Source organism: Pseudomonas sp. TJI-51, from assembly GCF_000190455.2.
In the GTDB taxonomy this organism is placed as follows: Bacteria; Pseudomonadota; Gammaproteobacteria; order Pseudomonadales; family Pseudomonadaceae; genus Aquipseudomonas; species Aquipseudomonas juntendi.
In genome coordinates, this window is record NZ_AEWE02000020.1 from 56,435 (window position 1) to 104,101 (window position 47,667).

Sequence of the window (47,667 nt, forward strand, 5' to 3'; positions counted from 1 at the left end):
TAGCGCTACGTGGATTTCGTGCGGCGCATCGGCACGCGGCTAACAAAACTCGCCGAGTTATCACAGTAGAAACGCTGCCATGGGTGATGTCTAACCATTCGCCCGCAATCATCCCGTCCTTGTATTACGGCGATCCGCACACGCTGCTTTTGAATGAAGATCCTGAGGAGCATCGCAGCGCGATCCATCCCGAAGAATGGGCTCTGCAGCGTGGCCTCATCGTCAACCGACGGCTCGACCGGGAGCGCTGCCGGGAGCTGCTGGTGAAAGACTTGGGTAGCCGGATCAAAAGCCTGAATGAGCTGAGTCCTACCGAGCGAGCCCTGTTTGCAGTGTTCGGCGCCAGGCTGTTATCGGATGGGCGCGATATGAAAAAGGCCCAGGAGCTGCTGGACGCTCTGAATCGTTCATGCCACCACAACACCTTTGAGGGAAAAAAGGGCTACCCCGATTTGAGCTTGGCTGACGATGCTTTCAAGAAGTATGCCATACACCCGGAAGCTCAAACTTTTCTTGATAAACACCCCTACCCTAGAACAATGCTTTATGCCATGCACCAGCAAGCTAGTAATTTGGGAAAATTGCCATCGTCTCAGTTTCGTTGGTTGAAAGGGATGGACCGCCCTTTGTTTTACGCGCTGAATTTAGGTAAGCGTAAAGCTCCGCTTATAGAAGCGGGAGCAGTTTACACGCAGACCCACTGGGAAAGTTACGCCGATGACACGGGTTATAGATTAACCGAGCCATTTATCGAAGATGCAATCGACGGGGTTGAAAAGTATCTGGCCAAGCTTGGTCTCGTCGACCTCAATACTGGAGATATCCAATGAAGAACCGAGACAAGATTCGTCAATACGACAACACCCTTCACATTCACTTCGGCTCGACTGGTGAAGAACGGAGTGTATCGTTGTTGCCCTTGGAGCGCGGGCTGTCTCTGAAGCGTGAGGGTAAGCAGATCCTCGTGACCAGCGCATTTGGCGGGAAGCTGGAGCAGGTCGTTCTCGAGTCCTTTGGCACCGAACAACTGGCTACTGACGCCTTTGATGCACTCCAGAGCGCTATTGTTTCGCATGGATTGCGCCGGCGCTGGACCTCCCGGGCCAAAGGGATCGTAAAGTGGGGAGTTATCCCCGCTTTCGCAATCATTTTTGCCCTCGGCCTGAACATGTTTGCGGCAAAACTGACCGGGCTGCAGGCGCCTACCGAGGCGCAGTATGGTTCGGGAAGCGGTCTCCAAACACCACAGACCCCTACCCCGACATTTGCCCCACAGAACCCACAGACATTCCAACAGCCTGCCCCAGACCTCTCTAACATCCCCGGCCTTCCCAAACCAACAGACCCGAAAATTGTCCGCGAGGCGATCAAGGCCGGGGTGGCTACCGGCAAGTATTCAGTGAAGCTATCCGAAGGGGCTAAAGGGACTGTCTACGTCTTCTCTGATCCTTCTTGCCCTCATTGCCAGAAATTCGAGCCTGAGCTCGAGCAGCTCGCCGCGGATCATACCGTTGAGATCTTCCCTGTATCGGTGATCGGTGGTGAAGGCTCAGCCAAGCCTATCGCACAGATGCTTTGCGCTCCGATCGAGCAGCGCGCCTCGATGTGGAAAGCCATCGCCAAGGGGCGGCCGATCGATGGGCCTGTATGCGAGGAAGGCCTTACCCATGTTCGGGCCAATGACCAAGTCTTCAGAAAACTGCAGTTCCTGGGCACCCCAACAGTGATCAACCAGCAGGGCGCGCAGACGCCGCTCACCCTTCCCAACCAAGCGGCAGCTATTGCCCAGTGGCTGGAACAGACGCAGGCTCAGTAGGGATCGCCCATGGGGAAGTACGTTAGATACAGTGACGAGTTTCTCGACCGAGTCCGCCAAGCAGCGGATTTGGTAGGGTTGATATCGCGTGACATTACACTGAAGAAATCGGGCAAAAACTTTAGCGCTTGTTGCCCCTTCCACAAAGAAAAAACGCCGTCGTTTAGTGTTTCCCCAGAGCGTAATTTCTACCGCTGCTATGGATGTGACGCGAAGGGTGACGCTATCACGTGGATGATGGACCATCACCACCTGCCCTTCCCTGATGCCGTTGCAGCGGTTGCCGAGTTTTCGGGCATCCAACTCCCTGAGCCCTGCCAGGATACTGCGGCAGATCAAGCCCGGAATGCAGAGTTGGCAGCCATGTACCGAGCCCTCAAGGATGCCCAAACCCTCTATGCCGGAGGCATTCAGAGGAATGCAAAGTCATATGGCTACCTGACTCAACAGCGAGGGTTGAGTTCCGAGACGATCGGTAAATACGGTTTAGGCACCGTAGGTACTGGTATTGCAGATCTCCTGCTGAAGCGCCACGACCGGCAGATCCTGATTGATTGTGGTCTGGTATGTGAAGCCGAAGATGGCCGGTTATTTGACAGATTTCGAAGCCGGATAATGATCCCGATTCACGACCACGGCGGGGCCCTGGTTGGCTTTGCTGGCCGATCTGTTATTGAGAGCCCTGACCGAACGCCTAAATACATTAACTCGCCAGAGACGAAACTTTTTCATAAAGGCGAGGAGCTGTATGCCTTCAACATCGCCCGCCAATTCATCCGCGCTGACAGACATGCGGTGGTGGTCGAAGGCTTTTTCGATGTGTTGAGCCTCCACCAGGCTGGTGATTCGCGGGCAGTTGCTCCCATGGGCACGTCCCTTACCAATGTGCAAATGCGTAGGCTCTTTCAAAACGCAGATACCGTTACATTCGCCTTCGATGGCGATAAAGCGGGACGAAAAGCGGCTTTAAGATCCTCTGCGGTTGTTTTGGAAGAAATGTGCGATGGGAAAAATGCTCAATTCTTATTCCTTCCAGAAGGTACCGACCCGGACAGTGTCCTGCGAGAAAACGGTCTCGAATATTGGATTGAGATGCTGAACCAAGCGCAACCGCTCAGCCGTTTTCTGACCGATTTTGTTAAGCACCGTCTGGATATCGAGATCCCCGAATCCCAGGTTAAAGCAGCGGAGCGCGGTCGGGCTGTCATAGCCCGTATTCGCGATGCGGCTCTCTTCAAAAAAGCGCTTAGCTTGCAATTTGAACGCGCTATTGGCATTACCTTGAGCGCGTAGGAGACGATTAATGGCTATCGATTCTCAACACGAGATCCAAGCTGGACGCTTGTCCAGAGACACCCGGTCAGCTTGGACCCGATTTATGGTCTCACTTCATCGGCCAAATAACTTCAAGCTGGCGATGCTCGCACTTATTGGGTTGATGATCTATCAACCTGCCGCGTGGCCTGTTTGGATACTGATCATGTGCATGATGGTTATGTCCTTCAATGATCAGCGTTTTCGAATGCCATTGCGCATGCCAAAAGACATCGGTGGTAAAGATCGAACTGATTATTACGAAGAACTGGTCGAACAAAAAACCTTGTGGGGCTTATTTAAAAGCTCTCGGACGTTTCGCAAGCTCCTTGCTGCTGGTGGCATCATGTATCTGGGGTATTTGCGTACGCCAAACGCCGAGGGCATTGCAAGGAGTGAAGACGAAGGTCGAGAACTTTGGCTCAACAACTCCGACTGCCGTACGCATATGTGGATTCCTGGAACCACCGGCAGTGGAAAAAGTGAAACTCTCATGGCGCTGTTCTTCAACGCACTTTGCTGGGGATCGGGAGCTTGCTACGCAGACGGCAAAGCAGACTCCAACCTAGCATTTTGCCTGTGGTCGCTTGCCAGGCGCCTAGGCCGTGAAGATGACTTCTTGATCCTCAACTATTTGACCGGGGGTATGGACCCATTCGATAGCATGGTGGCACGCGAGAATGGAAAAGAGTGGACCTCGGACTTTAGAGCGCAGTCGAACTCGCTGAATCCCTTTGGTGACGGTGCTGCCGACTTTTTGCTGCAGCTCTTGGCGTCGCTGCTGCCTGCGGCCAGTGGCGATGGTGCGAAGTGGCAAGAAAAAGCGATCAACATGGTCGACGCAGTGATCAGGACGCTCTGCTACAAACGCGCCAGGGGCGAAATTGAAATTTCCGTTGCTACCTTCCGGCATTATCTCGCGCTGAAGAATCTGGTCGAGCTATACAAAGAAGGCCAGCAGGGACTGATTCCCGAGACTGCCTACCTGCCTATCAAAGCGTACTTTGAGACCGGCCTGCCGGGCTTCAACCCCGACTTGGTGGACGATCCTTCTAAATGGGACGCGGAGGTATTTAACCAGCATGGCTATTTGACTGGTCAATTCTCGCGAATTTTCTCGATGATGATGGATACCTACTCGCACGTGTTCAGCGACAAGTATCCGGAAATCGACATGATGGATGTGTTGCTTAACGATAGGCTGCTTGTGGTGATGATCCCGAGCCTGGAGAAATCAGCCTCCGAAGCGGCATCGCTGGGCAAGCTCTATATCTCGTCCATTCGGTTGATGATGGCACAGAACCTCGGTTACAAACTGGAGGGGACGAAAGAGCAGGTGCTCGACACAAAAGCGACCAATGCGCCCAACCCCTACCTCATCATCAGTGATGAGCTGGCTTACTACTTTGCTGCAGGGATCGCTGTAATGTTCGCACAGGCTCGTAGTCTGGGCTTCATGATGGTTGCGGCAGTTCAAGACATGCAAGGTCTGAAACGTGGCGAGGCAGCTGACGAAGCTGCTTCGATGCTGGCCAATACCAAGGTTAAGTGGGTGCTCGCATTGGAAGACCCTGAGGACACCTACGACTTCATCCGCAAGGCTGGCGGTGAAGGGTATTACAGTGTCCTGGGTGGCTACGATGAAAGCTCCGGTGCCATGCAGTCCTCTTTCCGCGCTCAAGCGGGAGCCAATATTGAGAAACGTAACAAGATCGAGCTGCCTGATTTGAAAAAGCTCCAAGCCGGCGAAGGCATGGTCATCTTCAAAGATAGCGTTGTTCCGAGCTCCAGTTTCTACATCCCGGATGAGCACAAAAAAACTAGCAAACTGTCGGCACGTATCAACCGGTTCCTTCAAATTGAGCGACCAGAATATTCGCGGCTACCTCACAGCGCCGAAAAGATCAGCATAACCGATCACCATTCAGTCGATTACGTAACTGCCCAGTTGCGCAGAGTCGAATCCGCCTACTATCCAAAGCTGGATGATCCGGTTCTCGATGAAATTGTGGCAACGGCAGCTCACATGGACACTATTACCCGGTTTGAAGTGAGCCCTGAACAACGCGGCATTGTGTTGTTCCAAGCTGCTCGAAAAGCAGTACACGCTGCAGAGGCGAAAGGGCTCTCCGGCTATTACCACCAGGTTCGTGATGAAGACGAATTCGAGGAGTTGCTGGGTGATGAAGGGGATGATCTAGAGATACCCGAAGAAGCCTTCGACGACTAAGGAGTTTTTATGTCCACAGCTATCAAATTGGGGAACGACTACTGGAAACTCAAAAAAGATAACGTTGAGTTACCTGTTGTTTGGTCAGAGGACCGAGTTTCGAATCACCATGTTGGTGTTGCCGGGACATCCGGTGCTGGTAAAACTCATTGGATTCGCGAGTTCGTGACGAACATGAATGAAGAGATCGAAATCGACATCTTCGACTATCACGGTGATATCGAGATCCCTGGCACAGAGACCGTCATGTTTAGTGAGTCATCACGCTACGGGTTCAACCCGCTCATTCTAAATACTGATCCGCATTATGGCGGTGTTCGTCGCGCAGTGAATGACGTCATTGAGTCGATCAATTCAACCTCAAGAAAGCTCGGCGGTAATCAGGAAGGTGTGCTTCGGCATTTGCTAACAGATGCGTACACCGCCCGCGGCATACTGCCTGGTGATCCTCGTACCTGGGTGCGGCGTGAAGCGACCGAGGATGAAATTCGCCACTTAATTCAGACAAAGCAGTGGAATGACCTCCGTGGTGTTTACCCTACGCTACCTGATGTGATCCGGCTTGCGAAACGAAAGCTGCGTTCACTTTGGATGGGGGTGGACGACAGTGGCGATGGAAAAAAAGCCTTGAGCTGTTTTGAGGAATATTGCAGGTGCATGTCGGCGGTGAACAAAAGGCGTACTGAACTCGCAAAAGCAAAAGCGCGAGGCGATGATGCAGATATGGAGGCACAGCAGAAGCGACTCAATTCGGCAAAAGACAAAGCAGCCGAGGCACATATGACCTTCCTAAATAATATTGAAACTGGCCATGAGTTTGAGGATGTCATCAAGTACCACAGCAAGGACGTTGTATTAAGTGTGATCACTCGACTTGAGAATCTTCACGCTACTGGCATTTTCAACCCAAACCCTCCCCCGTTTGGTAATGCAAGGGTGCGGCGCTACAATTTGAAACCTTTGGCTCAATCCGAGGACGAACTAAAAATGTTCGTGCGCTTCCGCCTCCGTTCCATCATCCGCGAGATGATGCAACGAGGTGAGTCTGGTGGAAAGCTGCGGCGCCTTGTTGTGTTGGATGAATCCAAGAAATTTAACGATGAGGACGTTAGCAATCCTATTAACATCATCGTCACTGAAATGCGTAAGTTTGGGTTGTCCATTCTATTGGCAGGACAGTCCCCAGCACATTTTAGCTCTGACTTCATCAAGAACGCTGGCACCTTGCTGCTTCTGAACCTGGCCACTGCCGATTGGGATGAGGCTGCCCGCAAGCTCAAGATCGATGTGAAAGACCTAAAGTATTTACGTCCCCAGACCAGCGGTGCAGTCCGTATGCTGGAGAAAGGACAAATCGCGCAGTTCAAGCAAATTCATTTTTGAACTGCATTCCCGGCTTGAGCGCTACGCCTGACCATAGGAAAACGTGACCATGGATACGACCGCCCCGATAGTGCTGTACGTCTACCGCTGCGAGGCTTGTGGGCATGCCGGCCAGTTGCAACTTCCGGAATCTGCGCCCGAGGTGACGACGGCCTGTGCGTCGTGCGGTTCCGAGGTCCAGGCCGAGTGGGACGGCGGTGTTGAGCTGGCCTCCAACGAACACGACTAACGGAAAACCTTCTGAGGAAGTTGTCCGCTCAGTCCAGCTCGCTGTCGTTTTCCAGGCTGATGGCGTCGGCCGGCTTGTCGTCGCGTAACCCGACGAACACGGCGTGCCGAACCTTGCCGGCCGGGGTAATCTCCGCGAACTTCACTTCACACACCTGCTGCGGGGCAAGCCACACAACCCCTGCGCGCTCCATACGGGGCGGGTCGATGAGAGGGGTGCGATCCTGGGCAAGCGGTGCGAGAGCAACCCGTAAAGCCTTTAGGGTACGCTCGCTGATCCCGGAGCGAACCCTCCCTGCGTAGACCAGCTGACCATCGTCGTTATGCAGGCCCAGCAATAGCGAGCCAATGCCGGCTGCAGCCCGTGTGTAGCCGGCTATGACGAATTCTTGCCGATTGCCACACTTGAGCTTCACCCAGGCACCGTCCCGCGCGCTGCTGTATCGGCTACCGTCTCGCTTCCCGACGATTCCCTCTAAGTTCATCCGGCAGGCATTGGCAAGCAATTGCATCGGGTCAGCATCCAATGTCACGGAGAACCGCACTCGCTCCATTGGGCAATGCTCAAGAAGCGCCTCGAGGACCTGTCGCCTAAGCTCGACAGCTTCACCTCTAAGATCCGCACCATTGAGATACAGCAAATCAAAGGCCACATATACCAGGTCATCGGTGGCCTTTGAGGCGAACGCCGACTGCAGGGCTTGGAAGGCAGGTCGACCGTCATCCTCCTGGATCACGACCTCACCATCGAGCCAGGCCGAATGCACGGCCAGGCGTTCTAGGTCTTTGGTAAGCAGTGGCATACGATCGGTCCAGTCAAAACCGTTCTTCGTAAAAAGCTGCACCTGGTCACCATCGATCCGGACTAAAAGGCGATACCCGTCGTACTTGATCTCGTACCTCCATTCGCCTTGCGGAGGCCGAGTCGTCAAAGTCACGAGTTGTGGAGCGATCCAACCCGGATTCGGTGCCTTGGGTGGTTGCACGATCCGCGACCTCGCTAACTGAGATTTCCCTTCAGAGTGGAGTGCTGGATTGTCAGAAAGATCACCTCGTCCGCCCAAAGGATGGTATGAACTCTCAGGTTGAGGGCTGTTAACATGTTCCTTTTGCCGCGTAACTGAGTTGAGTTTTTACCGGAATGCCGGCGGCATTTAGCAAGTGTTGGAGCATTGAATGGAAGCAAGCCTACCGAGGATCGTAAATCCGGCTGCGATCGGTAAACCACGGGACTATGACCACCTACTGGGCACCATGAAAGATCTTCACCTGTCCCTGCAGGTGGGCACTTCGAGGCACGCCATCAAACGCCGTAGAGAAGCGTATGGATTGCCGCCCTACACCGTAGCGCAAGCTATCGCTCCTTATACGCACTTGCTGGGGGTTATCTCGGATCGTTCTGTTGCAGCTCGATGCGGCGTCTCGGCCCACATGGTGAAAGTCTACAGGGAGTCCCAAAAAATTCTGCCGGTGTTTAGGCCCAAACCGCGGCAGCAAAGCCTACCCATAGGACACCCTCTGAGGGCCTACAAGCCCCTTTTCGGCTTCGTGAGTGATCAAGAGATAGCTCGAGTGTCCGACGTGCCGCTCGATGCCGTACAGCAAGCGAGAGAGTCGCTCGGGTTCGAGCCAGTCGCTCCTCTACTCCAACCCATCGAAATAGCCCCTCTGCAGGACTTCCATGGTCCTTTGCTGGGTTACGAATCCCTATTGCACAGCATGTCGATCGCCAAGATCAGCCGCATTGTAGGGGTCCCTTACAGCATCATCGAAAAGCGCCGTGATTTTCTCGGCGTGAAGCCTTACGAGCGCGTATCCAGAGCTGTTAGATACAACCACCTCTTGGGTGTTATCCCCCATTCATTGTTGGCCAAACTCGCAGGCATTTCGGCCTCACGAGTACAGGACCTGAGCCGCGCTAAGAAGCATGCGACCTGACTTCGCGCCGGTTTAGCAGCTCGGTTTGCTAGAACCTTCGCATGGTAAGCTGGTGTTCTGCTTGCCCCCCCAACTGGCCTAGCCGCTCTCCATCTCCGAGGCTGGGCCGATGCTTCATTTAAGATTATCTGAGGCCCCAGTATGGCTACCAAATCGACCCCGCTCTACGGACGTATTACCTCTGCGCAGGTCCTCGAAGTGCTCAAATACAGCAGCGGTAGTGACCTCAAAACCCAGCAGGCCCAGCTCACTGCTACCTGCAATCAGCTGGAGCAGCTCAGTACCCCCAGTATCGGCCTTAGCGAGCTCCTGGATATGGAGGACCGCGACCTGCTTAAGCGGGCTGCAGTTCTCCTGCGCGACCTTAACCGTCACGTTGAGCGGGCAAAAGAGGTACGGGTTGAACTCGAAAAACGAGAAGACAAGGCGCGTAAAGCCTATTTGGTAGCAATCAGCGGGCTGATCGCGAAGCGCTTCCCTTCAGTCACCGATGAGACTCCCGGGCGAGCTGAGCAATTGTTGGAGATCATGGAGCTTCATCTGGCCTTATTCGACTGCAACTACCTGGAAGACTATTACGAGGGGGGCTTTCGTCGCAATTCGGGCGGGATTTTGACCGTTTCGAGAGTGGCGAGGAGACACTTACTCAGGCGGTAAACGGCGCTGCGCAGAACTTGCGGTACGACCTTGGGCAACGGTTGGGCTATTCGAGCAAGCAACCCGATCCAGCAAAAGCACTGCAGGCTGTGATCGAGGAGGCCGATCGGCTGCGCCCAGCAGCCAAGGCAAAGAATCAGGGGTTGTTTCAACGCATCGAGCGCGTGTTGGCAAGGGAGCAAACCATCCGCATCACTGCCGATCCACACCAGTCGTAACTGACTTGCTCACTGATTGAGTTCAACCCGCGCTGGGCGGGCTGATGGTTCACATGCTGTCGATGAATGCCGCTACACGTTCCACTGTCGGTTTACTCAGTCGGTGGTAGTCCACGAAGTGGAAGAACCCGTCTTCCTCATCGAGCTGGGCGAGCTCATCAGCGTTGAACGACCAGCGCTGGCCACCGTGCTCAAATTCCTGCCAGTCATCGTGGGTAGCTGTTTCGGTTAATCGGGTACTCACGTTCCTTGCCCTCCTCCAAGCTTAGGGCTTGCAGCTGGTGTGTGCGATCAGCCAGCCATGTGGAGCCGCTGTTTCTGCAGGGGCCGGCACCATTTGAAATGTACAAGTATGACCCCCAGGCGCCGATGCAACGACTGTCGCAGTCAGCGCTGTTTGCTGCAGTACATGTACTTCCACGACCTCCTCGGTAACGTCATAGAACTGTGCGGTAAGGTTCGCTGCGATGCCGCTGTAAAACACATCGTAAAATGAGAAAATACGGTTAGTTTCTAGAGATCAATGAGAATGAAGAAGGCTCTGCCCACTTTGCCGGTCCGCAGCATCGGCGTTAGCGGTCGTAGCGTCACAGGCATCGTACCGCTGATGGGTCGGTTTGAATCGACCCTCGAGCGCGACCTAATGGAGCTTGTCCGCTTCGATCGCCGCGTCAGCAGCTTCCTACCTCAGCCCGTTAGGATCGAATACAAGGGCGATGCCGGTGAGGAGCGGTCGTACACGCCCGACGGCCTCATCACATTCCAGGAATCGGCGTCATCACCGCCGCCAATCCTTTATGAGGTCAAATACCGAGCGAATTTTCGCGAGCAGTGGCGAAACCTGTTGCCCAAATTTCGCGCGGCAAAATCGTACTGCGCTGAGCGCGGGTGGCGTTTTGAGGTCTACACGGAACGGGAAATCCGCACGCCATATCTGGATAACGTCAAATTTCTTTGGCCGTTTCGAAGCCGAGAGCCTGGCCCGCTTCAGCGCGCCCAAGTCGTGGGTGTATTTGAAAGCTACAACTTGATCAGTGTGGGCAACCTCCTTGGAATGCTTGCTCCTGATCCCAAGCAGCGCGGTGAGCTGATCCCCGTGTTGTGGAACCTGATCGCAAAGGGCGTCGTTTGTTGCGACCTGAATATTCCGTTAAGCATGACGAGCGAGCTCCACAGATTCGACAGCGCAAATAGCGTGGTCAGTTGCGCCGTGTTCTTGGCCAAGCCGCGAAAGCGAGTCTTCACATAGCCGAACTGGCGTTGGATCACCCGGAACGGGTGCTCCACTTTCGCACGTACTTGCGCCTTGGCCTTTTCGATCTTGCGCTTGGCTTTGTATAGTACGCTGCGTTTACTCAAGTGTTTGTAGGTGCTGCGGCGGGCAGCGATTGCCATATCACCTGGCGCCCCTCGTGTTCAGGCCGCTTTTCCACGCCTGTGTAGCCCGCATCCGCACAGACGACATTCTCTTCGCCATGCAGTAGCTGAGCGACCTCCGTCACGTCAGCTACGTTCGCGGCAGTGCCGTGAACGTGATGTACCAGGCCCGACTCAGCATCGGCACCAATATGCGCCTTCATGCCGAAGAAGTACTGGTTGCCTTTCTTCGTCTGGTGCATTTCCGGGTCGCGTTTGCCTTCCTTATTCTTGGTCGAACTGGGGGCGTGGATGATCGTGGCATCGACGATCGTGCCCTGGCGCAGCGACAAGCCTTTGTCTCGCAGGTACGCGTTGATGGTTTCCAGAATACACGCCGCCAACTGGTGCTTCTCCAGCAGATGCCGGAAGTTCATGATCGTCGTGTCTTCGGGGATCGGGGCGCTGAGCGTCAGTCGAGCGAACTGGCGCATCGAGGTGATCTCGTACAACGCTTCCTCCATAGCGGGGTCGCTCAGTGAAAACCAGTTTTGCAGCAGATGAATGCGCAGCATGGTTTCCAATGGATAGGGTTTGCGACCGCCACCTGCCTTTGGGTAATGCGGCTCGATCAATGCGACCAGTCCGCTCCACGGTACGACCTGTTCCATCTCGGCCAGGAAACGCTCACGACGGGTTTGCTTGCGCTTACCGGCATATTCGAAATCGGAGAAGCTCATCTGACTCATGGGCAAGACTTCTTGGCGTGGATGAACGGAGCGCTATTTCAGCACAGGTCCGGCTGCCTGTGCTGACTTGATCGGAGAGTCCCTAAACACCCTGCCTAGTGAAAAACTTGTGGGGGTGGATGCAGCGTCAACACCCTCCGTCGCTACAAACCAAGTACCGATTTCAGGTCGATTTCTGGGGGCACTGCGGTGTCGAACTTGTAGCCCTTAATGACCAGGTTGTAGTGCGAGGCCAGCAGGGCCTTAGCCGATTCGCCATCTTTAAGTTCGAGGCAGTCGACCAGACGGGAATGCTCATTTCGTAGCTGACAGTAGTCGAATCCTGAACGGTACAAGGCATTGATAAGCGCTTCTTGGCGTCGAAGCTGGGTATGGATTTGATTCAGGATGTCGTTCTGCAGAAACGAAATGAGTAGCGAGTGAAACTGCCGGCCAAGCTGGTCGCCAAGATCGTGGTCGTGGTTTTCGAAGGCAACTCGCTCCTTCAGGGTATGAGCCCGTAAAGTTTCTAGATCTTTTTCACTGATGCTGCGGGTCAACTGGTCAATGACCCCACTTTCCATGACCAGCAGCATTTGATACAGCTGGTAGGCGTCATCGAAGGTGGGGCAGGCAACTGTTGAGGAGCGTTTAGGCGAGACCACTACCAGCCGATCCTGTGACAAGCGTATCAACGCTTGCCTTACAACGGTGCGGCTTACTTCGAACAGCTCAGCGATGTCCCGCTCGTTCAGCTTGGTCCCTGGCGGTAGTCGGCGATGATAGATGGCGTCTGAAATAGCGGAAACAATTTTTTGAGTGAGCATGGCACCAGCTATCAATGGAAGTTAGCAGCCGGGTAGCCTATCACACCGCCTTCTCCGGCGGGATTGGCACTGTCTTGGGGAGCCTCCGCAGAAAATGGTCCGAAAAGGGGCGTTTTGGTCGAAAAGCCCAACATAAAATCCCGGCGCAGCCCTCAGAAACCTGATCACCGAGACAGCTTGTGGATCTGGCATGAAGGATGCTTGCGTCAGATGGCTACTGGTATACCAGATATCCAATCTGGCATTTCAGAGTCTACTTCGACTACTAGCTCCAGCCAGTTGCCATAAGCAAGGAGCCCCACAGCGCAGGTCTGTATGAAGAACTCTCCACCTAGAAATAATGCGCGCTTCATTTCAATGCTCTTAATGGCATGCCAGCACGTAATGGTGATGTACGCCGGTGCCGTGGCGATTCCATTGGTGCTGGGTGCGGCGCTTGGATTGTCTAAGGCCGACATCGCTTTTCTAATCAACGCCGACCTATTCGCGTGCGGGATCGTCACGATCATTCAAGCGTTAGGTGTGGGGCCAATAGGTATTCGCATGCCTGTAATGATGGGGGTAACGTTCACAGCTATTGGCCCCATGATTGCAATCGGTTCCGACGCTACAGTGGGCTTGTCGGGAATCTTTGGGGCTACCATCGCTGCTGGTTTGTTCGGCTTGGCTGTCGCGCCATTGGTGGGGAAACTCCTGCGTTTTTTCCCGCCCGTGGTGACGGGAACAGAGATCGTCGCAGTAGGACTTTCGCTAATGTCCGTAGCTGCCGCTTGGTCTGGCGGCGGCTTTGGGAATCCGGACTTTGGTCGACCTCTCTACCTTGGAATCGCTGCCGCAGTGTTGGTCTGTATTCTGCTAATTGTGCGGTATGCCAAGGGTTTTCTGAATAACATATCTGTACTTCTAGGGCTAGTATTTGGGTTCGCAGTGGCTGCGGTGGCGGGTTTAGTAAGCCTGGAGGGGATTCAGGAAGCACCAGTGTTCGGGCTTATCAAGCCCTTTCATTTCGGCATACCGACCTTCCATATCTGGCCAATCGCAGCCATGTGCATCGTGATGCTGGTCACCTTCATCGAGTCCACCGGAATGTTCATCGCCCTAGGCGAGATAGTAGAGAAACCAATGGACGAGCGAACGCTGGTTCGGGGTTTTCGTGCTGATGCTGCAGGCACTATGATTGGCGGCATATTCAACACGTTCCCTTACACCTCCTATGCGCAGAACATAGGCCTGGTGAGTATCACCGGGGTACGGAGCCGTTGGGTTTGCGCTTTTGCCGGAATGATACTGATTGTGCTTGGGTTATTTCCGAAGGTCGCGTATTTCGTCGCCTCCATACCTCCTTTTGTGTTGGGTGGTGCGGGCATTGTAATGTTCGGCATGGTGACTGCTAGCGGGATGAAGGTCTTGGCTCGGGTAGACTTCAAGAAAGTGGGCAACCTTTATATAGTGGCGATCAGCCTTGCGGTAGGCCTGCTGCCGGTAGTGTCTCCGCAATTCTTCAATAAGTTACCGTCTGCGTTAGGGCCTATTCTTGAAAGTCCTATTCTACTAACCGCGATCGTCGCCACTCTCCTTAATTTGTTCTTCAATGGAGTAGCTGCGAAACCAATGCGTCAAGGATCCGAATCAACTCCTGCTCAATCGCAAACTCTATAAAGTAGAACTCAGTAATGTTGATAAATGTTTTAGAAAATATGAAGTGGTACCTGCCTTAATGCTCCCAGGTCAGGATTGCGCTTAGCGACCGTTATCGGTCGCTTTTTTTTGCCTCTGAAACTCCCGATTATTATGGGGCGCGGCCGCACCATCACGTTGCAAGAGAGAGAGATTATCCCGCACCGTAATACGCCGCCATTTATTTATATGCTCTCACACAGCGCAAAAGATTTTTTTATGTGTTGATTTCGTCGGTAAAATCTGCGCAATAGAGTGTTTGGCTGGCCCCATACTTGCTATGTATAAATAGCTGATCGCTCGGTCAGTTTTATATATTGGAGGTAAGATGGAAGTTAATAAGTTGGTCGCTGCGGTAGGCTCTGCTGGGCTGCTGGGTATCACTTGTCTCCCACTATCTGCATTTGCAGACATGAATTGGCATAGCGACAGCCTTACATACCAATATGGTAAAGAGTTCAAAGTCGATGCCAAGACTGTTCAGACCATCACCTATGAACATTTTAGCGATTGGTCGTGGGGCGACGTGTATTTTTTCATTGATAACAACTGGTATCCAGGAGGTGGGACCTACAATGACGGGCATCATTCTATCTACAGTGAGACGGCGCCGCGTCTTTCACTTGGCAAAATGTTCAACAGCAACCTTGCCTTTGGTCCGATCAAGGATGTGCTAATCGCAACAAGCATTGAATGGGATAAGAACGACCGGAACGGTTCACACGATCAGGTCAATTATCTACTAGGCCCGGGATTTGATCTCGCTCTTCCAGGATTCGATTATTTCCAGATAAATTTCTATTACCGCAAGCCAGATGGCGGCGCCGCGCCCTCTGGTCAATGGCAGATTACTCCAAGCTGGGCTTATACGATTCCGATGGGACGCTCCGATCTAGTTATCGATGGTTATTTGGACTGGGTAGTCAATAACAAGGGGAGCTACCATCGCAATTTGCTCTTCAATCCCCAGGTAAAATATGACATTGGCAAGTATCTAGGCTATAAAGCGAAGCACTTCTATGCAGGTATCGAGTATAATAATTGGTCTAACAAGTACGCCATTAAGAGTACCAAGGAGTTCAATACCAATCAGAATGTGACAAGCCTGATTGTGAAATACTATTTTTAACTATAGTGGCGGGCTGGTAGTTCGCCATTTATAGTTGGCAGAGCCAGAAATTAAAAAGGCCACCCGAGGGTGGCCTTTGCATTCCGGCGAGTGATTATACCGTGGCTTTGGTGACGCCGAACGTCTTGTCGAACATCGCAGCAATGTGCCCCCCAACCGTGATAGGTGCCGGGTAGGTAGTGTCAGGCTTGCGAAGTGACGGTACTACTTCGACCTCGTAGTAGTAATCCAGGTCAAAGAAGGTAGGAATCGAGTAACGCGCGGCGTCTTGTCTCGCGTTGAAGACCCGATGCATGGTGGAGTGATACAGGCCATCCGTTAGCAACGGAACCATGTCGCCCAGATTCACAACGAAAGTACCATCAATGTAGGGGGCTTTCAGCCATTCCCCGTCGGCATTACGTACCTCCAGACCACCCACTTCATCCTGCAGCAGGAGAGTGATTAGACCCCAGTCGGTGTGTGCGCCGGCACCCAGCTGATTTTCACGAGCATCGGCCGGCTGACTTGGATAGTGAAGCATCCGAGTGATGATCATTGGTTCCTTGAGACCTTCGTCGAAAAAGTCTTCAGGCAGTTGCAGTGATAGCGCGAGTAAGCGAACCAGCCTACGGCCGAGTAGATCCATGTACTGCATGTAATCTTCGGTATGCTGACGAAAACGTGGATTCCCTTCTGGCCATTGATTGGGGCCATGGTAAGGAGTCTTGCGCTGAACATGGGGATGCGCCTCGGTTAGCTCTCGCCCCAAAAGGAACCCTTCCTTCAAATCGGGTGGCGAACCCTCGTCCAAGGTTTGTGCCGCGATAGGCTCATAGCCACGCAGACAACTCGATTTCTTAGAGTTAATTCGCATCTTATCTTCAAGCGGAGTTCGGAAATAATCTTTGGCCACCGCGAATTGCGCCTGTTGCAGCTCTAACGGAACGCCGTGGTTTTTAATGTAAAAAAAACCAGTCTGTCGAGCAGCTTTATGAATTTCCCAAGCTACTGCCTTGCGTTTTTCAATATCGTGAGAAAAGCTGTCGAGCAAATCGATAACAGGAATGTTTTTTGCCACTGATGGCGGGGTGTAAATGACCATTTCCAAGCCTCATTCAGCCAAATGTTTTAGTAGCAAGGCAGCGTTTCAAATTGAATCGGTTCGGCACGAATTTTCGGGCGCCGATGCTCGGCTCGGCGCTTCGCCCAGTGCCAATCCTGATTAGTGCGGTGCGTCTCCTGCTGGGAAAATCCCCGACATTACTGTAAATCCAGGAACTCGCTTGACTGCATCCAGCCACAAACGTACGGAGGGATAATCTTGCAGGCATAGTCCTGCTTCGTCGGCCATCGCTACATACGGAAAACAGGCAATGTCAGCCACAGTCGCATGTGCCAACGGGCATAAATAATTGAAGCCCTGTTGACGCTGCATCCAAAGATGCTTATCCATTACATTCAGCAGATCGTAAGCGCGAGAGCGGCAACTCTCAGCATCGAAGTCGTACATGAAAAGCTCGTGCAACCGAGCAGCTGAGATGGACCCAGTCAAACTGTCCGCGAATGCTAGCCAGATCTGGATATCTCCAAGCACGTCGGGGCGATTGACCGGATACCATTGACGCGTCGAGTCATACATCGCAGCGAGATGAACCAATATCGCCTGGGAGTCTCGAATGGTTTTTTCACCATCCTGCAAAACTGGCAATTGCCCCATCGGATTAATTCTCAGAAATGCTGGGGTTTTATGTTCCCGCCCTGGGTAAAACTCCACAACCTCGGTCTTGTATTTTAGACCTAGAATCGACATCATTAATCGGACTTTGAAGCAATTGCCAGACAACTCGAAATCGTAAAGTTTTAACATGGGGCACCGATTAAATATTCAACACCAGCTTCTTGGAATTACAGCCCGACACACATGGCATGATTAGCTTCCCACTTTCCTTCTCTTTGGCGGAAAGGTAGACGTCTTCATGATTTATATCGCCACTGATAACAGGGGTGACGCAAGCCCCGCAGACGCCTTGCTCGCAGGAGTAATCTATTGTTATGCCGTGATCCAGACACGCCTTTAGAAGTGTTTGCCCTGGTTCGACGGTGAACTCTTGGCCTGTAGAATTTATTGCGACTTGGTACCCGGTCGTTGTGGTGGCGGGGCCTGAGCCTGTGGAAGGCGTCAGACCAAAGTACTCGAAGTGAATCTGCTCTGGGGTAAACCCCGCTTGCTGAGCAACTGTAGCCACCAACTCGATCATCTGTTGTGGACCACAAACGTACACATCGTGCTTGTCGCTATCCACCGACTGCAGCAGTTCAGTGATCGTTCGTTGGGTCCCAAGGACATCCAATCCTAGATAAGGTGGATGATCACTGGCCAAGGTAGCGATTCGATCCGGGAAGGCGATATGTTGCTCACCTCGCGCCAGGTAATGAAAACCATAGGGGCGCCCTACGTACTGCAGATGCAAAGCCATCGCCAAGATCGGTGTGACCCCAATGCCACCCGCGATCAGCAATGGTGTGCGGCCAGGCGGCTGTAGGATGAACTGGTTTCGTGGTAGTGAGACCAGGATTTTGGTGCCGACGTGCACATCAGCGTGCATGCTGCGCGAGCCGCCTCGTGAGTTCACTTCATGCTTGACTCCGATCACCAGCACGTCCCGTTCCTCCGGGGTGTTCACTAAAGAATACTGGCGTAGGTGTCGGGAGGGCGTGAGCACGCTGACATGCATTCCCGGTTCGAGATCGAATTGTTGTGGCTCGTCAGGCGTGAGCCAATAAGAGTCAATGTCCGGAGTTTCACTACGACGTGACGTCACGGTGCACCAGAACTGGTGGTTCGCTGTAGCCTTGCGTGTTGCCGCCACTGGTACGGCATCAGATGCAATTAGTCGGACAGGGGGAGCCGCGACGTTGCTAGTGCTCTCCCGCGCGGGCAAGAACAAATTTCCCAGAATATCAATGAAAGTCGACTTACGCTCTAAGGACACGGGTTGGTTAGAGAAAAGGCGAGCATGAATTACTGCTCGTCCATCCGACTCCGGCTGCACGAACAGCCGTAGGGTGTCCAAAAGGCCTGCGCACTTCAGGTCTATAATAAGGCCGGTGGCCAGCACCTGAACCCCATCGGTAGAACTGCCCAAAACAGGAGCGAATAACGTTGCTGCTTCTTTGAGCAAGCCTGCGGCTGCAGTGGCGCTCATGGGAACAGTATGACTGCGTAGGTTGCTCGCTACGGCTGCATCGATCGGTGCAGAGTTGTTCGGTTTGTGTTCAGATCCAGCGGCCTCAAGCCGAGCAAAAACTACACCGTTCACCTCCGTACACTGGAACGTGCGAACGCATGCAGTGCTAGGTTTTGCGCCGGGATGTGCCGGTACAAAGGAGCACTGCCCCGAGCCGCTCTCGTATTTCCAGCCGTGGTATTGGCATTTGAGCTGGTCGCCGACATTCACGCCTAGGCTTAACCGCACACCACGGTGTGGGCAACGATTCTCCCATACGTTTACTTCACCTGCGTCGTCACGCCAGACGGCAAGCTCCTGGCCAAGCAGACGTGTCTGGTACACATGCCTGAACGGCAAGTCTTCAGAGCTGGCAATCACGTGCCATTGTTGATTCAACGAAACCATATCTCATCACCTGCTAATACAGCTCACCCACGGGTGGTGCCGAACGTCACGTTTCTGTCATTAAGCCAGCGTCGATAGGCACTGGAGAGTGCATCCGCTCGCACGGGGGTTTCATGTCTTGGATTAAGGGGCAAGGCCTTGGGGACTTGGTTTATCAGGATCATGATGTCCTGCCCGAAAATGCGCTGCTGAAAGTCGCGCAGTTGTTTGTCGGTATTGATGTCGTCCAGGTAGCACATGATCGTGTGAGCGATGCTGCTCTCCTGATCCACCGGCTGCACGAAAAGTCCAAGCACATCCAAGCGGTTGGCATCGATCACACATGTTTTGTAGAGGATGGCAATGAAAGGGCGAGCTATCCGGTAGACGTATTGCATCTCCACCGGCTCGCTCGCAGCTGCTGACCCCTTGGGCTGCGGGAAACGACAATTGACTGCCCGAATTTCATCAGCCGCTTCATCTATTTCGACATCGTAAGCGGCAACCTCGGTCAGGGGCTCCGCGCCAAGAATGTCGGTATGAACAAACGGAAAATGCGCCATGTCGAGAAAGTTCTCGATAACCCTCAGTCCTGACGTAGCTACTCGGATCGAGCCTGCGCTGACCACTCTGCGGTCCGCTTCCGCGAACTCCGGTATCGCAATGACGTCCCTAGGGTTATCGCTTAGTGACACCCAAAGCAGACCATAAATGCTCTTGGACGCTAGCTCCGCCGTGTTATCTGCCAGCCCGGCGGATACAGTGCCATCTGCAAGTTGGTACCAGATCTCCGTCCCTAAAATTCGAGTGTGGTATTTCCGGCCGCTGACTGTCTCGGCCAGCGCCCCGACGGGATACCAGTCGTCGATTACAAAGCTGTTTTCTGCGTGCATGAAAATGCCTTCTGAAGCCCGGCGCACCGTGGAGTGACCGGGGCAGTCACGGTTATTGGGCCCGGTACTGGGCAACGAATTCGGTAGGTGAAACAGCACTGCGGGCTTGATGGACAGCCGCACGCTCGGCATACAGCTCACGAACGAAGTTCGCGTAGGCGCAGCTGTCAGCGAACATGTTGTATTTCCAGCCTAGGCCGTAGGCGTTCAGATTGATGTTGTCGATGGTCATCAGCGACAGCGAGGTGTCGTCACTTTGCAGATACGCATCGATGACTTTGCGGGTCACTTCTTTGGTGCAAGCCAACTTGTGCGCATGCCACATATCGGTGTGCCATTCCCCCTTGGCTGGACGCTCGAATGGGTACTGAATAGATCGACCTGGGCGGTCAATACCTTTCGCGTCCCAAGGGCCAGTCTCAAAGCCCCACCAGTTCAATGGGCCGTTCGGTGCTGCTGGCCGCATCTGCGCCCAGTGCACTAGGTTGCGGCTAAGCCATTGATCTGCGTAGCTATCGGAATTGAACGGGTCAAGCATCGCAATGGCCTCGTTATCTCCGCGCATCTGTGAAACCGCGTGCTCGACCTCATTTTCAATCTTGAAGATGCAGTGGCTGTAATCCATCGCCATGTTGAATGGCACACCGCGAGTCTCAACCAGATCGGCTACTTCCAGCACTCGCCGGTAGTCTTCTGACCACATGTCAACGTGGTTTTCGAAGGTGATGATGACCCCAGATTTGGCAGCGTATTCATAAGCGTCGAGGTAGCAGGCAGCCACTTCCTCATTGGTGACGTAGTGGCCGTCCTTGTGTTTGGCCCAAACCATGAAGTTGTGGTACTTGCCGCCTACTTCTACGGTGAGATCCAGGTTTTCCCTGATGACTGCCTCATCGAGCCCCAAGGTGTAGCAGCCACTGCCCGACAGTACCGGCAGATCGTAGAGTTGGCTGCCCTTGATGTACTCGTCCAGCTCCTGACGATTGTTCGGAATACGATCGATGAAATCCCAAACTTGGGCTTCCTTTACCAGCTTGAACTGCTCGAGGATGGGCAGTTCGACCAGGGAAACTGGCCGCTCCATGGATGACGCTTGAATGCCTAGACCGGCACATCCCAGCTTGAACATCTTTTTCATGTGTTGATCCCCTATCGCGTGTGCCAGAGTCAAAGGCCATTTGCTGTCATCATCAAATTTCATGGCTTTCCAGATGCACAATCTGGTATACCAGTTATGCCGATGTCAAAGCACTTCCTGTGCCAATTCACTTGATTGATAGGGCTAGCCCTCTATTTGACTGGTCGGACAGCTTTTGATGAAAGCGTCCGAAGATTCTTGGCGAGGCTTTTAGCGCCAAAGAGGTGCGCCAATCTTCTTTTGTGATTCAGATTGGTGCGCTGGTGAGGTGTATGTCTGCTTGCGCACGCGTGCTACCTCCAGTCTTTGCCCTAGCATCGCTTGGGCTGAAGACCTTTAAGCCCGCATAGTGATTTGAGGGATTAACAATGGCTCGCCGTTTAAAGTTTCACTCAGTTGCCGTCACTTACTTCGATATGGTCCGCCGTTGCGAGTCCATCCGCGAAGCCGCGCGGCGTTTGAATGTCGCCTCATCAGCGGTAAACCGTCAGATCCTTAAGCTCGAAGATGACATTGGTGCCCCCCTGTTCGATCGACTCAATTCCGGACTTCGATTGACGCCTGCCGGCGAGTTATTCGCGCGTCACATCGGTGTGGTTTTGCATGACGTTGAAAGACTGCGCGCAGAATTTGACGCCATGGAGGGGCTGCGTGCTGGGCATGTAGAACTGGTAACGGTAGAGACGCTAGCGGTCGACCTCTTACCCACGGTGATGGAGATAATGCATCAGCGTTATCCGAGGGTGACTATTGGGGTTTCTCTCTGCGGTGCTGATCGCATTCCTGACGCGATCGTCGAGGGAGCCGCTGACCTTGGTTTGGCGTTTGCGCTGCCCAGACACGAAGAACTTCAGCAGCTAGCCCTCGGGCATTTTCGACTTGGCGCAATAGTGCCCCCAGGACATGCATTAGGCGCAAGGGTACAAGTCAGTTTCGGTGCTTGCGCCGATTACGATCTCATCCTGGGTAAACCTGAATTATCGACTCGCCATCGATTGGCGGCTCTGCTCAAGGCAGCGAATATCCCAGGCAAAGCCCGAATTGAGTCTGGCTCACTCGAGCTTGCTAAGCAGATGGTGCTCCGGGGCCGTGGCATCGCTTTCCAGACCAGATTTGGTATTGAGGCGCAAATGGAGGCGAAGCTGCTAAAAATGCTGCCGCTAACGGATGGCGGCGGGATTTTTTGCGATCTTGGGTTGTATAAGCGGGCAGGTCGTTATATCCCGACTGCTGTCGATGCCTTTGCCAGAATTCTCGCAGATGAGATTTTGCTCCGCGAGCGCCAAGAAGCCGCTGATTACAGGACTCTTGGCTAGCGATGCCAAAAAAGCATCAGCTAGAGCGATAATCGATGCTTTTCGTAAGCGGCTCAACCGATGACACTAAAAGTCTTCACGCAGGAGTTGCTCCCATGTCAAACGCTCAACTCGTACCTACAACCATTGAAATCTCCGATACGGCTGCATCGCTGCCGATCATCGATATGTCCGGACTGCGCTCATCGAACATCGATGTACGTGCCAAGGTAGGCCGGCAGATCGGTGCGGCTTGCCGCGATAAAGGGTTCTTTTATGTGACTGGTCACGAGATATCCTCGGCCCTCCAGCAGCGAGTCATCGACCAGGCAGCGAAGCTGTTTGCACTGCCACCCGAGGAAAAAGCCAAGGTTGATAAGTCGCTCTCTCAAGCAAATCGAGGCTACGAACCACTACGCAATCAGGTGCTTGAGGCCGGGGCGCCCGCCGATGTCAAAGAGGGATTTTATATCGGGCAGGATAAACCGCTCGACCACCCCGATGTTTTGAACGGTAAGTTCAACCAAGGTCCAAACCTCTGGCCAGAAGCCTTGCCTGAGTTTCGTGCAACGATGGAGCAATACCAAAGGGAGCTGGAGGGTGTCGCGCAACTGCTGATGCAAGGTGTTGCGCTGTCCCTGGGTCTTCCTGAGCAGCACTTTGCCAGCTTCTGCCACGATGCGATGACGACCTTAAGGCTGCTCCATTATCCTCCCCAGTCCCCTTCGGCAGCACCTGGTGAAAAAGGTTGCGGAGCACACACCGATTGGGGCGGCCTGACGCTGCTACTCCAGGACGACAATTCGGGCTTGCAGGTTTGGGATCAGGAAAGTAACGACTGGATTTGGGCGATGCCTGTGCCTGGCTCCTACGTGGTAAACATCGGCGACCTGATTTCGCGCTGGACCAACGATCTGTATCGCTCGACCTTGCATCGGGTGGTGAATTTGTCAGGGAACGAGCGTTACTCAGTGCCCTATTTCTATTCTGGAAATGTTGATCACAAGATCGAGTGTATCCATCAATGCCTCATTCCAGGAGAGTCGCCCAAGTACCCGGTGATCACTGTCGAGGACCACTACAAAAACATGTTCCGCAAAACCTACGCCATGTAATGCGGTCTGCACGGCCAGCGCGATCGCACTGGCCTTTATCCAGCCATTCTGACAATGCCCCGCACGAAGCTTTGGGACGATGAAACACTTGCGCCTGAATGGGAATGGTCACCGGCTGGGCTTGACGGCAGCTTTTGCGAGGTATGCCGGGCACCAACTGAAAGTGGACCTCGTGTAGAGCGGCCCCTGGAGCAATCACGGTTGGACCTATCAGCATGAGCAGTCGAGATCGCTACTCGAACGTATGCGTTCGGCGAACCCACCTCCAAACTCCAGCATCAAGGGCGATGGTGTCCGCCCTTGCACAGGTACAATCCAGGTCGCAGGTGAAGGTTATCTGGTTGAACGCATGGTTCGATCGGTAATGACGCAGATGCCACCCATGACCTGATCGACCAGGCGCCTATGCGTCTGAAGAGACTTTCAAGGGAGATCATTACTGCCTCAGATTGCGCAGGCAGGGTTGGTCACTTCCGGATCAGCCGAGTACCATTTCCCCGCCTCCTAGGGTAGTTTTGACGATCCCCGCAATTACACGTTGCCCTGTCTCCTGCGCGAGCTCCTGATACCAAGCTTGCGTATGCGCCGGGCTTCTTCCGTGGGTCAGTTCTGACCGGCTACGGGCACGCAGCATGATCTGCGCGGTGCGATCGACACGAGCGGTGTTGTAGAGGTCAAGCGCGGCTACGACATCAGCGGCTCTTAGCTCCAGGCATTTGGCAAGTACCCAGGCATCCTCCATAGCCTGACAGCCTCCTTGGCCCAAGTCAGGCGCCATGGGGTGCGCCGCATCGCCCAGCAGAACTACCCTGCCTTTGACGAAGCTGGTGATTGGCGCTATGTCGTGGATTTCGACGCGGCTGACGATGGAGGTATCCATACGCTCTATTAGGGCTCGCACTGGAGGAGCCCAGCCTTCGAAGTGGCTGTACAGCTCTTCACGGTAGCGTTCCCGCACATTGAGAGTTCCAGCGGGAAGTGGTACATCGAAAAAGAAGTAGAACTGGCCGTTGCCGATAGGCATGAGCGAAACGCGTTTTTGGTCACCGACAAACTGGGTCCACTCGGCAGCAGAAGCAAGATCGTCGCTAGCGTCCACGCGCCCATTCCAGTTGACATAGCCGCAGTAGTCACGCGCTACTTCGCAGCCTGCCACGTAGTTGCGCAGCCGCGAGTGGGTACCGTCAGCGGCCACCACAAGATCGGCCTGGATGCGCTGGCCATCGGAGAGCTTCACCAGCACACCGCCCTCCTGAGCCTCGACACTGTCGCAGCTCACACTCAGAGTGACGTTCTCAGCGCCACAGGCATTCAGCAGGACTTTCTGCAAGACTGTACGGGCGATGGGGCAAGCGCGCTGCTCGACGGATTTATATAGCGGTTCGAGGCTGAAGCGGGTTAGCAGGGCACCTTTGTGCGTGCTGTAACTCATGGTGTCCATGCTACCGCTGAAGCTTTTGATCTCATCTCCGAGACCAAGCTTTTCTAGGATGTTGACGCCGTTGGGCCAGACGGAGATCGCTGCGCCTGCAGGTGTCAGCTCTGCAACCCGATCGAACAGCCGTACGCGATGTCCGTGACGTTGCAGGGCAATACCCGCCGTTAGCCCACCGATGCCTGCGCCGATGATGACGATATCCAACGGCTTCGAGTTAGAAGGTGAAAGAGTCATTGCGAACGCACCAAAGATGAAGAGATGAAAAGATCGCTTGGGCTGATTGTTCCTGGTCATTTGCCAGTGTGAATTGGGAGAGCACCTCCACCAGCACTGGTTAGTGTCCGCGCCCCGGGACACGGGTAGCATGCCACGCATGCTCCCCACGTCTTTTCAGGTAAAACAATCGCATACTTAGCTCAGGAAGAACTGGCTTAGTCCTTGGCTACGCAACCCTTTGCGATAGGCAATCGAGCTCATGTCCGCCGGAATGTGCACTTCTAGAGATGGATCGAGTGGCAGACGCTCCGGTTTTTGAGCTTCGACGATAAGACGATCCTCTTCGAACACCTGAAAGTTAAAGCTATGAACGTCCTCTACAGGAATATGCTTGTCAAAATTACGCGCGATCGGGGCAAACATTCGCGTGTATTTCGCCGACACGGGGGAAGCCGCATTCATGATCACCAGCCGACCATCGTTCGGAAAGTGCACCGTCAGAGTAGCCGTGAACGGCAGGTGTACCTCGAAGTGTCTCAGCCAAATGAAATCAGAAGGAATGTCAGCCTCTACGCCGATCGGGTAGTTTGCCACTGTGCTTAGATAGCGAACTTCGAAACCTTGAGGTGTTTCTTCGGGACGATAGGCAGGAACCTCAACGTTGTTCGGATTGCCAAAAGTGTCCGTGTGAACGAAGCCAAAATGAGCGACATCAAGGAAGCCCTCAAGCTGACGCCCTGCAAATGCCTTAACGTCGAAAGCTGGGCAAACAATTTGCTGAAACCCTGCATCCTCCCAATGAGGCATGTTCGGTATGTCGACTTGATCGTTCTGAGGATCGAGGCACGTCCAGATCAGTCCATAACGCTCGACCGCAGGATACGTGTAAAGCTGCATACGGCTTGGGATGGATCCATTGGGGCTTGCCGGAACCTTGTTGCACTTGCCTCCGTGACCGAAGCGCAAGCCGTGGTACGGACAAACCACTCCTTGGCCGTCGCTCTTCCCCATACTCAGCGGAACACCACGATGCGGGCATACGTCCCGCGCCACGATCAACTCTTCGCCTATCCGATAAACCACAAGCGGCTCGTCGAGAAGCATCGCTTTGATCGGCTCAACGCCCACTGTGATTGATTCGGCGATTGGGTACCAATGCGAAGCGAGAATGCGCCAGTCACTTTCGACAAAAGTGCAATTGAGTGGAAGAGTACGGTCTTTGATCATGGGACATAAGCCTCGTCAGCTGCCATAACGGTCTGAAAAGCGCGCTCTGAGGCGCTTCGGTATGGACTTTAAGATCACGGCGTGATGAACTCAAACATCGATTTCTCATCATCGCGTTGCAAAAAACACAACACATGTTCCCTTTCTCTCGATTCACCCGGTACTTTCTCGAGGTCACTCAGCACCGCAGCATTCGCCGAGCGGCGGAGGTTTTGCACGTCTCTGCCTCGGCTATTGATCGGCAGATTCTTAAGGTTGAGGAAGAGCTTGGAGTGCCCTTATTTGAGCGACTCCCAAGCGGTTTGAGGCTTACGTCCGCGGGCGAATTAGTATTGGCGAATGCCCGTCAGTGGCAGAAAGAATATGCTCGAACTCGTGAGCAGATCGACGAGATGCAAGGGTTGCGCCGCGGTCATATCGATATTGGATTGATCGACGCGCTTAGTGAGGGAATGGTGGCTGAAGCCATCTCGTCTCTCATGCAGCAGTACCCGGGCCTCACATTTGGTATGAAGGTTGCTGACAGCCAGAATGTCGCAAAAATGATTGCCTCTGCTGAGGTGGACTTCGGCTTCGTTCTGGATGCTGTTGCGGGGGCTGAGCTGTCGGTGACCGCGAGTGCGGTGATCAAGATGGGTGTTGCCATGCCCACTTCCCATCCACTGGCGGGAAGGAAAAGCCTACGTCTGAGCGATACTCAGGATGTGACAGTGATCTTCCCTGCTGCTCCCTTGGTTGTACAAAAGCACGTGCATGCGCTTCACGATCATTTGAGGCTTGATGTTCGGCAGCGAGTAGCGTGCAACGATTTGCGTATGATGCGTTCGTTAATTCGCGCCGGCGTGGGGGTGGGGATTCTGTCCTGGTTGGATGTCGCAAGCGAAGTAGAAGCGCAAACCATTGCCTTCGTTCCTCTTGACGGTATCCACGTCAGTCATCCAGTTCTTTCCATTTGTGTAGCTCCTCATCGCCAACTCTCACGTGCGGCACTGTTGGCATTATCGGATCTACAGAAACGTATGGCCGACCTGATTAGATCTCATTAATCGAAGCATTTCTGTGGACTTCCGGCTGGTAAGTGCATCATTACGTGAGTTGGACCGATTGATCCACGAGCAAGGTTTTCGTGAGGATTTGTACTACCGAATTAATGGCATGCGAGTGGTGATCGCACCGCTTCGCGAGCGTCAGGATATTCCCGAACTTATTAAGAAGTTGTTGCAGCAGCTCTCGCCAAACGAGCCCAAACAACTATCAAGCGAGGCTAGGCGCCGGTCCGCTCTCCTCTGCTGCAGCGCTGACTGTTGCTAGTAGCAACAGCACCAATCCTCCCCCTACCGAGATTGCTTGTTTCATTCCCTTCTCCTTCCGTGAGCGGTGATGCCAATTGGATCTAGAGATTTCTCTCTTTTGGCTGACAAGTCGTGCAACAAGATCTATTATAAGTACGTACGTACGTACTTTCAACATTCAAACGGGGCGGCTACCCCTCTCTAGGAGCAAGCGATGGAACTCAAAATCTCATGCGGCAATGTTTCCCAAGCACTGGCTGAGTTGAAGCCTGGTGAATCTCTGATCGTGCCGTGCAATGGCAAAACCACTCAATCAACTCAGTCGAGCATCGGGTCGATGCTCGCCCGCCGTCAGCTGGCCAGCGCGATGTACAGCCAGAGCAAAGCCCTGGTCGTACGGGACGAGCTGTCCCTTCCCATTCCGGTGATCATCGTTACCCGGCGTGCGGCAGAAATTGCCGGCGCAGCGTGAGGAGAAAATCATGAATACTCATCGTTGCGTTTTATTGCAGGGCGTTCAGAACATCAAGAATGCCTATGCACATCTGCTTCAGGCCCGCTCTGACCAGGCTTGCCAATCAAGCGCGTTGATCATGGTCGACGGAGTGGTCTGTACAGTCCCGCTGGGTCAAGGTCTCATTGACATCGACCGAGCAGAACCGGTGCAAGCAAAGGGCAAAGCCATCTGCCACAGCGTGGCCTGCCCTTTCATCATCCTTTAAGGGGAAGGCGCCCCTTTGGGCGCCTTGTACCTCGCCATTGGGTGTCTATTCAGTACGACCATCCCCGTCGGATGAACGTTAAACTCCAAGTAACTCGACTCGTAATCAGCCTTTGTAGCTCCGTCGAATACCGAGTCAGCCAACCACGCGGCCATAGCGGCTTGAATGGCGTGACGCCCCATGGCCTGCTCATCATTTTCTTCCATTGCTTTGACCAGTTCGCTGGCCCAGAACGGAACTGCACTCTGCGCAAAAGACTTCCCTTTTTCCCGAATCATTTCGCGTTTTGACTCTGCAACAGCAACCAATCCGCTCAGATCTATTTCGGTTTGAAAGAGAGCGGTTTCTTGTTGTTCGGTGTTGAAAAACTTGAATTGTAGAATCACATGCTTGCTCCAAATGAACGAGAGGGCCGTAGCCCTCTCTGGATGGTTATGCTGGCCGTGGAGCCCTGGGCTTCGGCGCTGGAGGGGCTTCCTTCCAGTGAATGCCATGCTCGGCCTGCCGCTGTCTGATCAGCTCAGAATGCCTCATCACCCCCACTGTCTTGTCGATGCTCTTCCCAGCCTCCTCAAAGCTATGGAACACCCCATGAGGCTTGCGCTCACCATCCACTGGTTTGCCTGGGATTCCAGTGCTGTAAGGAATGTGCGTGGAGGTTCGTACCTGGAACACTTCGAACTTGTCGCCCGGGCCTTCGGTATTGTGGAAGACGTCGAGGCGTTTTCCGTGGACAAGCCGGCCAGGCTCCCCGCGTTCGTTGAGCTTTGAAGGCTCGGACGTATGATCGAATTCACGTGACTTGAAAATAGTGGTACCGGCGATGACGCGTTCCCGCAGACGTTCGTCGCCCTCTGCAGGCGCTGCGGGCAACTTTTCAACGTTGAACACCCGATTCAGGCCTTGATCGCGAAAGGGAGCTTCGGATTCGTGCCCTTGGTGCTGAGCCAGCTTGGCCACCAACTGACGCGCTATGTGCTGGCTTTCAATGTCCTTGGGCTGCGCCTCGATCGCGGCGATGACCTCTTTGTATTCGCTACCCGTCAGGCGATGCCGTTTTTGTTCAGCAATGTCCTGCAGGACGCCTTGCCATTCTTGAATCGAGCTCGCACTCATCGAAGTCTCCTTCCCTTGTAAAATCCCGGTCGAGGGCGACGTAGAGTGCGGCGGCACCCGGCATCCCTTTCGGTTTTGAATTTCTTCATCGCTTGGGCGATTGGCCTGGTCGAACGAAAACGATCCATCGTCGTAGCGTTCGAGGTAGCCCCATGTGCAGTCTTTGTCACTTTGCCCAGGTTTGGGCGGTTGAGCCCACCACGGTTCGCGAGTCACTAAATGCTTCATAGGCCACCTCCTTTGCTTTGGATCGTCACATGGTGAAGTTCGCCATAACCTGATTAGTTTGTTGGTCGACCAGGTCGATCGAGCCGCGCACGATCTGACCGACTGCGGTGTTGCCATCAGCTTCCGGGATGTACAGGTACAAGGTGCCTCGAAGGTCAAGGCTGCCTTTTGCCCGGGCTTCTTCGATGATCCGAGCCTGGGCAGAGTCATTGACTTGCAGGCTGCATGGGAACGCCGATGGCTTAACCTGCAGGTTCATTCCTTGAGCGTTGCGAACAGGATTCGCCCAGCAGTACTGCCCGTAGCTGGTGAGGGGGAACGAATGCGTATTGAAATCGTATGGACCGACAGAAACGTTCTGCATGCTCAACACGCTTGATACCCCAAACCCGGAGATCGGCAGCGAGTAGTAATCATTGGCAGCATAGGATTTCAGCGAGGCCTCGAATGCCGGCCACTGGGCTGACTCGATGTCCTTGCGCTTGAAGGCGTCGCTGGTGGCCAGGTAGTCGGCGGAGAGGTAGCCCATCTTGTCCTCCGTCGTGGCCCCAGGCGCCTTAGCAAGCACCAGGAACGTGAGTGGCTTGCCGTTGTTACTCGCCAAGTCCTGGTACTGGTTCAGCGGAACAGAAGTGTCGATCACTTGTGCAGGCTTTTCCGGTGCCGCGGGAGGCGTCTGTGCGTTCTGGCTCTGCTTGGGTGTGGATACTGGTGCAGGTGCTTCCTTGTCATTGCATCCAGTCAGGAGCCCCATCACAACACATGCTGCAGCAGTCATTTTTAGGTTCATAAAGCATCAATTCCGTTGAATTTTTTGGTCAGCCGAACAAAGTGTGCATATCCGACTTCCAGGCCCCGAACTGGTTCGCCTTGATGCGTACCCCGATTTCATGCAGGTTCGGAACACGAGTGACTAACTTAAACAGCAAGAGCGGGCTTTTATCGGGTACCAGCTCCCAGCTGGACACCTGATCAAAGTCAATCAAGGTCGCGCTGTTCAAGTTGACGTCTACGTACAAGGCCTTCTTTGCTGCGGCATCAAAGCCGACGTAGCGGTTGAACATCACCGAGACGACTTCATGGCTCGGGTTGAAGCCCGTCATCTTGGCCTTCTCGACCATGCGATCGAGGCGCGATTTGAAATAACGTGGAGCCACCGAGAACAGCAGGTAACCGAGCCCGAAATAGACCAGCGCGATGGCCATGATCCCCAGCGATACCTCTGTGTCCCTGGAAAAGTGGGCACAGGCGATCAGGAATACGGCAATCACTGGCAACAGACCGAGCCAATAAAAAGGACGAAGGACCCACCAGATAATGTTCATATCGACCCCCTCAAAAGTCCGTATGAGATACACAATACGGAATTAGGTTAGGTTCATTCTACCATGACCCATTGACAGGTCAATCCTCAATTGATAAGGGGCCCGAAGGCCCCCGATTTGATCATCCCTTGATCCCATCTCCTCCCTTGGTGCGTCTGTTGTCGCCCCCAGCTCCCCCTCTGGGCGCCAAGTGCTCGAGGCGGCTACCGAAGATGTTCATCGCGTTGCGCATCCGCTCATTGTCCTCACGGCCCACCGATGCAGCGGCGTGACCACCGACCCAGTTAATGACCTGGTCGGGAACGATCAGGATCAGGTTGAAGCAGCTGTGGACCAAGGTCAAACACATGCTGCAGTAGATCGCCAAGTAGAAGATGATCGAGAACAATCCCGTCACAGAGTCGAACTGAGCATTGGCCAGGGCAATCCCGAAGCACTGGTTGAGCAACGTGCCTCCTGCGATCAGCGCGGCCCCGCCCAAGAAGAACCCGACGACCATCAGTGCAGGGCGGATCATCACGTTCAGCAGGAAAATATAGCCATGGGAGGTTTTGTGGCCCATGCCCTCCCCTTCGCTACCCAGATGCGTAAAGGCCCACAGTGGCGCCGCAATGATTGCTTCGCCAACCACTACCAGCCAGTTGACCGCGGCCCCAAACCAGATGATGAATGGAACCATGGGGAGATATGTCGAGAGCGTACCGCCCAGAATGAACATCGCCAGGACGAGGCCAATGATGAATGGTGATACACCTTCAAGCACGCCGCTCAAAGCATCTCCAACCGATGTCACGGCGTTTGCCACCTTGGCGAATACGCCGGCAACACTCCAGCCATCCTTGACCTTCTCGATGGCCTTCGCGGTCACATAGGCGCCCATGGCCGTTTCTGCCGCAACCATCGTGTAGTCGCCCAGGTTCTTCATCTTGATCAGGGGGTTGAGCTGACCCAGCCCTTCGCCGCCGGCATTCACGTCGATCAGGTAGTTCACGATTCGCTGGCCAGGCGCAGCGAACATACTCCCGATGATGTTGCCCGCATCCGCGCCTACGACGCCTTTGGAGTAGTCGCCGGTAGCACTGGTGCCTGCCGTAGGGGTGTAGGAGGTTGTTTCCTGCTGGGCCTTATAGGCCGCGTAGGCTTCGTCGTATACGGATACGACTGAGGGATCTCCGCTGGTCGACATACCGAACACAGTTGCTTTTGCGGCCATGGCGTCAGAAAGTTTGGTGTTCGCTTGAGCGAAAGTCTGATACCAGGCACCCAATACCCACCATCCCGATTTGCTGATGTTTGAGCTGAGTTCCTGAGCAAGTCGCTTGATGTCCCCTTGCTTAGTACCGGCGACCTTGTTCACCGAGTTTTCATAGGTCTGCGCTGCGATCTGGATGGCGTACTCGCTGTCGGGCAGAGCCGTTTTAGACCCACTGGCTCGTTGGACAGAGGCATTCACAAACGACTGGGCCGACTGGCTCAGGGACGCCTGCATAGCCTTCAGCGCATCCAGGTGCGCCTGCCTGATATCGGCTACATCGATCGTGCCGCTGATAATGTTCGTGGAGGCCGGCTGTGCTGTGAGGTCGCCACTGATGTCCGCTCCACCACAGACAAAGCTGTTGTTTTTGAGGATGAACCCTTTGTTAGTAGCGGTCTGTTGAATGTAGCCGCCCGGAATGACCAGGCCACCGCTCGCTTGGGCTTGAGCGATGCCGGCATTGATACCGTGCAAGCAAAGGTTGGCTTCATACACACTGTGCGCCAGAGCGGCAGTTGAGGGCATTACTGGCTGCACGACCATCGATTGGCCATCTTCAAAACTGGAGATCGCAGCATCGACGCCGAGGTTGGCCACACCAACCCCCATTACTGACGCCGACCACAGCATCAACAGCTGCGAGAGCGACCAACCGTTGGCAGTAGGGACCAGCGACACGACACCCCACACAAGTCGCACAGGTCCCCACGACGAGGACTGCTGACGGTCGAAGATCGATCCATCGTGGGCAGTGCGCGTCAGCTTGCGGAATACGATATAGCAGGCCCACATCGCACCCACGACAAGCAATGCGCTGTTAAACACCTGGAAGATATTCGCGAGGATGGTGTCGCCACTTCCGCCGGCCGAGGCCAACGGGTTGTTCACGACCTGGCCATAGATGGAGACAAGCGCTTCACGCGATTTATCGCCGCTGCGCTTGGCCGCTTCCGAGATTTCGCCCAGTGTGGTGCTGTCAGCCCAAGCCAAGGTGCTGCAGAGCATGGCAGCAATCACGGCAAATGCTTTGTGCTGAATTCTCATGGCCGGCCTCCTTTCCCGTGGCCGTATTCAGGATCGAGCAGCTGCCGGAACCAGTTCCGGTTCTCCCGAATGAAGTCCTTCAAGCCACCTTTTTCCTCCTTTGAAAGGCGCTGCGTCTTGAGCTGCCATAGCCGCAGCTGGGCGCTCAGAGCCATTGCGAAGAGTAGAGGCATTGCCGTGGCGATCGAGAGCAAGCCCTGGACCACCCCTTTCGACGAGTCGAAATGGACTCCAAGCAAAATGCCGAGCACTGCGAAGAGTCCCAAGACCAAGGCTGCCAGCTGGCAGGCGCGCTTGCGGGACAGAAAGTAGCGATAGAGCTCAGGAATGGACATGGCTCCAGGCTTGCGATTTTTCATCGCCTCGCTGAATGACAGCTGCTCACTATCTGCCTTTTCACGGCGGTCGCGCAGTGTTTCCTTTGCTTCGGCCGACAATTGCCGAATGACCTCTAAATGCTCCTTGGACCTGGAGACTTCGTTTTTGGCCAGTCGATAAGTCTGACGCATGGCCCAGAACGGAATCACTAGGTGGAGCCCGATGGACAGCCCCCGACGGACCTTGGAAGACTGCAGCTTTTCTTCACTCATCAGTTGGCCCCCCCCATACGACCGTTAACAGCCCGGTATTTTTCACCCAAGACAGGCTCGAATTCCTGCCGTGCAGAGCTGGCCAGGTTCAGACCGTTGATGATGTTCCCGCGGGTCACATCGTTGCGCAGTTCGAGTAGCAACCAGTTGGTCTGCGTTTGGACGCGGATCTGCTCACGCACCAGGTTATCGCCTGTCATGTTCTGCAGATCAGCTTGGTACTCTGTGTTTGCGTAGCGACGCCCCACCTCGAAATACTCGAATTCGCGGGCCGACATGGTTCCCGTGCGCTTAGCTTCTGCCGAGGCAATCTTTTGGTAGTAAGACTCAGCCGATTTTGAGGACCGTGCTTCTTTAAGCAGATCTTTAGTTGAGTCCAGTGGTTGGCTTGCGGCGATCATTTGATCTTGAGGATCCGTCGCAGCGGAGATGATCGAGTTGTACTGGTTCATCAGGCCGATGTACTGGACACCAGCGTCAGATTCGGCCTGCCCCTTCTTGAGCTGGGGAGCCACTGAACGCCGCGCGGAGTTCTGCGTGTACATCCTGGCTGCGTCGGTTTGCGCCTGAGTAAAGGTGAGGTCCTGGTCCTTGCCATCCTTGCCGGCGCCGATAGTCAACGAGTCGAGGCGTTTGTCGGCCCCGGGCATGGTAGTCGAAACGGCTGGGCAAGCTGTTGCTCCACCATATGCAGCGTAATCATCGGTATCGCAGTAGTCAGCATGAATGCTTGCCGAGCGCATGGCATCGATCGAGGGCGGCTGGGCTGGAGCAGTAAGAGCCTGGTTGATTTTGGTGCTGGCAGCTTTCCCCCCTCCACCTGTGCGGATAGAGGCTTTTACTGCGGCAACCCCCGCCCTGACTTCATTGAAACCGCCCGAACCGGATTCGCTGCAGATCGAGTTGGGCACGTAGTAGTTCTGGCGGGCATTCTCGTAGCGACGGCTACGCTCCTGATTCGCGTCAAACTCCCGTTGAACCCGAGCAGCAGTTTCAATGGTATTGGCAACCTTGCTTGCGCCTTGGGTAGTCGCGGTACCCACCTGGTAAAGCAGCTGGCTAACCGACAGGTTCATGGCGCTCACTGAGGCTGTTGTAGCGGCGATCGCCCCGGTCAACGTGACAGTTGAGGTTCCGATCGCGCCTACAACGCAGCCGTCGCAAAGTGCGTAAGCGGGAGTTGAAGCTGCGGAGCCGATCAGGAGAGCTACGGCCAGAGGAGTAATGCGGAATATGGTCTTCATGCGTGTTCTCCCCGGTGGCTTTGTTCGGCGTAGTACTCGGTTACCAGATCCTCTGCCAATTTCTTCACGANNGACGCTCACCTTGGCGTTGGAGGTAGACGCGTACTCGAGTGCCTCAATGTGAGTCTTGGCAGAACCCAGAGGGAACCGCTTGGCGAGGACCTGGCGAGCAGCCATAGGACCGATCCGGTTGTACAACTCTTTTCGTAGCGCCATATCCTGCTGGGTGGTAGACATTGCCCAGAGTTCAAGCGGACCAGTTGTATTGGTCAAAATTTGGGTGATCGTGCCTTGGTTCGTCTTGAATAGGGCCAGCATATTTGCGCCATTGCGCCCAGGACCTATGCACTGCAGGTGCAGCTGCTGGATCGTTTCGTGAGAAACCTTGAAGGTTTCGCGCAGCACGTTTTCGTCATCCACATTTCCGCCGCGCAACACATAGACCGATGTGGCCGCGTTGAGCAGGGCCTGGGGAAAGTCTCGCAGATACTGTGAAATCACCATGATTCGGATACCCCACTTCCGGCCTTCACGACCGTCCTTCTTCAGCGTTTCCACTGGGGTATCCATGCCTTCGGTGTTGTGCCATTCGTCATAGGCTATGGTCTTCTGCTGCGAAGCCACATCTTCGGCACGCTTCAGGTGGTAGTCGAGGTACAGCGGCGGAGATACAAGGCGGATGTCTTCCTCGCGCAGGAAATAGTTCTTAGCCCCTAGGTGGCGGGCAAACATGTACATGCAGGAGGTTCTGATCGAGCCCTCTGGTGTTTTCGATCCAATTACGTCGTTGAGGTCCACCGAAATGACTCGTGTCGTCGAGTCAACTTCAAATCGTGTACGGCCGGAAAAGACCGCGTACGTCGTCGATGCTAAGGTGAAGCAACGCCCCATGTACTTCAGGAGTGACTCGCCGCCGCTGGCCATCTTGATATCTCCGAATGTCTGACGCACGCCTTCGTTGTTCAGCATCGCAGTGAAGTCGGGCAGTACAGGGGCCGCTTGGCGGTGAGCGTAGGTTGCTTCACGCACATAACCGGCAGCGAACAGCATGTCAGTCACTTCGTACCAGGTTGCAGCACTCCACCATTTCTCATCATGCTCAGCGCTGATCCCCGACTCGGCTAGCACCTTGTCCACCGCAGGCACTACATCAGGTTCATACAGATTGGCGCCTCGACCCGCTTTGTCGTCATACACAAGGGTCATCAGCATTTCGTTGACCGCGGCACAGTCGGAAGGCGTGCGGGCTTTAGCCCCGCCTTGACCATCACTGGCGACGCTGGCACAGAGCAAATTCAAGAAGTCGACGCAATATTCGCGTTCTCGGCGAGTGGGTTGACGCGCCCCAAGCTGAGGATCAAAAGGATTCGATGCGAAGTCGCGATTGTTCTGCAGCCTGATGTACGCCGCTTCGGACTTCCGATGATCTGGAAGCGAATCCTGGATCATTTGAATCAGACCTGAGGAGGATGGGCCAACATCCGCAATCGTTAGCAGAGGGAGCTGGGTCGCACCTGGACGATGCAACGTTGCGTTGTGCATGCAGTTCGCAGCGACCGACTTACCCGAGCCTGGGATGCCTGAGACAAGTTCGATCCAGGTGTCTTGGATCGAGCTGCCTAGCCCAATCGGATAAATCTTTCCATCCGGAGTCCGAGTGATCCACGAACCGTTATCTGGCCACGGGGTCGCAGGCCGCTGCAAAGGCAACATTTTCATGGCCTCTTTCAACGGTGGCAGAAGACGGTTAGCGGTGTTTTTTGTCGTGAAGCCTGGGATCGAGGATGCGAGAGCGGCCATGGGGTCGCCATGTGTTTTCTGTACTTGGCAGGTGCCCCAAGACTGGATTGCCTTCTCCAGGCGGGAAAGCCTGGTTTCGAGATCTGTCTTGGTATTGCTCCAGCAAGAGGCCATGACCTTCATCGACATGACGGCCTGATCTTTCGAAATTGCCTCTAAGTCTTTGAAAGAATCGCGGATCGCCCTGTTGTCTGGCAACACGCCGACAAAACCGACCATCAATTTGCGCGCACGCATCATTGAAAGCCCGCCCGGCGAGATATCGAAACGAATGCGCCACGGATCCTTTTTACCAACGGCGTCAAAAAGTTTTGAGAAGTGAACGACGTCTTGCGGGCCAAGCTCCATCGCAAGCGATCCATGCCACAGGCTGTCAGTCTTGACGTAGTTACCAACTGGCTCAACGTCGTTGCTGCAGACTTGATAGCAGAGGCGCGGGGGTACGAGTTCCGAATAGTCTTTGGCGTCGGTCGAGCCGCGAAGCATGAAACGGTCGCCGACGATTTGGGGCCGGAACTTCTGTGAAGTGCCTTCCCGATTCAACATGATCCTGATGCGCTTGATCGCCTCGTGGGCGCTCAATGGCTTCATCATGATCCCTTTCTTGCCCTCAACCCCACACGAGATGAAGTCGTCCATGAGCCGATCAATCATCGTGTCATGACGGTACTTGAGAGCAGCCAGGGCAAATGCGGGATTTTGCCCATAGGTGAGCCGCGGAAGCTTGTGCTTCGAGGCACTTTTAGCCAGTTCGCCGAGTTCGCGATCCTGTTCTTCCTTGCTCAAGGACGTGAGGTGCGTGTAGACGACCAGCAGGTTTTGCTCCCAGGCGCAATGCGGAGCGTTTCGCTTCACTCGATCAAGAATGATGTCCTCGCTTTTGAGGCCGATTCGTCGGGCGGTATTCAACAAGGGTTCGGCGAGGCGCATAAGCTCATCGGTAGCACGCTCAGGATCACGCTCGAAGCTGAACGTCAGGCTATGGCCCTTTTCACGCATATATCCGGTCATGCGGATGCGCAGGGACTCCAGCATCTCTGAAAACTCAGCTTCAGAAAGCATCTGGTACGTGCCCTGCAGATCGAATACTGTCAGCAGCGAGTAGTCACTGTTGACCAAGGTGTAGGGATCCTTCAGATCCGGGGATTTCTCGATATCAGCATCGGTCAGCCCCACAGCAGTGGCCAGTTCGCAGTAACTGGTCATGTCCTTGTGAATGAAGTGTTTTGCGAGGTACTCCAAGGTACCTTCCAGTGCGTCTACGCACTTATCGAGAAGTCCCATGCTGCCTCCTTAGCTCGGCGCGTTCATCACATCGTGATGTACTTGGGCCCACGTAGAAGTGGGAGCTGCGCCATACGCATCCTGTGCCCAACCCTTAACGACCTGGCTGAACTGAGCGGGATTGAAAATGACGCTCAACCCTTGGAAAACGAGGGAGTTAACATCGGCGTCAACCTTGCCGAGGCGAGTCATCGCCTCAGCGAAAATTTTGGGCGAGTGAGTGCCCCAGGCCTTTTCGGTGTATTCCCGATGGGAAGCCATCCAGTTGAGGATTTTCTTCGCGTCCGCCTTCGTTTGTTCGTCCCCGGTTTCCAAGGCGATCATGGTGGCTCGCTGCAGATGATTCGCATCCTGGGGAGACAAGCCCGGGAGGTAGGCGATGAAGGCTTGGCCGTCGTCGATTTCACCCAGGTGCTGCCACCCATGACACAGCGGATCTACAAGCCGGAGATTTTCCGGCCGCAGATCCTGATGGTTATGGTTAATGTTGTGAACATGACCGGCACGAGCGCGTACACCGCAGAAATAGCACTGCCCCTGCGCCTGACGGGTAATGGTCGCCCGCATTTCGGCCGTCAGTTGCTCCGGGTTGGGCTCGATCGCATTTGGAGTGGCATCCCCCCAAACCCGCGCTTTCGTGGCCATGGCCATCAGCGGAAGAACGGGTTTCTCGAAGTTTTGGCCAAGCCCCGATACCGGTACTGTCTGATCCTGTTTCACGTCGCTCATGCAGTCTCCAAGGCAGCCATGTTTCAGGCTGCCAAGTGGTCTTGATCAGTTAGGAACTTTGCCGAACTCGCTACCGCTGATACCCACTGTCTCGCCGGCAGTGGTCATCATGAAACCAGTGCCGCCCAGCGCTGCCCCGGCGAGCATCGGGCCCCAGATCTGCTTGCCAGTAATTCGCGAGTTCTCGTCGTTGGTTTTCTTCCACATGTTCATGCCACCGAAAGCAGCGCCGGCGAACCCAAGCGCCAGGAAAATTGGACCAAGGCTCTCTTTGATGGAGTCGCCCTGTTCACTGCCCTTCTCAGCCATACCGGCGAGACCGTCGGCATAAGCGGTTTTGGTGACCAGCAACGTTGACATGGTGAGGCCGGCAGTCATGAGCATGAGGCCGCGCTGCATGGGGTTGGCTTTGTATTCCTCAGCTTTGGTCAACAGGCGGATATGGCCACGACGCACAGCATCAACTGCAAACTCGATAGGGTTAAATTTCATGATGACGCTCCTTGTTTTGTTACCAGTAGAGTTGGAAGGTGGCCTGGAAGGCCTCGATCACCTTGTCGACATGTGTCAACGCAGCGCCGAAAATCATGTGGGTTAGGCCGCGCCAAATGGCGTCGTCGCCCCCCTGTGAGCTTTCTCCCTCTAGTGCTGCTTTCTTCATCAGCAGCAGCCCTTTGAAGAAGAAGCAACCGCCTGCAAATGAAGCAAGGGTCAGCACCGCGTTTACAGCATCCTTAAACCTGCCAAAGCTATCGGCTCCGCTGTAGGAAATGGCCCCGTAGGTGGTAGAGCCGCTACCAAAGCTCGTCCAAGTTGTGCTGATCATCCCGGACATGTTGAACAGAGCAGCGCCAATCACGAGCACTGCGAATGTGCTGCCGAGCGTGATTGGACGGTGGCCAGGTTCAATGGTGGCAAGCTGCATCCGACGCAGCACGGTCCCGGCGTAAACCATCCCGGCGAGAGCGCTCAAGGACCAGAGCAACCCCCACAGAACGGCGACCAATGAGTTGGCCGCCGAGATGATCATGCTTGCCAGATCCATATTCGGTTCCTTAGCGGATCACGCCACGAGAAGTGGTGACTCGACGTGCCACAGGGTCAATCCCCGTGATCTTCACGCCGTCTACGAGATCGCCTACCTGGACTACGAAAGTTTTTTCTCCGTGCTGAATCCAGGCTTGGTCTGAGTAAACGGTATTCAGGGTGTAGCCAGCCATTGCCGATGGTTGGCTCACCTGAGCTTGACGGCGTACAGCGGGGGAATGGACAACTTTCTTGCCCGCATCAGCTTTGTCCGATTCGAGAAGAGCGACCTTTGCTTCTAATTCGCTGATGGTTTTTTGCAGACCGACCACTACACCGCTCAGGCTCCCCACTTGCTCATTGAGGCCTTTCAGTTGTTCGGCAGATAGAGCGGACTGTTCCGGACTCGCTGCCGGTACCACTGCCTCTTGAGGCTCCGGTTCAGGGGCCGTCAAAACGTTGTTCACAGCGGCTTGTTGCACTGGAGTGGGCTGCTGTTGCGCGCTGGTTTGATGTTTCGGAAACAGCTTGGGCACCATCACGAAGAGGACTGCCAGCACTACTGCCAGTACCAAGAAATGCCAGCCCTCAATCCGGTTGACGAAATTGAAGATGCGCTTCTTGCGGTCGCCCTGGATCGCGTTAGCTGGAGATGTTTTCTTTGACGGCTCTTCGGCTTTCGGCGCCTCAACCGGTTTACCCGACTGAGCGCCAGTTTTGAAAATGTCCAACTCTTCCGCTGCTTGTGTAGTCATGTGAAAGTCCTCTGCCCTAACTCAGTAGCGAGTGGGATCGACGATGGTTGGCTGGCCCATGTACTGCTGGCCATATCCTGGCGAGACACCCTGGTACCCACCGAACCCGTTCGAGTTAGTAGCACCTGCGGCATTTGGTGAGAGGCGATACTGCTGCTGAGGCTGGCCACCTGGTTGGCCGAGGGTATTCAGCTCGGCTTTCTGGTTCGCCATCAGCGCGTCCTTTTCTAACTGGTCACTGGCCAGCACTGGTCCAACGAATTGAACACCGATCGTGGAGTTGATTGGACGGATCACTTGTTTCTGCGGCATGTTGGCGGCGTCATTGGCCAGCACCTGCCCGGCCTGTTGGCCGATACCGCCGGCAAAGGTGCCCGCGACGGCTTGACCACTAGGCGTCGTTGGATATGTCTGAATCACGGCGCCTTCGCTCGTGATGATGTTCTCCGAGGCGGAGCGCTCGTACAGCTGACCAGTTTTGCCGATCGCCAGAGCCAGGGCAGGGAGAATGATTCGGCTGAAATAGCGGTTGTTCACATCACCCGACAGCGCCGTACGCATGCTTTCAGGATCAACCGCTTTGGCTGTGATCTTGTAGCTACGGCCCTTCCACTCCATGTAGGTAAAGGTCATATCAATGGTTTCGTTGAGGCGCTTGTAGCCCATCGCGAACACCCTGGCGCCTGCGAGTCGGCCACCCGGGATCTCAGCTGTAACCATCGAGTTTTCGTCAGTGTCGAGCTCGGTTTTAAGCAGCGCAGGCGTGAGGAAGAAACCGTCCACGACAACCTGGTCCTGTGCCTTGCCAGCACGCGAGTTCGTAGATTGCGCAGTGCTCGCGGTACCAGCAGCACCTCCTGCGCTAGTCAGGGACGCGGGTTTGATAGACTGCGAGTACGCCTGTTCCTGGGTCGTGGTGCCGGTCCCATGGGTTTTCACCGTCCAGCCGGTCATGAAGGCACCCACCTGATTCGCGACAAGCTTGTCCATTTCTTTGTTGCGCTCGACGGGCTGTTGGGGCTGTGCCGCGGCTTGGTAGTAATAGTTGACCTGAGGCTGCTGCTGGCCCGAACCTGCCTTATCCGCAGTTCCCGCAGTTCCCGCAGGGTTCGCTTGGGCGGTTGACATGACGGACATGTAGGACTGCCCGTTGGACTCTGCCTGCTTGGCGTTGTTGTGGTTGTATTTCTCCAAGACCCGGCGATAGGCCTCACTCTCTTCAGTGGTGCCCCCCTTGCCATCACCGTTGATTACCCCGAGGTTGGAGCTGGTTTGATGGCGGCTATTGAGCCAGGTGTAACCGGCATAGCCGAGGGCTGCGACAGCAATTACTGCCGCGAGGATGGTTACCTTGGTCTGCCTTCCAATGTCAGCTTGAGTGCTCATGCGCTACCTCAGTAAATGTCGAGTTGGAGGGTGACTTTTTGACCCATCTGGGAGAGGGTGATGAAGGGAGTCACGGGTAAGCGGTACACACGAGTACCGTCGCCGGCAGCGAGGGTGTTATCGAATGCAGTTTGAAAATCCTGGCGAGTACGGACGTAGAGATTTCCGTCGTATTGCCAGATCTGGGTATGCGAAGGCACTGCGCCTTGCGCCTTCACCTGTTTGGCGTCTTTTGGTGGAATCCCATCCAGAAAGGCCTGCAGGAGGTCGTCGTAGAGGGCAATCTTCCCCGGGCCCATCACAGCCGCCTTGGCCAGCGGGCCACGGCCTGGAACACGCAGATCAAGCCGAGCGTCATACACACGGGCTCGGTCCTTCTTCCCATCGGGTTCGCCACTGACGATTTTGACGATCACCGGTGTTGTAGCCCCTTCCAAGTACAGAGCTAGGCTGCCGGTCTCGTAAGCCGATGGAGTCGACACCACTACTGTATGGGTACCCTGCAGCCATTCCGCGCTATAGAGATCGGGGTTGGAAACACGAGGCGTAGCGGCCAGCGGCCACGGAGCTCCCGTTGAGTCCAGCACGATGAGGTTGGACAGCTCACCGGGAACCACGCGCAACACAGGCATCGACGCGCCAGGGCTCAAATCAACCGATACGCTGGAAATACGGGGGATTCCCCGTACTGGCTGCCAGGCCTTCGCCTTTCGCGTGTTCTCCAACGCCTGACGCATTTGCTTGATTTGCTCAGGGGTGAATGGCTGAGCGACCTCCATCGCCTCGTCGAAATGATCATTTTCAGGCGGGTTCAGGGGAGGCAGTGGAGCTGTACCGTTTTGCTGTTGAGGATCTCCAGCGGGTTGCCCTGCCACGGCGTAATTTGCTGGCCCGTAGTTGGTCTGTGGGAAAGCATTCTGCATCTGAGGATTCACGCCAGGCTGTGGAGCACCTGGCGCGGCGGGAAAGCCCGACTGCCTGCTAGGACCTTCAACCCGGACCCATTGCCCCCCGTTCGGCGCTTGAATGGGCTGCTGTTGGCCTTGCGTGGGTTGGCCTTGAGGTTGGGCTTGCGCACCATTGCCTTGTTGCTCTGCCTTAGCCGTGCCGATCGCTAGCGTCAAGACTGACGCGACGAAGACTGATTTCATCATCATGGGTTCCTCCTTACCGGGGCGTGGTGACAATGCCGTCCAGCCCTACGCCCACGATGGAATCCAGTGTGGGAATACGTGCGACAGGCACTTTGGCGATGAATCGCTTGGGTTGAAGGTCGGTGGTTTGGCCGACCAGCTTGATCTCGATCGGAACTTCGATATGGCGGACGAAAACACCGTCAACAATCTCGGATTTCACTAGCACGCCGGTTTCAGTGGTAACCGTCATGTTCATGCGCTTGGATTTAACGAGGTCCAGGTAGCCTGCTGACTGCAGCTGCTCCAAATACTGTGCAAACCCGCGCTTGGTCCAATCGCCACGTACGTCTTCAAGCTGTTGCCTGTAGTCGGTGAAGTTGATCGTCATCGAGCGGTTCAGCGCATCCCGTGCGAATTGAATCGCCTCGGCGTCGGTGATGTACGGCTCTTCAAGAGGAACCAGCCTGACGATCCGGAGGCCGTCGGCTGCGAAGTACACGTAGTGGGGGTGCATCACAAACCAGCCGAACACACAGTTCAGGCCTATCGAAATTGCAAGTCCCCAAGACAGGACCAGGTTTGATTTGACGATGCTGGACGTATGGCTGGCCAACTGCTTGCGATCTTCCAGATCACGTGCAACTGGATCGACTGCATCCTGGTTTTGATGCAGTTTTTCAGCGATTTCTATCAGCTCTTGTTCGTATGCTGCACGTCCGAGATCCTCCCTCGATCCAGGATGTTCGAGATGCGGCGCTGCTGCGTCCCTGATGTTGGTCATGTCTGGCCCTCCGTTTTCCGTATTCTAACCATGATGCGGAATCGGTCAACACAAAAAAACTTTTTGCCTGACCCGTAATAACGGGGGCCGTATGCTTTCTAGTTTTACGGCATACCTACAATACGAAATTGCCAGTAATGGCATTGTGATTTCATTACGACTCGTACTTCACCGATATTTTCTGGTATGGGTCGTATTTCACCGATGAAATGTGCGCAGGATTTGGCCTTCAACCCCCCCAAAACAGGGGCTTGCAGGTCAAATTTCGGGTGATCAAAACCCGCCCTGGGGCAGTGGCCTGCATTCGTACATCACCGATGCCAGTCGTATATCGCCGATGCTGTTTTTTTTCACTTGCTGTGGCTCGTATATCGCCGATTTTTCGGTTCGTACATCACCGACAGTTACGTCGTATATCGCCGATGCGAAATTTCGTATTTCACCGACGTACGAAGCGTTCGGATCCCCCGACATACAAGGGCAGTCGTGGGGAGGGGGTTCGGGATCAATGCGGCTACCCGCTTAGACAACGCAGCCCATTCTAATTAGAAAAACGGTTCTGAAATTTGGAGGGAACCCAGTAAATACGCGGGTTTCAGCGGGTTGACGGGGCGAAACTGAGCCTCTAGCCTTCGCCAAAACTTGCTCAACGAATGCCACTTTTTAGGAAGGTTTTATCGAAAGGTCGAGCGATTAAAAGAGGGATCCGGCCACCGTTGCCGGGCAAAAAAAAAGAGCCCACACATCTGGTCCTGGCAGATCGATGACGTGAGGGCCCCTTTCAGGTAATTCGAGTATGGACACCTGCACTCTGCTGCGCAATACGCGGCACGGGTTAATTCGCCCTGAATTTGTCAGCTTCTTCATTGAGGCCTGCTTGTGAGCAACCTCATCACGGCAGCTTCGACGGCGCCTGCGCACCCGGGTTATTACCAGCCGGCGTCAGCGATGAGCCGTATCCTCGAAGAGGCTTCTTATCTCGCACGCTGCAGTGACAATAAAACGGCGATGAGAGTACGGCCGCGTGAATACGCGATCCGCTACCCCTACATGCAGGTGAATCGTCCTGGCCGTGTGTCATGGCTCGTTTTCGATCTCGACCATACCAACTCCCTGATTTGGGAGGAGCATGGGCTTCCCCCCCCCAACTTCATTGTCCGTAACCGAAACTCAGGCAACTCGCACCTCTATTATGCGATTGCTCCGGTGTGTACCACCGAGCGAGCCCGTGAAAAGCCGATCCTGTACATGAAGGCTGTCTACGACAGCATGGCCGCACTGCTCAAGGCTGACCCCGATTACCACAGTGGTCCAGTTGCCAAGACACCAGGTCATCCTTGGTGGATCACCACCGAGCTGCACAATCATGTCTACGACTTGGGCGATCTGGCTGAAGAACTCGACTTGGCCAGGCCGATGCCTTTGTGGTCCAAAGGACCCGACATGGATGCAGTGTCCCACTCCAGGCATTGCACCTTGTTCGAACGTGTCCGTTTCTACGCATACAGCATCGTCAATGCTGAGCGAGCTGGAGGTTACTTCGAGTCGTTTTACTCTCGGGTCCTTGCGCAATGTCACAACGACAACCGTTTTCGCACGCGAGAACGTTGCAACGACCTGCCCTTGTCATCAGTGCGCGCCACGGCTAAATCGATTGCCCGATGGACCTGGTCCCATTACCGCGGAAGTGGTGACTATCACCGTGGTGTGATGGAGCTTGATCGATCGCTGCCACTCGAGGAGCGCCAGAGCCTCGCCGCCAAACGGACCCATGCAGTCAGGCAAAACCAGACCGCAAACAAGATCCGTGGGGCTTGCCGGCAGTTGATCGCTAAAGGGTCTCATCTTACCTACACCGCTATCGCCCTGACTGCAGGCGTCTCTCGCCAAACCGTGGCCAAGTACAAGGCGGTCATCACAGAAGCACAGTCGCCGTCGGTTGTTCCCCTTCGCCCTAAGCAGACCCCCCAGACCACCCCAGCAGCACAACCAGCCGGTCCAAACCATGGGGCTGAGCCAATTAAACCTGGTGTAAAGGATGCTGTATATCAGGTACCTGCCCCTACCGGGGCTGCTTTGCTTCCGCCTTTGCCTGATTAGTTATTCAGATGGTGGGTGTGCATGGGGAGTGATTCGACACACTGAACCTCCAGCCTGCTCTACATAACCTGCTCTCCTCCGTGCCACCTTCATTCCATCCTTGAATATCTCCGTTAGGTGCGGTGCCGCTCTTGTTAATGGGCGTGCTCCTACGTGGAATCTGGTGCATCTCACCCTTACGAATCGCTCAGATTGCAGCGTAGAGCGCCCTCTTTATTTCTGAGATGGACTTTGAGCTGGCATTTGTCAGGGATTGCCAGGTTGCTGCCTCGATCACGGACAGCGTGGTTAATCGGAAACCTTGCGGAATGTGTGGGTTCTTGGGCGGATGATCATTGACGTGGCCGGCGTCGTGACGAATCAGATTCGAGCGGAAATAACCCAAGAGGATTTCGAATCGGTCGTGACGGCAAGCTTCCAGTCACCTTCCAGGCCCAGGAGTGCCTTCACATGTACGACCGAATCATTCAACTGCTCATGCTGGCCGTTGCGACGACTAGCTTGATCATCACGTTGTTGCCTCCCCCTGCACCTATCTCCATTCCCAGAACCCTCTACGCGGGCATTAGCCCCGTTGCCGCCCAGGTATCGGCTCGCCCCGCCTATCCGCCGTGTGTCTGAGATCAGAGGGGAGCAGTGTTTCAGCACACGTAAGCTGGGCTTTCTTCTTAGGAGGGGGGCATAGAGAAAACGGAAAAAATCGTACGATAAGCCCTGCTGACAGCCTGCAAGCCCTTAGGTTGTGTAGTCGGTGTCCGAATGGGGTATGCCTCAACCTGGCGTCAGACCGGACGACCGAAGTACGTCAAGATAGGGGCTATTTCGGCTTTTCCTGACGTTTCCCTACAAACCTCTATGACTTCAACCTGACAGGCCACGGCTTCAGGCTGCTTGGTTGTCATTGGGTTTATCAAAACTTGAAGAAGTGGCGGGCTGCCGCTATTAGTTAAGATTCACTCAACACAAGGACGCGACGATGATTCAGAGATTTGTTGTTGTTCCTGCGATCCCCATCGAAACAGGATCGATTCGTAATGGAACTCGCTTTCACTCCACTACAGTTCCTGGCGGGTTTGATATTTATGACAATCAAGATAAGCAGCGATTGCAGTTCACCTACCCGACACAGATAGAAGCAGATGCTGAATGCGAAAGACTGAACATGGAGCACTATCAAACCTCTATGACAACACCTACCGGCATCAGCTCACCATGATCTAGTCGTTCTCTGCTCAACGGTGTGGACTGAAAACAAAAGCCCCGGCATCTTGACGGGGCTTTTGTTGAGGGGATCTGATCCTTCAGCTCCCACGATTGTAGTCAAGAAATGAAAGGCAAACCGAGCAAGTGCAAACACTCTGACAGAGACATGCCCGAACTTTGCGGGTCACAGGGCCTATCGTACGATTTTTTCCGTTTTCTCTATGCACCCCTA

The 47,667-nt window shown here is 54.6% G+C and carries 44 protein-coding genes and 2 pseudogenes (1 of these 46 running past the window's edge); 21 read left to right on the top strand and 25 right to left on the bottom strand.

The window, feature by feature from the left end; genetic code table 11:
• The 6 genes in view from G1E_RS05380 to G1E_RS05405 are tightly spaced (at most 49 nt apart) and all read left to right on the top strand, a layout consistent with a single transcriptional unit that may run on beyond the window.
• Positions 1–830: the 3' portion of a hypothetical protein gene (locus tag G1E_RS05380; protein ID WP_009682478.1), read on the top strand. Its footprint begins 304 nt before the window's first position; the window shows 830 of its 1,134 coding nt (coding positions 305–1,134); its start codon lies off the left edge, out of view; its stop codon occupies positions 828–830.
• Entirely contained in the window at positions 827–1,816 is a 990-nt protein-coding gene (locus G1E_RS05385) for a DsbC family protein (RefSeq protein WP_009682477.1), read from the top strand. Before G1E_RS05380 ends, G1E_RS05385 begins: the two co-directional genes overlap by 4 nt.
• Positions 1,817–1,825: 9 nt before the next feature.
• Entirely contained in the window at positions 1,826–3,109 is a 1,284-nt protein-coding gene (gene dnaG, locus G1E_RS05390) for a DNA primase (RefSeq protein ID WP_009682476.1), read from the top strand.
• A gap of 10 nt (positions 3,110–3,119) precedes the next feature.
• Positions 3,120–5,360, top strand: coding sequence for a hypothetical protein (locus G1E_RS05395; protein ID WP_009682475.1), 2,241 nt, complete (start codon positions 3,120–3,122; stop codon positions 5,358–5,360).
• 9 nt (positions 5,361–5,369) lie between these two features.
• Positions 5,370–6,743: a hypothetical protein gene (locus G1E_RS05400; RefSeq protein ID WP_009682474.1), complete on the top strand. Its 1,374-nt coding sequence runs from the start codon at positions 5,370–5,372 to the stop codon at positions 6,741–6,743.
• Positions 6,744–6,792: 49 nt separating this feature from the next.
• Positions 6,793–6,972 (top strand): zinc ribbon domain-containing protein, encoded by a 180-nt coding sequence (locus tag G1E_RS05405; RefSeq protein WP_009682473.1) that lies wholly within the window; start codon positions 6,793–6,795, stop codon positions 6,970–6,972.
• 28 nt (positions 6,973–7,000) lie between these two features.
• Here the strand turns inward: G1E_RS05405 and ligD are convergent, their stop codons facing one another.
• Complete coding sequence (gene ligD / locus G1E_RS05410) at positions 7,001–7,957, bottom strand: non-homologous end-joining DNA ligase (RefSeq protein WP_158622667.1); 957 nt, start codon at positions 7,955–7,957, stop codon at positions 7,001–7,003.
• Positions 7,958–8,147: 190 nt separating this feature from the next.
• Between ligD and G1E_RS05415 the strand changes: the two genes are divergently transcribed.
• The 3 genes from G1E_RS05415 to G1E_RS28235 all read left to right on the top strand — a co-directional run bounded on the left by G1E_RS05415 (position 8,148) and on the right by G1E_RS28235 (position 9,784).
• The gene (locus G1E_RS05415) at positions 8,148–8,909 is read left to right on the top strand and encodes a hypothetical protein (RefSeq protein ID WP_009682469.1); all 762 of its coding nucleotides are present in this window, start codon (positions 8,148–8,150) and stop codon (positions 8,907–8,909) included.
• A 141-nt stretch (positions 8,910–9,050) separates the two neighbouring features.
• Positions 9,051–9,566 carry a hypothetical protein gene (locus G1E_RS05420; RefSeq protein WP_009682468.1) on the top strand — a complete coding sequence of 172 codons (516 nt, stop codon included), beginning with the start codon at positions 9,051–9,053 and terminating at the stop codon, positions 9,564–9,566.
• Positions 9,567–9,583: 17 nt separating this feature from the next.
• Positions 9,584–9,784 carry a hypothetical protein gene (locus G1E_RS28235; RefSeq protein ID WP_031325683.1) on the top strand — a complete coding sequence of 67 codons (201 nt, stop codon included), beginning with the start codon at positions 9,584–9,586 and terminating at the stop codon, positions 9,782–9,784.
• A gap of 49 nt (positions 9,785–9,833) precedes the next feature.
• On the opposite strand, the gene G1E_RS05425 is transcribed toward G1E_RS28235, so the two are convergent.
• A complete protein-coding gene (locus tag G1E_RS05425; RefSeq protein ID WP_009682466.1) occupies positions 9,834–10,028 on the bottom strand; it encodes a hypothetical protein in 195 nt (64 codons plus the stop codon).
• 399 nt (positions 10,029–10,427) lie between these two features.
• Here G1E_RS05425 and G1E_RS27300 point away from each other — a divergent pair, with 399 nt between their 5' ends.
• Positions 10,428–11,033: a heteromeric transposase endonuclease subunit TnsA gene (locus tag G1E_RS27300; protein ID WP_228393862.1), complete on the top strand. Its 606-nt coding sequence runs from the start codon at positions 10,428–10,430 to the stop codon at positions 11,031–11,033.
• Here G1E_RS27300 and G1E_RS05435 read toward each other — a convergent pair.
• Positions 10,955–11,889, bottom strand: a pseudogene (locus G1E_RS05435) (IS5 family transposase); the annotation flags it as partial. The gene G1E_RS27300 and the pseudogene G1E_RS05435 sit on opposite strands and share 79 nt — an antisense overlap.
• 143 nt (positions 11,890–12,032) lie before the next feature.
• Complete coding sequence (locus tag G1E_RS05440; RefSeq protein WP_023662964.1) at positions 12,033–12,695, bottom strand: GntR family transcriptional regulator; 663 nt, start codon at positions 12,693–12,695, stop codon at positions 12,033–12,035.
• A gap of 315 nt (positions 12,696–13,010) precedes the next feature.
• On the opposite strand from G1E_RS05440, the gene G1E_RS05445 reads away from it, so the two are divergent.
• On the top strand, positions 13,011–14,354 hold the full coding sequence (locus tag G1E_RS05445; protein WP_009682464.1) for a nucleobase:cation symporter-2 family protein: 1,344 nt from the start codon (positions 13,011–13,013) through the stop codon (positions 14,352–14,354).
• A gap of 346 nt (positions 14,355–14,700) precedes the next feature.
• Entirely contained in the window at positions 14,701–15,501 is an 801-nt protein-coding gene (locus tag G1E_RS05450) for an outer membrane protein OmpK (RefSeq protein WP_009682463.1), read from the top strand.
• Between the two features lie 94 nt (positions 15,502–15,595).
• Here the strand turns inward: G1E_RS05450 and G1E_RS05455 are convergent, their stop codons facing one another.
• From G1E_RS05455 to G1E_RS05475, 5 genes are all read right to left on the bottom strand, one after another.
• Positions 15,596–16,585, bottom strand: a complete 990-nt coding sequence (locus tag G1E_RS05455) for an isopenicillin N synthase family oxygenase (protein WP_009682462.1) — start codon at positions 16,583–16,585, stop codon at positions 15,596–15,598.
• Between the two features lie 120 nt (positions 16,586–16,705).
• The gene (locus tag G1E_RS05460; RefSeq protein WP_009682461.1) at positions 16,706–17,350 is read right to left on the bottom strand and encodes a glutathione S-transferase family protein; all 645 of its coding nucleotides are present in this window, start codon (positions 17,348–17,350) and stop codon (positions 16,706–16,708) included.
• A 10-nt stretch (positions 17,351–17,360) separates the two neighbouring features.
• Positions 17,361–19,118: a Rieske 2Fe-2S domain-containing protein gene (locus tag G1E_RS27035; RefSeq protein ID WP_033690311.1), complete on the bottom strand. Its 1,758-nt coding sequence runs from the start codon at positions 19,116–19,118 to the stop codon at positions 17,361–17,363.
• A 23-nt stretch (positions 19,119–19,141) separates the two neighbouring features.
• Entirely contained in the window at positions 19,142–19,990 is an 849-nt protein-coding gene (locus G1E_RS05470) for an aromatic ring-hydroxylating dioxygenase subunit alpha (protein ID WP_009682459.1), read from the bottom strand.
• A 52-nt stretch (positions 19,991–20,042) separates the two neighbouring features.
• Entirely contained in the window at positions 20,043–21,191 is a 1,149-nt protein-coding gene (locus G1E_RS05475) for a hypothetical protein (protein ID WP_232247636.1), read from the bottom strand.
• Between the two features lie 305 nt (positions 21,192–21,496).
• On the opposite strand from G1E_RS05475, the gene G1E_RS05480 reads away from it, so the two are divergent.
• Together G1E_RS05480 and G1E_RS05485 are read left to right on the top strand one after the other, a co-directional pair.
• Complete coding sequence (locus G1E_RS05480; protein ID WP_009682457.1) at positions 21,497–22,444, top strand: LysR family transcriptional regulator; 948 nt, start codon at positions 21,497–21,499, stop codon at positions 22,442–22,444.
• A 95-nt stretch (positions 22,445–22,539) separates the two neighbouring features.
• Positions 22,540–23,538 carry an isopenicillin N synthase family oxygenase gene (locus G1E_RS05485; RefSeq protein WP_009682456.1) on the top strand — a complete coding sequence of 333 codons (999 nt, stop codon included), beginning with the start codon at positions 22,540–22,542 and terminating at the stop codon, positions 23,536–23,538.
• A 478-nt stretch (positions 23,539–24,016) separates the two neighbouring features.
• Here G1E_RS05485 and hpxO read toward each other — a convergent pair whose 3' ends face one another.
• Together hpxO and G1E_RS05495 are read right to left on the bottom strand one after the other, a co-directional pair.
• Positions 24,017–25,270, bottom strand: a complete 1,254-nt coding sequence (gene hpxO / locus G1E_RS05490; RefSeq protein ID WP_009682455.1) for an FAD-dependent urate hydroxylase HpxO — start codon at positions 25,268–25,270, stop codon at positions 24,017–24,019.
• 117 nt (positions 25,271–25,387) lie between these two features.
• Entirely contained in the window at positions 25,388–26,419 is a 1,032-nt protein-coding gene (locus G1E_RS05495) for an aromatic ring-hydroxylating dioxygenase subunit alpha (RefSeq protein ID WP_009682454.1), read from the bottom strand.
• A 134-nt stretch (positions 26,420–26,553) separates the two neighbouring features.
• Between G1E_RS05495 and G1E_RS30145 the strand changes: the two are divergent.
• The 5 genes and pseudogenes from G1E_RS30145 to G1E_RS05510 all read left to right on the top strand — a co-directional run.
• Positions 26,554–26,733 (top strand): annotated as a pseudogene (locus G1E_RS30145) (LysR family transcriptional regulator); the annotation flags it as partial.
• Between the two features lie 18 nt (positions 26,734–26,751).
• Positions 26,752–27,465 carry a LysR substrate-binding domain-containing protein gene (locus G1E_RS05500; protein WP_228393817.1) on the top strand — a complete coding sequence of 238 codons (714 nt, stop codon included), beginning with the start codon at positions 26,752–26,754 and terminating at the stop codon, positions 27,463–27,465.
• A 7-nt stretch (positions 27,466–27,472) separates the two neighbouring features.
• Positions 27,473–27,730 carry a sigma 54-interacting transcriptional regulator gene (locus G1E_RS27305; RefSeq protein ID WP_323370650.1) on the top strand — a complete coding sequence of 86 codons (258 nt, stop codon included), beginning with the start codon at positions 27,473–27,475 and terminating at the stop codon, positions 27,728–27,730.
• 195 nt (positions 27,731–27,925) lie between these two features.
• Positions 27,926–28,183 carry a hypothetical protein gene (locus G1E_RS05505; RefSeq protein ID WP_009682452.1) on the top strand — a complete coding sequence of 86 codons (258 nt, stop codon included), beginning with the start codon at positions 27,926–27,928 and terminating at the stop codon, positions 28,181–28,183.
• A gap of 10 nt (positions 28,184–28,193) precedes the next feature.
• The gene (locus G1E_RS05510; RefSeq protein WP_009682451.1) at positions 28,194–28,433 is read left to right on the top strand and encodes a hypothetical protein; all 240 of its coding nucleotides are present in this window, start codon (positions 28,194–28,196) and stop codon (positions 28,431–28,433) included.
• Here G1E_RS05510 and G1E_RS05515 read toward each other — a convergent pair.
• From G1E_RS05515 to G1E_RS05580, 14 genes are all read right to left on the bottom strand, one after another.
• A complete protein-coding gene (locus G1E_RS05515; RefSeq protein ID WP_009682450.1) occupies positions 28,430–28,819 on the bottom strand; it encodes a hypothetical protein in 390 nt (129 codons plus the stop codon). The two genes, G1E_RS05510 and G1E_RS05515, sit on opposite strands and share 4 nt — an antisense overlap.
• A 46-nt stretch (positions 28,820–28,865) precedes the next feature.
• Positions 28,866–29,777: a hypothetical protein gene (locus tag G1E_RS29195; protein WP_172828426.1), complete on the bottom strand. Its 912-nt coding sequence runs from the start codon at positions 29,775–29,777 to the stop codon at positions 28,866–28,868.
• A 25-nt stretch (positions 29,778–29,802) separates the two neighbouring features.
• A complete protein-coding gene (locus G1E_RS05525; RefSeq protein ID WP_031325694.1) occupies positions 29,803–30,567 on the bottom strand; it encodes a hypothetical protein in 765 nt (254 codons plus the stop codon).
• A gap of 28 nt (positions 30,568–30,595) precedes the next feature.
• A complete protein-coding gene (locus G1E_RS05530) occupies positions 30,596–31,102 on the bottom strand; it encodes a hypothetical protein (protein ID WP_009682447.1) in 507 nt (168 codons plus the stop codon).
• Between the two features lie 121 nt (positions 31,103–31,223).
• Positions 31,224–33,401, bottom strand: coding sequence for a DotA/TraY family protein (locus G1E_RS05535; RefSeq protein ID WP_023662982.1), 2,178 nt, complete (start codon positions 33,399–33,401; stop codon positions 31,224–31,226).
• Positions 33,398–33,991, bottom strand: coding sequence for a hypothetical protein (locus G1E_RS05540; protein WP_009682444.1), 594 nt, complete (start codon positions 33,989–33,991; stop codon positions 33,398–33,400). Before G1E_RS05540 ends, G1E_RS05535 begins: the two co-directional genes overlap by 4 nt.
• Positions 33,991–38,319: a conjugal transfer protein TraW gene (gene traW, locus G1E_RS29200; RefSeq protein ID WP_256220430.1), complete on the bottom strand. Its 4,329-nt coding sequence runs from the start codon at positions 38,317–38,319 to the stop codon at positions 33,991–33,993. The genes G1E_RS05540 and traW overlap by 1 nt, the downstream gene beginning before the upstream one ends.
• Positions 38,320–38,328: 9 nt before the next feature.
• Positions 38,329–39,048, bottom strand: coding sequence for an HNH endonuclease (locus tag G1E_RS05550; protein WP_033690307.1), 720 nt, complete (start codon positions 39,046–39,048; stop codon positions 38,329–38,331).
• Positions 39,049–39,093: 45 nt separating this feature from the next.
• Complete coding sequence (locus tag G1E_RS05555; RefSeq protein WP_009682439.1) at positions 39,094–39,540, bottom strand: DUF6750 family protein; 447 nt, start codon at positions 39,538–39,540, stop codon at positions 39,094–39,096.
• A 19-nt stretch (positions 39,541–39,559) separates the two neighbouring features.
• Entirely contained in the window at positions 39,560–40,093 is a 534-nt protein-coding gene (gene traQ, locus G1E_RS05560) for a conjugal transfer protein TraQ (RefSeq protein WP_009682438.1), read from the bottom strand.
• A 10-nt stretch (positions 40,094–40,103) separates the two neighbouring features.
• Positions 40,104–40,829: a hypothetical protein gene (locus tag G1E_RS05565; RefSeq protein WP_009682437.1), complete on the bottom strand. Its 726-nt coding sequence runs from the start codon at positions 40,827–40,829 to the stop codon at positions 40,104–40,106.
• 21 nt (positions 40,830–40,850) lie between these two features.
• Entirely contained in the window at positions 40,851–42,215 is a 1,365-nt protein-coding gene (traO, locus tag G1E_RS05570; RefSeq protein WP_009682436.1) for a conjugal transfer protein TraO, read from the bottom strand.
• 8 nt (positions 42,216–42,223) lie between these two features.
• Complete coding sequence (locus G1E_RS05575) at positions 42,224–43,372, bottom strand: DotH/IcmK family type IV secretion protein (protein ID WP_009682435.1); 1,149 nt, start codon at positions 43,370–43,372, stop codon at positions 42,224–42,226.
• A 10-nt stretch (positions 43,373–43,382) separates the two neighbouring features.
• The gene (locus G1E_RS05580; protein WP_009682434.1) at positions 43,383–44,132 is read right to left on the bottom strand and encodes a DotI/IcmL family type IV secretion protein; all 750 of its coding nucleotides are present in this window, start codon (positions 44,130–44,132) and stop codon (positions 43,383–43,385) included.
• Between the two features lie 879 nt (positions 44,133–45,011).
• On the opposite strand from G1E_RS05580, the gene G1E_RS05585 reads away from it, so the two are divergent.
• Together G1E_RS05585 and G1E_RS27315 are read left to right on the top strand one after the other, a co-directional pair.
• Positions 45,012–46,232, top strand: coding sequence for a replication initiation protein (locus G1E_RS05585; protein ID WP_009682433.1), 1,221 nt, complete (start codon positions 45,012–45,014; stop codon positions 46,230–46,232).
• Positions 46,233–47,208: 976 nt separating this feature from the next.
• A complete protein-coding gene (locus G1E_RS27315; RefSeq protein WP_081791613.1) occupies positions 47,209–47,448 on the top strand; it encodes a hypothetical protein in 240 nt (79 codons plus the stop codon).
• The last annotated feature ends 219 nt before the right edge of the window (positions 47,449–47,667 follow it).

Excerpts from the sequence above, each read along its gene's own strand:
- G1E_RS05385 (WP_009682477.1), top strand. The coding sequence starts at position 827 with ATGAAGAACCGAGACAAGATTCGTCAATACGACAACACCCTTCACATT.
- dnaG (WP_009682476.1), top strand. The coding sequence starts at position 1,826 with ATGGGGAAGTACGTTAGATACAGTGACGAGTTTCTCGACCGAGTCCGC.
- G1E_RS05395 (WP_009682475.1), top strand. The coding sequence starts at position 3,120 with ATGGCTATCGATTCTCAACACGAGATCCAAGCTGGACGCTTGTCCAGA.
- G1E_RS05400 (WP_009682474.1), top strand. The coding sequence starts at position 5,370 with ATGTCCACAGCTATCAAATTGGGGAACGACTACTGGAAACTCAAAAAA.
- G1E_RS05405 (WP_009682473.1), top strand. The coding sequence starts at position 6,793 with ATGGATACGACCGCCCCGATAGTGCTGTACGTCTACCGCTGCGAGGCT.
- G1E_RS05415 (WP_009682469.1), top strand. The coding sequence starts at position 8,148 with ATGGAAGCAAGCCTACCGAGGATCGTAAATCCGGCTGCGATCGGTAAA.
- G1E_RS05420 (WP_009682468.1), top strand. The coding sequence starts at position 9,051 with ATGGCTACCAAATCGACCCCGCTCTACGGACGTATTACCTCTGCGCAG.
- G1E_RS27300 (WP_228393862.1), top strand. The coding sequence starts at position 10,428 with ATGGAGCTTGTCCGCTTCGATCGCCGCGTCAGCAGCTTCCTACCTCAG.
- G1E_RS05440 (WP_023662964.1), bottom strand. The coding sequence starts at position 12,695 with ATGCTCACTCAAAAAATTGTTTCCGCTATTTCAGACGCCATCTATCAT.
- G1E_RS05445 (WP_009682464.1), top strand. The coding sequence starts at position 13,011 with ATGAAGAACTCTCCACCTAGAAATAATGCGCGCTTCATTTCAATGCTC.
- G1E_RS05450 (WP_009682463.1), top strand. The coding sequence starts at position 14,701 with ATGGAAGTTAATAAGTTGGTCGCTGCGGTAGGCTCTGCTGGGCTGCTG.
- G1E_RS05455 (WP_009682462.1), bottom strand. The coding sequence starts at position 16,585 with ATGGTCATTTACACCCCGCCATCAGTGGCAAAAAACATTCCTGTTATC.
- G1E_RS05460 (WP_009682461.1), bottom strand. The coding sequence starts at position 17,350 with ATGTTAAAACTTTACGATTTCGAGTTGTCTGGCAATTGCTTCAAAGTC.
- G1E_RS27035 (WP_033690311.1), bottom strand. The coding sequence starts at position 19,118 with ATGGTTTCGTTGAATCAACAATGGCACGTGATTGCCAGCTCTGAAGAC.
- G1E_RS05470 (WP_009682459.1), bottom strand. The coding sequence starts at position 19,990 with ATGCACGCAGAAAACAGCTTTGTAATCGACGACTGGTATCCCGTCGGG.
- G1E_RS05475 (WP_232247636.1), bottom strand. The coding sequence starts at position 21,191 with ATGAAATTTGATGATGACAGCAAATGGCCTTTGACTCTGGCACACGCG.
- G1E_RS05480 (WP_009682457.1), top strand. The coding sequence starts at position 21,497 with ATGGCTCGCCGTTTAAAGTTTCACTCAGTTGCCGTCACTTACTTCGAT.
- G1E_RS05485 (WP_009682456.1), top strand. The coding sequence starts at position 22,540 with ATGTCAAACGCTCAACTCGTACCTACAACCATTGAAATCTCCGATACG.
- hpxO (WP_009682455.1), bottom strand. The coding sequence starts at position 25,270 with ATGACCAGGAACAATCAGCCCAAGCGATCTTTTCATCTCTTCATCTTT.
- G1E_RS05495 (WP_009682454.1), bottom strand. The coding sequence starts at position 26,419 with ATGATCAAAGACCGTACTCTTCCACTCAATTGCACTTTTGTCGAAAGT.
- G1E_RS05505 (WP_009682452.1), top strand. The coding sequence starts at position 27,926 with ATGGAACTCAAAATCTCATGCGGCAATGTTTCCCAAGCACTGGCTGAG.
- G1E_RS05510 (WP_009682451.1), top strand. The coding sequence starts at position 28,194 with ATGAATACTCATCGTTGCGTTTTATTGCAGGGCGTTCAGAACATCAAG.
- G1E_RS29195 (WP_172828426.1), bottom strand. The coding sequence starts at position 29,777 with ATGAAGCATTTAGTGACTCGCGAACCGTGGTGGGCTCAACCGCCCAAA.
- G1E_RS05525 (WP_031325694.1), bottom strand. The coding sequence starts at position 30,567 with ATGAACCTAAAAATGACTGCTGCAGCATGTGTTGTGATGGGGCTCCTG.
- G1E_RS05530 (WP_009682447.1), bottom strand. The coding sequence starts at position 31,102 with ATGAACATTATCTGGTGGGTCCTTCGTCCTTTTTATTGGCTCGGTCTG.
- G1E_RS05535 (WP_023662982.1), bottom strand. The coding sequence starts at position 33,401 with ATGAGAATTCAGCACAAAGCATTTGCCGTGATTGCTGCCATGCTCTGC.
- G1E_RS05540 (WP_009682444.1), bottom strand. The coding sequence starts at position 33,991 with ATGAGTGAAGAAAAGCTGCAGTCTTCCAAGGTCCGTCGGGGGCTGTCC.
- G1E_RS05550 (WP_033690307.1), bottom strand. The coding sequence starts at position 39,048 with ATGAGCGACGTGAAACAGGATCAGACAGTACCGGTATCGGGGCTTGGC.
- G1E_RS05555 (WP_009682439.1), bottom strand. The coding sequence starts at position 39,540 with ATGAAATTTAACCCTATCGAGTTTGCAGTTGATGCTGTGCGTCGTGGC.
- traQ (WP_009682438.1), bottom strand. The coding sequence starts at position 40,093 with ATGGATCTGGCAAGCATGATCATCTCGGCGGCCAACTCATTGGTCGCC.
- G1E_RS05565 (WP_009682437.1), bottom strand. The coding sequence starts at position 40,829 with ATGACTACACAAGCAGCGGAAGAGTTGGACATTTTCAAAACTGGCGCT.
- traO (WP_009682436.1), bottom strand. The coding sequence starts at position 42,215 with ATGAGCACTCAAGCTGACATTGGAAGGCAGACCAAGGTAACCATCCTC.
- G1E_RS05575 (WP_009682435.1), bottom strand. The coding sequence starts at position 43,372 with ATGATGATGAAATCAGTCTTCGTCGCGTCAGTCTTGACGCTAGCGATC.
- G1E_RS05580 (WP_009682434.1), bottom strand. The coding sequence starts at position 44,132 with ATGACCAACATCAGGGACGCAGCAGCGCCGCATCTCGAACATCCTGGA.
- G1E_RS27315 (WP_081791613.1), top strand. The coding sequence starts at position 47,209 with ATGATTCAGAGATTTGTTGTTGTTCCTGCGATCCCCATCGAAACAGGA.